Raw genomic sequence first — 56928 nt, forward strand, 5'->3', positions numbered from 1 at the left:
CCGGTGCGTAGAAGCCACACACTCCTGCGTCAACGACGGGTTTTACGCGGCCTCAGTCCCATGCTCCCACGGGCATTTTTGCAGACCGCGCCTTGTATTTCGGCCCCGCCACCCCTATCTGAGATGTGGGTAATGGGTAGCCCGCTTGCGGGAGAGGGGGCCGGGGGGAGAGGGCAGCCGGGGAATGCGCCGGATCGATCGAAGTGCACCGGGACCAGCCAGGGTTCGCCGCGCGCTGTCGCGTCCCGTTCGGGGCCATGCAGTGGGCGGGTGCGGCGTGGACCCGGGCAAGGTCGCGCACGACGACCACGGGCGCACGACAGCAGGCCAGTCCGCGAAGGCGGACTTCGGGTGGTTGTTGCCGCGAATTCATTCGCCCGACCCAGCCGGGGCTCACACCACGGCCACGGGTCCGAGTCTCAGGCTCTCGTGTCGCTGCCGCGCCCAGGTCGAGGGGCGTCCCAGGCAAGATCCTTCGGCCCGCGAAGTTTGGAGTGCGGGCGAGTGCGGTGCGCTCGGGCCTCTGGATGACAGAGTGGCGCACCGATGGAATGAGCGGCTCGCCACTCCAGATGGGACTGCGGGGATGTAGAGGGTGCAGTCCGCGAAGGCGGACTTCGTGACGTTCCAGCCGCGGTTTCAACCGCCACTGGAGGGGGACTGCGCCCGTGTTCCGGACGCGCAACCAAAACAGAAGTGTACCCCCTGTCCCACGCTGTTTGTGGGAGAGGGTGGACGAGCCTAAGCGAGGACGGGTGAGGGCCCCATGATCGACAACCTGATGGACTTCGCCACGCGCACCGCGCGCGAGGCCGGCGAGATCACCCTGCAGCACTTCGGGCACGCGGCCGTCCGCTTCAAGGGCGACGGCAGCGAGGTGACCGCCGCCGACCTCGCCGCCGAGGCGTACATCCGCGACGCGCTCGTCCAGGCGTTTCCCGACGACGGCATCGTGGGCGAAGAGGGTGAGGACACGCCGTCGCGCTCCGGGCGGCGGTGGATCGTGGATCCCATCGACGGAACCCGCTCGTTCAGCTCGGGGGTGCCGCTGTACTGCGTGCTCCTGGCGCTGGAGGTGGACGGCACGCCGACCCTGGGATGCGCCCACTTTCCCGCGCTCGGGGAGACCCTCGTGGCCGCAACGGGCGCCGGCGCCTGGCACAACGGCGAGCGCGCCCGCGTTTCGGAGTGCGACGACCTGGCCCAGGCGCGGATGATCACCTCCGGCCTGGAGTACTGGCGCGACCGATCGACCGACGAAGATCGCGCCGGGTTCGACCGCCTGGTGAAGGCCACCCGCTTCACTCGCACCTGGGGCGACGGCTACGGCTACTTCCTGGTGGCCACCGGCCGCATGGACCTGGTCTGCGATCCCATCGCTGGGTCGTACTGGGACTACGCGCCCATGAACGTCATCCTTTCCGAAGCCGGGGGCCGCTTCACCCAGTTCGACGGCCAGCCCGTCGGCGCGTGGACCTCGGCCCTGGCCACCAACACCCGCCTTCACGCCGCCGCCTCGTCCATCCTCCGCGGCGCGTAACCTCCCACACACCACCGGCACGGGGACGAGTGGCAGCAGGGAAACGCCCTGCTGCCGCGCTGTTCTGCACCACCGTATCCGCGCGCAGCGGTCGATCGGCTCCGGCGCGCAAGTTGCCCCTGCGTCGGTGCTTGGGATCACCCTCAACGCACTAAGACGGAGCGAGTGGCTTCTCCCGGGGTTTCTCGACCGGCCCGGACCGCCGGGCGCCGCACGGAAGCACGCGGCTATCTCGTGGCGCTGGCGCTCACGGTGGGCGCGCTGGCGCTCACGGTGGGCGCGCTGGCGCTTACGCTCGCCGTGCGCCCGATCGTCGACCGCAACATGATCGGCCTGCTGCTGGGTGCCATCACGCTCTCGGCCTGGTACGGGGGGCTGCGCGCCGGGCTGTCGGCCGTGAGCTTCAGCGTGGCCGGCGGGTTCGTGCTCTTCCTGCTGCCGCGCGGCCCCCAGGCAGAGGAGTACGCGGCCGACGCCATCGGGCTGGGGGTGGTGTCGGTAGTGGGCGTGTTCGTCGCCTGGCTGGTGCACCGCGTGGAGGTGCACCGCGCGGAGCTGGGCGCCCGCGAGCTGCACTTTCGCGAGATGATCGAGGCCGTCACCGACTACGCCATCTACGGGCTGGACGTCGGCGGCCGCATCGTCACCTGGAACCTGGGCGCGCAGCGGCTGAGCGGCTACTCCGAGGCCGAGGCCGTGGGGGAGCACGTGTCGCTCCTCCATACGAGCGAGGAGCGCGAGCGCGGGCATCCCGACGAAGTGCTGCGCGAGGCTACGCTGCACGGCCGGTTCACGGAAGAGGGCTGGCGTGTGCGCAAGGACGGCACCCGCTTCTGGGCGAGCGTGCTGATCAGCGCGATCCGCGCGCCGGACGGAAGCCTTTCCGGCTTCACCAAGGTCACCCGCGACCTCACGGAACGCCGCCGGGCGGAAGAGGAGCTGCGCGACCGCGAGGCGCGCCTGGCCTCCATCGTCGGCTCCGCCATGGACGCCATCATCACCACCGACGACGAGCGCCGCATCGTGCTCTTCAACCGCGCCGCCGAGCAGATGTTCGGCGTGGCCGCCGAAGAGGCGCTGGGCACCAGCATCGACCGCTTCGTTCCCGCGGGGCAGATGGCCGAGGTCGTCGAATCCGGCGGCACCGCGCGCGGCATGCACGGGAGCCGTGGGGCGTTTCCGGCGTTGCGGGCGGATGGAACGCAGTTTCCCGTCGAGGCCACCCTCTCCACCTCGGAGGTGGGCGTGCAGCGGCTGTTCACGGTGGTGCTGCGCGACGTGACGAAACGGATGCGGGCCGACGAGGAGCGCGAGCGGCTCCTCATCGAGATGGAGGCGTCGAGCCGCGCCAAGTCCGAGTTCCTGGCCACCATGAGCCACGAGCTGCGCACGCCCATCAACGCCATCGTGGGCTATGCGGACCTGATGGAGCTGGGCATCGGCGGCGACCTGTCGCCCGCGCACGCCGACTACCTGCGGCGCGTGCGCACCAGCAGCCAGCACCTGCGCGGGCTGATCGACGACGTGCTTGACATGGCGCGCGTAGAGGCGGGGCGGCTGGAGGTGCGCGCCGGCGAAGAGCCGCTGGTTCCCACCGTTCGCCAGGCCGCGGAGCTGGTCGCGCCGCAGTCGGCCATGCGTAACGTGACGCTTTCGGAGGCGGACGTGCACCCCATCCGCTATCGGGGCGACCCCGACCGCGTGCGGCAGGTGCTGGTGAACCTGCTGGGGAACGCCGTGAAGTTCACCCCCGCGGGCGGAAGCATCTCGGTCCGCTCGCGGGTGTGCGCGCGCAAGCCGCCGGGGACGGGACTGGGCGAGGGGCCGTGGGTGGGCGTAGAGGTGCGCGACACCGGCATCGGCATTCCGGCAGACGAGATCGAGCGCATCTTCGAGCCGTTCACGCAGGTGGACCAGGCGTACACCCGCGAGCAGGGCGGCACGGGGCTGGGGCTGGCGATCAGCCGACGGCTGGCGCGCAGGATGAAGGGCGACCTGACGGCCCGCAGCGAGCCGGGCCAGGGCTCGTGCTTCACCCTGTGGTTGCCGGCGATCCCCGCGCCCGAGCTGGTGATTCCGCCCGAGGAGCCGGTGCGGTGGCCCATGCGCCCCGGCGAGGTGCCCGGGCTGGCGGAGCTGGGGCGGATGCTGTCGGAGCGCTCGGACGAGGTGGTGCGCCGGTGGGCCGAACGCCTGGCCCGCGACCCCGCAATTCCCGATGCCGGCGGCCTGGACCGCGCGCAGCTGGAGGACCACATGGCCACGACGCTGGTGGAGCTGGGAAAGGAGCTGGTGACGCTGGACGAGGGCGGCGGCGAGCCGGCGCTGCTGCGCGACGGAACCGACATCCAGCACCTGATCGCCACGCGGCATGGCGAGCAGCGCGCACGGCTGGGATGGACGCCGGTCCAGCTTCGGCGCGAGTACGACCTGCTTCGCGACGAGGTAGAGGCGCTGCTGACCACCGTTCCCGCCTCCGCCGACGCCGACCGAAGCACTGCGCACGCCATCCTGCAGCGCCTGCTCTACCGCGCCGAAGAGCTGAGCACCCTCGAATTGAGCCGCACCACGTAATCCCCTCCTCGGGCCCCTCCCCGCAAACGGCGCGGGAGAGGGGAGGAGGATGCTGGAAGTGAGCCCGAGCGAAGGGCGGTCAGAATGCGACCGAAACCCCCACCTGGGTCGTGCGGTCCGCCGTGGGAAGCACCAGCAGACTTGTGCGCACGGAAGATTCACTCTGTCGCTCCGGCGCGCCGATCAGGGCGCCCGCCACCAGGCCCACCGCTCCCCCGACCGCCGACCCTACGACGAGCGCCAGCGGCCAGTAGTCCTCGCCAGCCTCACCCCGATTGGCAGCCCATGTCACGGCTGCGAACCCGGCGCCCCCGGCGAGGGCTCCAGCGGCCAGTCCCCAGAGCGCTCCGCGGCTGCGATCGCGCGGCTCGGCAGCGATCCGGTACGGGGCGAAACCTTGCGCGTGCTCCAGGGGGCTCGATCGCGGCAATGCGCTGGGCGCCGCCAGCCGCGCTGCCGCACGGCCGCGCGGCAGGGATTCGACGTCCTGCGCACGCGCCGGCCCGGCGGAAAGCGTCTGCAGCAGCACCAAAAACAAAAAAACGTACCGCATGAGGTCCTCTCCCGAAGTGTGCGGCTGTAGACACCCAGGGCACCGGAGGGTGTCGCCGGCTGGTCGGCTCGCCGGCGACGTGCCTGACCAGCCCGAGTGGGGCGTCAGAAGTCGAACGCGCCCAGAACCTTGGAATACGATGGCGCGTTCTTCTCGTACTTGTCCTGCCATCCGGCGAATTGATTGTATGTCCAGAGGCACTCGTTCCTCGTTCCCCCGCCCCCGTGTGCCGTCCGGACCACGCAGTCGATCAGCTTCGTGGTGCCGCTCTCCCGGTTTCCGATGTTCCGATCCGCCACGATGCCGAGGTGTTCCAGCGCGTTGATGGGTTGATTGCAGTTGTCCTGGTAGTTCGCCCCCTCGTCACATTTTCCCTGGCTGGAGTAGTTGGCGTGCTTGTCCTCGGCGATCCAGATCTTCGGATGCGCGAAAGGAGCTCCCTCCGGGTAGGCGAACTCGCCTGCGGCTCGCGTGCTCGACGCATCCCAGTACATTACGTCCCAATGCGCCGATAGAAACGCGTTGTTGAACCGCCACCAGCCGTTCTTGTACTCGACCTCCATGATGATGAACTCCGAGTCGCCGTCGTGCTTCGTCCACGTTTCGTACTGGCCGGCATCCTCGAAGTAAGCCATGAGGTGAATGATCTTCACCCTGGTCGAGCTGACCCGCCTTGCTGCCCAGTAGTTCTGCTTGTTCGACGCGTCCTCGCCGAGATCCCACTGAAGATACGGCCTGAATGCGTGGGCAATCTCGTATTCACACTGCTGCAGAAGTCCATCCCCGTCCGTGTCCCCCGCCGAGCCGGCTGCAACCATGCACTGGTACGTGTAGTCGCTGGGAAGCTTCACTCCACTGGTCCAGGCTTCTCCTCCTCCTACGGTTCCTTCGTTGTTGCATTCGATGACCGCGGTGGTCGGATCGCAGTCGGCCGTAGACATGACGGAGAACGCTTCTTCGCTCGTGCTGATCGTCTTGCCGGTGCGACGCGGAGCCGATCTGCGCCGCTGCTCCGGATCCCGACCGAACGCGATGTCGGCGGGCGCGACCGCGATGAGCGGGTAGCCAACGGCGACGCCGGTGGGCACGAGGACGGCTTCGCCTGTCGCCGTGCTGTACCCACGAATGGACCCGAGAGAAGGGACCTCCTCCTTCGGGATCGTATGTCCGACCACCACCGCTGAATCCGTTCCGCTCCAGGTGAGGCGATCGGAGAGCAGGGGAACCCAGATCTGCAGGTCCGGAAGCTTGTTCATCGCGGCGAACAGGCTGTCGCGGGAGATGCCGAGGCTTGCGGCGGCTGCTATGGCAATCGCCTTACCTCGCTGTCCTGCAAAGTAGCTGCGGAGGTGGATGCGATGGCCGGGAAACGGGCTATCGCGAAGGTCGACGAGTAGCTGCCGTCGGAGAGCGTCCTCGCGCAGCGCAGACGCAATGGCGCGGGTCGTGAGATCGATCTGCTGGGACTCGAACTGGCGGATGGACGCCGCGGGCGTCATGGCGCCGTCGCGGACGACTGCGGGGGTCGTCGGTGCAGATTCGGCGCACCCCTGGAGCACGACTGCTGCCAAGAGGCCCGAAAAGAAGAACCGCGTGGATCGGAGGGGCATATGAGCTCCGGTAGGAAACGGAAGAGGACCGCCGGTTCCACCATAAACATTTGGATAGGTCTTCGCAATGGTTACCCCGGAAACAAGTGTCGGCCGCCGCACCTGTCTGTGGAGAACAACCTCGCTCATCGGTGGTGGAACGTCCCTTGCCCCCGGGGGCGCGGCCGGACGACGGGTCCGGATTGGCCTGAACGGGAGCGGAAGATGAGTGGCGTGTTCAAATCGATCGAGATGGTGGGAACGTCGTCCGAGAGCTTCGAGGATGCGACGCGGGCGGCGGTAAAGCGCGCCGGCGAGAGCATGCGGAGCCTGGAGTGGCTGGAAGTCGTGGAGCAGCGCGGCTACATCAGCGGCGGCGACATCCGCGAGTACCAGGTGAAGGTGAAGCTCTGGTTCAAGCTCGAAGGCGCGGACGAGTAGGTCCACGGCTGGACGGCGACGCGGCCGGCTTCCCCGCATCGGGAAGCCGGCCGCGTTCGTCGTGGAGCCGATCCGCCGCTCAGAAGATCAGCGACACGGCGAACGCCGCCACGACGAGGGCTACTACCACGATCGCCCAACCGGAGAGCCCCATTCGTGTGGACTTTACGTCGCCGATGGTATCGCCGCGGGCGCGGTCGTCGGGCCCGATCTCCGGGTCGGTAGTCTGAAATCGGTTGGGATCGGGTCCGCTCGCCATCCATGCCTCTCGGTGCGGGTCAGGTGTTTGGATCCCGGCTACGCAACGCCCGCGCCGTCGCCCTACACCGGGGGCTGCTCCACCAGCGGCGCACCATTCAGCACCACCACCCGCACCGCGCCGCCGGGCCGCAGCTCCGCCCCGGCCGGAACGATGGCCAGTCCATCCGCGGCCGACATGGAGCTGGCGATCCCCGATCCCTGCGGCCCGGTCAGCTGCGCCAGGAACGACTCGTCGGCCTGCCGATCCAGCCGCACGCGGGGCAGGTGCATCAGGTCGCCCCGGGCCGAGTAGGGTACGGCCAGCCGCACCGTCATCGACGGAAAGTGGATGCGCGTGTGCCCGCACATCCGCAGCAGCACGGGGCGCACGAACAGCGCGAAGGTCACCATGGTCGACACGGGGTTCCCCGGCAGCCCGAACCACGGGATTCCGCCCAGCGCGCCCACCCGGCCGAACGCCAGCGCGGAGCCCGGCCGCACGCGCACGCGCCAGAAATCCACCTCCGTGTCCATCGCCTGCAGCGCGGCCGCCACGTGATCGTGCTCACCCACGCTGATTCCCGCGGTGGTGATCAGCGCGTCGCAGCCGGCCGCGAGCTTCAGGTGCTCGACCAGGCTCTCGGGCGTGTCGCGGGCAATGCCCAGCACGCGCGCCTCCAGCCCCGCCTCGGCCAACTGCGCGGCGAGCGCGTAGCTGTTGGTGTTGACGATCCGCCGGCCGGCGCGCACCTGGTCGAACTCCTCCACCGGCACCAGCTCGTCGCCCGAGGCCAGGATGGCGACGACGGGCCGGCGCACGACGCGGAGGGAGGTGCGCCCCACCGCGGCGGCCAGCGCGATCTCCGCCGCGCGCAGCACGGTCCCGGCGCGCAGCACCACGTCGCCTTCGTCCACGTCCTCACCGCGGGAGCGTACGTTCCGCCCCGTGTCGGCATCCAGGTGGATGGTCACGCGCCCGCCCGCCATCCCGATCTCCACGCCGCCGTCCGTGTGCTCCACGCGGATCACCGAATCCGCCCCGTCCGGCACCGGCGCACCGGTCATGATGCGGATGGCCTCGCGTGGGCCCAGGGCGCGCGAGGCGAAGTGGCCCGCAGGCACATCGTCGACCACGGGCAGGGTCACCGGCGCTTCGGGAGAGGCGCCCAGGACGTCCGCCGCGCGCACGGCGAATCCGTCCATCGCGCTGTTGTCCCAGGGCGGCAGGTCCACGGGAGACACCACGTCCTCCGCCAGCACCGAGCCGAGCGCCTGCATCAGCGGCCGCTCCTCCGCAGCCAGCGGTTGGACGCCAGCCAGGATGGCCTGCAGCGCGTCGCCGGCGCTCAGCCAGTCGGGGGCGCGCTCAGCGGGCATCCGCACCCGCCAGGAAGCGCTCGGTCACCAGGTCCGCCACCCACGCTACGTGCGCGAGCGGTTCGTCCGGGTCGAGCAGGACAACGGGGACGGGGCAGATGAGATCGGGATCGTCGGTCACGATGGCGGTCAGCAGGGGGTCGGGGGTGGCTAGGTCGTGGATCGGGCGATCATGTACGGCGCGGCGGAAGACCTCGATGCGGGGAAACGGGCCCTGCTTGTAGCCTTCGATCAGCACCAGGTCGTAGCCGCGCCCCGTGTAGAAGTCGCGGACCAACTGCCGCGGATCGGGCTCGCCTTCCGTCCGCATCACCAGCGCGATTTTCCCCTCGCCGGCCATGATCGTGGCTTCGGCCTCGCCCTCGTTGAAGTGGCGCCAGCTGTCGCGCCCGGGCTGGTCGGTTTCGAACGCGTGGTGCCCGTGCTTGATGGAGGCCACGCGAAATCCCCGGCGCTTCAATTCGGCCAGGAGCGCGACCGCAAGCGTGGTCTTGCCGCTGTTCTTCTTCCCGACGATGCACACCACGGGCGGCATCTCGGGGCTGGCGATGCGCTCGGCCGCGCGAAGGTCGTCCACCGTGTTCACGTTCAGGAAGAGGATCCCCGGATCGCCGATGCGCCGGACTTCACCGATCGGAATGCGGTCCGCCCGGACGCGGTCCGCGAGGCGAAAGGCCTGCCGCTCCCCATCCGCCAGCATGCGGTCGACCTCCGGCAGGCAGCGCACGGAATACCAAGCGCACAGCGGCTCGATCCCACGCCGCCCCCCACTCTCGGGGACGACCGCGTCCACATCGGCCGAAGCAGCATGATCCGACAGCGCCCGCAGCAGCGCGGCGCTCACGAAGGGCATGTCGCAAGCGACGACCAGCGCGCCCGTGCGGCCCATCTCCATCGCCCAGCGCAGCGCCGTGCGGATGCCGCCGAGGGCCCCCAGGCCGGGGACGTCGTCCGGGCGGATCGGCAGGTCGAGATCTGCGAAGAGCGAGGCATCGTTGGCGATGATGACGACCGGATCTCCCACCTGCGAGAGCGCGCCCCGCACCCGGTCGACAATCCGCCATCCGCCGACCGGTGCCAGCGCCTTCGGTGCGCCGAAGCGGCGGCTGGCACCACCTGCCAGGATCGCGCCCAGCGGGGCAGGGGAGGGCGGTGTGCCGGAGTCCGTCATCGCGTGCTGTAAGAATGGAGTTACCTGGCCCGAAGCTACCGGCGCGGGGGCGTCGGAACAACCCGGAAGCCGGAACGCGTCTTGCGCGCCGGCCGCCGGACGAGCGGGATGGGACGGAACGCGAACGGGAGGCTGAGGATGCGGGGATACGACGCGTACCGGGGTGGATGGCAGGGCGGCCCGCCGCCGATGGGTGGATACGACCGCGGCTGGCGCCCGCGCGGGCCCATGCACGGGGCGCCGTGGGGCGGCGGTGGCGGGCCGTTCGGGCGCGAGGGGTTCAACCGGTACGACCGGGGGATCTACGGCGACGCGTATCCCGGCTTCGGCGGCGTTCCGGGCGGCGGGCGCCCCCGGGGCTACGACGCAGGCGGGGGTTACGGGCCGGGACGCCCGCCCATGCAGCGCGGCTGGGGCGGCTACGCCGAGGACTACGGCGACGAGGGCGGCTACGCGCGGGCGCCATTCCTTCCCGACCGTGCCTACCAGCGCCACCCGGAGCTGAACCAGCGTCCGGAGCGCGGGCCGCGCTACGGCTACGAGGTAGACGACACGGACCTGGAGCTGGACGACGGCGAGATCCTGCGCGCCGTCCGCCAGCGCCTGTACGAGGACGTGTGGGTGGACGTCGACCGCGTCGGCGTGGAGGTGGAGGACGGCATCGTCACGCTCACGGGCGAGGTGGACGACTTCCTGGAAGCGCGCTACGCCTGGGACGACGCGTGGGAAACCATGGGCGTGCGCGGCGTGATCAACCACATCCGCGTGCGCCTGGACGAGGCTGGCCCCGCGCACGGCGACCTACTTCCGCAGAGCACGCACGGAACGTCGTCTGAACCGAGTGCGTGAGTGCGTGAGTGCGTGAGTGCGTGAGTGCGTGAGTGCGTGAGTGCGTGAGTGCGTGAGTGCGTGAGTGCGTGAGTGCGTGAGTGCGTGAGTGCGTGAGTGCGTGAGTGCGTGAGTGCGAAACAGATAAACAGAAAGCGGGTCCTGGCACCATGCGCCGGGACCCGCTTTCAGTTACTTCCGCACTCACGCACTAACGCACTCACGCACTTCCCCGCCTCAGTGGCTCTCCCTCGAGCCATACCCCTCGCCGATTGGCCGATCGGGCGGCACGTAGGGCGTGCCCTCGTTGACGGCTTCGGTGATGCTGTGGGTGCCGTACATCTGGCCCGCCAGGTCTTCCACCAGGTGCGCGGCCGTGTCGGACTGGTTTTCGTTGGTGTCGCCGAGCTGCGAGTCCGTCTCCATGTCCATCATCACGGCCTCATCCGCCGCCTCGGGAAGCGTGCCGCGGTGAAGCTCATCGACGATCAGCTCGTTCGTAAACTCCTGGATGCCCAGGATCTCCACGATCACCTGCTCGGCGACGGATACCTCGGAGTCGCTGCCCACCCGGCCGGAAAGGGTCACGTGCCCCTCTTTCACGGCCACGTCCACCCAGCCCTGGTCGATCTCGGGATGCTCCTGCAGGTGCTGCACGACCACGTCGTACAATTCCTCGTCGCTCATCCCGGAAAAGTCGAAGATGTCGCCCCTGTATCGTGCCGCCATGCGGCCTCCCTCGCGGTGCTTAGAAGTGGAACGCTCCCCCGACCGTCAGCCCCGCGACCGGGTTCCATTCGCCGCGCTCGGTGCGCGCGATGGAGAACCCTTCGGGCGTGTTCATCCGCCACAGCCGGCCCGTAAGCTCAAGCCGCAGCGAGACGTTCTGCGCGGGGAACCAGTCGGTCCCGAGGCCAGCGCCTACCGCAAAGCTGGGGCCTAAGCGGAAGCGCTCGGTGTCGTCCAGCTCCGCCTCCTCCTCGGCCGGGTCGGCACCCGCCAGGTCGCCCACCATGCCGCCCATGCCCACGACGAACGGGGCCAGCCCGTTCCAGGTGCGCGGACCCGTCAAATGAAAGCGCAGCCCCACGTCGCCCATGGCCACCAGAGAGGGGACGTCCACGCCCAGGTCCTCGGCCTCGATGCGGGTGGAGTCGGCCAGGTACTCCGGCGCGAACAGCCGCCGCTGCGTGGGGCTGATGCCGATCGATGCCTCGAGGGAAAGCGGGCCGCTCGCGCGAAGCTGGTACCGCACGCCGAACACCGGGCCCGCCTCGGGGCCGAGCGCGATCGAGGTGCTGTCGGTGAGGGCCACGTTCTGGTCCGGCACCATGTAGCCGGCGAAGACGTGGATGCTCTGCGTAGTCTCGATCCGCCGGAACGGCGAGGGGATGCTCTGGGCGGCGGCGGCGCCGGGGCCCAACAGGAGGGCGGAAGCCAGCAGCAGGGCGGTCCGCGTGATTCGCGTCATCAGTCAGGTCTGGCGGCGATGGAAAGAACAAGGGGGCCGGCACGTGCCCGCCCCGAACGGCGCGGCCCCCGGCGAGAAGCCCGGGACCGCGCCTAGTACCGGCCCGAAGCTATGGTTTGTTCCGGGGAGGGGCAAGGAACCGCAGAAGAAGTAGGGAATCAGGCACGGCGACTGACGAAGAACGGCAATCTGTCATCAGAGGCCCACGCGCACCGAACTCGCCCGCACGACCTGTCATCCAGAGGCCCATCCGCACCGAACTCGCCCGCACGACCTGTCATCCAGAGGCCCAGGCGCACCAAACTCGCCCGCACGAGGAGCTTCGCGGGCCGAAGGATCTTGCCTGGGACGCCTCTGGACCTGGGCGCGGCAGCGACACCAAACCCCGAGACGCGGAACCACAGCCCCACCCTGAGCCGCGGCTGGATCGGGCGAATGAATTCGCGGCAACAACCACACGAAGTCCGCCTGCGCGGACTGGCCTGCTGTCGTGCTGCCGCTGTTGTCGTGCGCGACCTTGCCCGGGTCCACGCCGCGCCGGGTGCGCCGAATCTGACGAAGCGCGATCGAATTCTCCTCTCCCCTGCGAAGCGGGGGAGAGGGCCGGGGAGAGAGGGCTCCCGCGGGATGCACCGCAGCCAATCGAACCTCGATCGGTGTTCTCCTCTCTCCCGCGCAGTTTGCGGGGGAGAGGCCGGGAGAGGGGGCTCCCGAGGCATGCACCGGCAGCCCGTCGAAACCTGGATCGAAGTTCTCCCCTCTCCCGGCGCAGTTTGCCGGGTGAGGGGCGGGGGAGGGGCCTACCGCCGCAAGTCCCGCCCGGTCATCGCCGCGGGTTGGGGTACGCCGATCAGCCCCAGGATGGTCGGCGCGACATCGCAGAGGGCCCCGTCCGCCAGTGCCGTGGCCGTCCGCCGTTCCTCCGGCTCCACCAGGATGATGCCGACGGGGTTGGTCGTGTGGGCGGTGTGCGGCCCATTCGTGGTCGGGTCCCACATCTGCTCGCAGTTGCCGTGGTCCGCCGTCACCAGCAGCGTGGTCCCCGTCTCACGGCAGGCCGCCAGCACCTGACCCAGCCCCTCGTCCACCGCCTCCACCGCCTTCACCGCCGCCTCCATCACCCCCGTGTGCCCCACCATGTCGGGGTTGGCGAAGTTGCACACCAGCACGTCGTACTTTTGCGCGCGGATGGCTTCCACCAGCCCGCGCGTGACCTCGGGTTCGCTCATCTCCGGCTGCTGGTCGTACGTGGGCACCCGGGGCGAGGGCACCATGCGCCGGTCCTCGCCGCGGGGCGGCTCTTCGACGCCCCCGTTGAAGAAGAAGGTGACGTGCGGATACTTCTCCGTCTCGGCCGTGCGGAAGCTGGCCAGCCCGTGCGCCTCCAGGACGTCCGCCAGCTTGTCGCCCATCTCCTGCGGCGGAAACGCGGTGGGAAGGGGAAGATTCTCGTCGTACTGCGTCATTGTTACTACGTCCACGCGCGGCCGGCCGGGCCCGCGGTCGAACGCGTCGAACGTTTCGTCAGCCAGGGCGCGCGAAAGCTGGCGGGCGCGGTCAGACCGGAAGTTGAAGAAGATCACGCAGTCGCCGTCGCGCAGCAGGCCGATGGGCTGCCCGTGGTCGTCCACCATCACCCTAGGCTGCACGAACTCGTCCGTCTCCCCCTGCTCGTATGCGGCGGCGACGGCGCCCAGGTGGTCGCGCACCCCCAGCCCCTCGCCGTACACCATCGCCCGGTACGCCTTTTCGGTGCGCTCCCAGCGCGTGTCGCGGTCCATGGCCCAGTAGCGCCCCATCAGCGTGGCCACCTGCACCCCGCTGCCGCTTCCCGTGCGGCCGAACAGCTCCGTCATGTAGTCGCGGGCGGAGCGGGGCGGCGTGTCGCGCCCGTCCAGGAACACGTGGATGTACGTCTTGGGGATGCCGTGCCTGGACGCGAACTCCGTCAGCGCCAGCAGGTGCGTATCCACCGCGTGCACGCCGCCGGGGCCGATCAGCCCCATCAGGTGAAGCGCGCTCCCCCGCTCCTTCACGCGGTTGACGATGTCCAGGAACACCGGGTTCTCGTGGAACTCGCCGGATTCGATGGCGGTGCTGATGCGCTGCAGCGACTGCATCACCACGCGGCCGGCGCCCAGGTTCAGGTGCCCCACCTCGGAGTTGCCCATCTGCCCCGCGGGAAGCCCCACAGCGGGTCCGTGCGTGGCCAGCCGCGCGCGGGGGTAGCCGCCTGCCTCCCACAGGTGCCGCCAGGTGGGCGCGTGGGCGCAGGTGACGGCGTTGTCGGGGGCGGGCTCGCGCAGCCCCCAGCCGTCCAGGATCACCAGGCACACGCGCGGGCGGGGGGACGAATCGGACATGGTTGGGCGGTCCGGAAAGATGAACGTGCTTGACGGCGCCGCGGGGCCGTGCCTATCTTGGCGCAATCCCGTTGAGATGACCAGCAAACTACGCCGCCCGAACGGTTTCGCCACCCCGGGCCGCGGCTGCTCTCGACGCGCAAGGACTTCGCCGCTCCTCACCGCCGCGCCGCCATCGTGCACCGCGCGGCCCTGCCGGACCTCGCGCCCCGCGCGCCGGCTGCATCAATCCGCCGGCCGGTCCGTTCCCAGCACACGTTCTACCGCCTAGCCTTCCGGGCCCCGCGCCCGGAAACGATCCGCCGTTCCCACGGCCGCAGTACACAGGAGTTTCAATGCACCGACCCCGCCGCACCCTCGCCACCGTCTGCTCCCTGGCCCTCGCCGGCACCGCGCTCGGCATGTACGCGCCCAACAAGGCCGCCCCGCCGCTCACCTGGTCTTCCGTGGTCCCCGCGTCGCCCGCCGCCGGCTCCAGCGACGCCGCCGTGCGCCTGGCCGCCAGCGTCTTCGGCCACAGCGGCAAGCTGCGCGCGGTGCTCACCGACCCCAACCGGCCGCTGAACCTGCCGATGGAGTGGGTGGAGGCCAGCCCGTTCGAAGCGTCGTACCGGTGGTTGCCGCAGGCCGGCACCGAGCTGCGCATGCTGGAAGGCGGCGGGTCGATGGTCACGGGGCTGCGGGCGCCGTCGTCCGCGGGGGTGTGGCGGCTGCACCTGGCGGGCACCGGCTGGCAGCAGGAGATGGCGGACCTGGCGGTGATCACCCGGGTGCCGTTCTCGGAAAAGCGCGGCGGCTTCCTGAACGGCTACCGCATCGGCACCTACGCCACCGAGCGCACCGTGCGGCAGGGTGCCTACGCGCCGCCTTCGGGGTTCATCGAGGTAACCGAGGCCAACCAGGACCTGCAGGTGTCGGAGCACTTCCGGCTGCGGAACTTCCTGACCAAGGACCAGTTCGGCGTGTGGCCCAAGTACCTGGCGCTGGACCTGAAGCTGATCGACAAGCTGGAGCTGGTGATCCAGGAGCTGAACGCCATGGGCGTGCGTGCCGAGCAGGTGGCGGTGATGAGCGGCTTCCGCACCCCGGCGTACAACGGCCCGGGCGAGGGCGGGCGGGCGCGGCTGAGCCGCCACACCTACGGTGACGCGTCGGACCTGTGGGTAGACAACGACCGCGACGGCTACATGGACGACCTGAACGGCGACGGCCGCCGCGACACGAACGACGCGCTGGTGGTCCTTCGCGCGGTGGAGCGCGTGGAGCGCCGCTACCCCGAGCTGACGGGCGGCGCGGGCGTGTACCGTGACAACGGGGCCCACGGCCCGTTCATCCACATCGACGCCCGGGGCTACCGCTCCCGCTGGTAGCACCCCTCGCCGTGAGAAAAGAAAAGGCCGGCCTCGTTCACGGGGCCGGCCTCTTCTTATTCCCCCAATCTGTCAGGTCTCACACGGAGGGCACGGAGGACACGGAGGAGGAACGGGAGCCCCTCCTCAGTTCCTCCGTGACCTCCGTGCCCCCCGTGTGAAACCAGTCGTTCACGGAGCCGGAGCCGCCACGGCAGGGCGATCGAACGCGCTTTCGACCGGCCGCCCGGCCCAGTCCGCGGGCACCTCCACGCCCAGCAGCCAGAGCGTGGTCGCGGCGGTGTCGAAGGTGCGGATGGGCGCCTCGATGCGCCCCGGCTTCACCCCCGTGCCCCAGGCGATCCACGGGATGGTCATGTCCTCGGGGGCGTCGGTGCCGTGGTCGCGCCCGTGCCCGCCGTGGTCCGCCGTCACGATCACCACCACGTCGTCGCCGAAGGTGCGCACCGCCGCGCGGCGGATCTGCTCGACCGCCGCGTCGGCCCGGCGCACCGCCCAGCGGTAGGGCGTCGACATCCATCCCACCGAGTGCCCCGCGATGTCCGGATCGGGAATGTGCACGAACAGCAGGTCGGGCCGGCGGAACTGCAGGAACTGAACGACGTCCTGCGTCATCCGCGGCGCCATCACCACCTCCAGCCCGCGCGGCGCCTCCACGTCGTCGGGCGCGTCGGGGTGAATCAGGTGGCGGAACTTGGCCTTGGCGAAGTAGGCCGCCGTGTACAGTCCCGCCTTGTCGGCCACGTCGAACATCGTGGGCACCGTCACCCGCCCTTCGGCATCCACCCGCTCGTCGTTGAAGGTGATGCCGTGCACCTCGGGCGGCTGGCCGGTGATCATGGAGGTGTGCGACGGCAGCGTGCGGCTGGGCAGGATGGTCTGCGCCCGCAGCGACCACGCCCCCTCGCGCATCATCCGCTGCAGGTTGGCCGCCCCCGCCGCCTCGATGGCGTCGGCGCGCAGCCCATCGACCGAGATCACCACCACGTGCCGCGCCACCCCGTCGAACGTCCGCGGGGTAGCCGCGCTCCGGTTCAGCCCGCCGCACGCCGCGAGCGCGGGGGCCAGCACCGCCAGCGCGGCCGCCCGCCGAATGGTCATCATCCGCATCCCGCTGCTTCCCTGCTTCCGGTTTCGACGAATCGCTCCGCCCCTCGTGCAACCCCATGCGGAGCATTGAGTTTCGTCAACATGGCAAGAACCCTGCGCACGCGGCGGGGCGCCGGGTGAAACTTGCGGCGCCCGCCGTCGTATCAGTGAGGGACCGGCAGTCCATGGGACGCGAACCTTGCCGCCCGTCCGCGGTGGCGTGGAGGATGTAGGATGTATTGCTCGACGTGTGGATCCAGCGTGGCCCCCGGCAGCGCGCACTGCTCCTCCTGCGGTGCGGCCGTGCCCCGGGCCATGCATGCCGTGCAGGCGGCCCGCCGCGCGCCCCTGGCCGACGCGGTGGCCATCTGCCCCCGCTGCGGCTTCCAGGGGCAGTCTGTCTCGTACTTCTCGCAGACCGGCCCGCTGGCGGGAATGATGGTGCTGGCCGTGCTGACGCTGCCGTTCTTCGGCGCGGGCGGCATCGTGTACTACCTGATGCGCCACGACCACCGCGCCTGCGCCCGCTGCGGCGAGGGGTGGGGCAAGCGCGGCGAGCGGGTGGCGGCGCTCAGCCCGGCCGGCGCGGCGGGGCAGGCCGTGGCCCCGGTGCAGGTGGACGTTCCCGAGCCGTCCGTCGGCTACGTGGGCACCATCCTGCTGGCGTTCATCGCCGTGATGATGGTGACGATCGGCATCACCGAGTTCGCTCCGGTGATGGCCGTGATGGGCGCCATGGCGGGGGTGGGAAGCGTGCTGCGGTACAACGTGGTCCGCCGCCGCCGCGACGATCGCCGCGACGCCATCCTGCAGGCGCTGCAGCAGCCGGTGCTGCGGCTGGCGGCGGAGCGCGGCGGTTCGCTGACGGTGACGGAAGTCGCCTCGTCGCTGGGCTGGACGCTGCCGCGGTCCGAAAAGGTGCTGAACTCGCTCGAAGACGGGCTGCGCATCGTTTCCGACGTCAGCAACGAAGGGGTGATCGTGTACGAGTTCCGGGAGATGATGCACGCCCAGCGGTCGCCCGCGCCGAGGATCGCCCCGTCGGCCCCGCCCGCCCCGCGCGCGCCGGGGCTCGACGCCACGCTGGGGCCGGACGTCACCATGGCCTCGGTTCACACGCTTCACGCCTGAGCCGCCGGTCGATCGATGTACGAAAGGCCCACGAGATCGTGGGCCTTTCGTCGTTCCCGCGCCCGCCGCGCCTTGAGCGGACGCGCCCGTTGCGGTAGATTCCGTGCCGAAACCCGCCTACAGCTCTGCTTCGGCGATGCCGCCGCCGCCGGGGGTCTTCGACTGCCGCTTGGCTTCGGCCACGCGCTCGCCCAGCGCCTCCAGCGAGGTCCAGCGGTCCGGCGCCACCGTGACGATGGCCGCCGAAAGGCGCGTCAGCCGGAACTCGCGCTCCACCCCCTGCCGGTCGCGCGCCACGTAGACGCCCGCGCGCACCGCGTCTTCGGGCAGGTGGCGCGGCAGCCCCTGCGAGAAGCGGGCGCGGGCGGTCAGCACGATCTCCTTGGCGTCCTCGGGCCGGCAGACGGCCACGAAGTCGTCGCCGCCCACGTGGCCCACGAAGGCGTCACGCCCCTCGACGGTGGTCGCCACGGAGCGCCCGGCCTCGCGGATGGCCTGGTCGGCTACGGCGAAGCCGAAGCGGTCCGCGAACGGCTTGAAGTCGTCCAGGTCGAAGTAGCAGACGGCGAACGCGTCGCCGCGGTCGCGCCGGCGCTGGATCTCGCGCTCGATGGCCAGCCCGCCGGCCAGCCCCGTCGTGGGATTGCGGTCCAGCACGCGCTGCACCTGCCGGGTGAGCGCCGACACCCGCGCCAGCAGTTCGCGGGGGTCGAAGGGCTTGGCCAGGTAGTCGTCCGCCCCGGCCTCGAAGCCGCCCAGGCGGTCCTCGATGCTGGACTGCGCGGTGAGGATGAGCACCGGCAGGTGGCTGACGCGCGGATCTGCCTTGATGTCGCGGCACACCTCCAGGCCGTCCGGGCGCCCCATGCGGTAGTCCAGGATCACCATGTCGGGAGGCTGGCGGCGCACCTCGGCCAGGGCCTGCGTGCCGTTCTCGGCCAGGCGCACCTCGTGGCCGGCGTGGCGCAGGAAGTCCGACACCATCTGGCGCAGCCCTTCTTCGTCGTCCGCGTACAGGATTTCGCTCATCCGGCTTCCCACCCCCGACGGTTTTCTTTGGACGTGACCGCATTGAAAACGACGTTCCCCCGCCGCCTGGCCACGCTGCTGCTGGCGCTTGCGGCCTTCGTGGCCCCGCTGTCGCCGGGGCACGCGCAGAATGTAACCGCTTCGCGCCCCCGCGCCACGCCCGAGGCGGCGGCGGCGCGGCTGGCGGAGCGCATCGACGCGGTGCTGGCCCGGCCGCAGGCGCGCCAGGCCCGCTGGGGGATCGAGGTGCGCGACGCCGCCAGCGGGCGCGTGCTGTACGCGCGCGACGCCGGCCGCGCGATGGTCCCCGCTTCCAACCTGAAGCTGGTGGCCGCCGCCGCCGCGGCGCATCACCTGGACCCGGAGTTCCGCTTCCGCACCACGCTGTACGCCGGCGGCGAGGTGAGGGACGGGGTGCTGCACGGCGACCTGGTGCTGTACGGGCGCGGCGACCCCATGATCTCGGCCCGCTACTTTCCCAGCCAGACCGCCGTCTGGGAGATGCTCGCCGACTCGCTGCGCGCCCGCGGCATCCGCCGCGTGACGGGCGGGGTGACCGCCGACGAGAGCTTCTGGGACAGCGAGCGCCACGTGGCCGACTGGGACCCGGAAGACCGCAAGTGGTGGTACGCGGCCCCGGTGGGCGCGCTGGGCTTCAACGACAACTCCATCGACTTCCGCATCCTCCCGGCGTCAGCAGTCGGCCAGCCGGCGCGCATCACCGGCGAGCCCGCGTCCGCCTTCTACCGGCTGGACAACGACTCGCGGATGGTGGCGGCGGGAACTGCGGCCACGCTGGACTTCGACCGCGTACCCGGGACGAACCGTATCCGCGCCTTCGGGGTACTTCCGTTGGGCGCCGGGGGGGACGTGGAGTCGTTCGCCGTGGAAGATCCCGCGCGCTGGACCGGGGTCACTTTCCGCGAGGCGCTGGAGCGGCGCGGGATCGCCTTCGGCCGGTCGGAGGTGCGGGTGGTGTCGGATTCCACCCTGTCCGTCTCCCGCACCGCGCCCGTGCTGGCGGAGTGGCGTTCTCCCCCACTGGACAAGGCGATCGGCCCGGTGCTGCTGAACAGCCAGAACTGGTTCGCCGAGGCGCTGGTGAAAACGCTCGGCAAGCAGGTGCGGGGCGAGGGAAGCTGGGCCGCCGGGCTGGCGGTGGAGCGCGCCTTCCTCGTGGACGTGGCGGGCATCGACAGCGCCGAGTTCGTGCTGCGCGACGGGTCCGGCCTTTCCGCCCTCAACCGCATCACCCCGCACGCCCTGGTGAATCTTTTGGACTACGTGCGCCGTACTCCCCGCCAGGCCATCGTGCGGCAGGCCATGCCGGTGTCGGGCGGAACGGGGTCGCTGCGCGCGCGGCTGACGGACCTGCCCGGGCGCGTGGCCGCCAAGACGGGGTACATCGGCGGGATGGACACCCTCAGCGGCTACCTGGCGATGCCGGACGGCCGCGAAATCCTTTTCTCCATCATGGCCAACGAATCGGGCCAGCCGTCCGCGAGAATGAAGGCACTCATCGACGACGTGGTGCGCGCCATCGCGGCGGAAGCGTAAAGACAGATGAAATCGATCGGATTCCTGGCGCTGGGCGCCGCCCTTTCCGCCTGCGCCACGGCCGCGCCCCCCGCTGACGCGCCCTCGTCCACTCCCGCGCGGCTGGACCCCGCGGTGGCCCTGGCCACCTTTGACAGCGCCTGGTCGTCGGTGAACCGGACCTTCTGGGACACCACCTTCTACGGGGTGAACTGGCCCGCCGTGCGCGACTCGCTGCGCCCGCGCGCGCAGCAGGCCACCAGCAACGCCGAGCTTCGCCGCGTGATCACGGCGATGCTGGACGAGCTGGGCCAGTCGCACTTCAACGTGATCCCGGGCGAGGCCAGCGAGTCGCTGCGCGCCGCCGGTTCCGCTCGTGAGGGCCAGCCGGGCGACGCGGGGATGGAAGTGCGCTATGTGAACGGCCGCGTGCTGGTGACTCGCGTGGTCCCCGGCGGCGCCGCCGACGCGGCGGGCATCCGCACCGGGTGGACGGTGGAGGCGGCGGGCGCGATGACGGCCCAGCGCGTGGCCGACGCGGTCCAGCGGCTGAGCGGTACGATGGACGCCCGGCGCGTGGCGTACATGGCGGCCGGGGGCGTGGGCGCCACGCTCCATGGCACCGCGGGTGACACGGTGCAGGTGAAGCTGACGGACGGCGAGGGCCGCACGGTGGAGCGCGCGCTGGTGCTGCGCGAGCTGCGCGGGCAGATGGCACGCTTCGGCAACCTGCCGCCCATGGAGGTGCGGGTGGAGCAGGACACCCTTCGCGCCTCAGGGCGCACCATCGGGGTGATCGGCTTCAACATCTGGCTTCCCGCGGCCATCCCGGCGCTGGACCGGGCCGTGGACGAGCTGCGCGGCACGGACGGCATCGTCATCGACCTGCGCGGCAACCCCGGCGGCCTGGGCGGCATGGCGCCGGGATGGGCGGGGCACTTCGTGGACCGGCGCGACACGCTGGGCACCATGATCACCCGGCGCGACCGGCTGGAGTTCGTCATCAACCCGCGCCGGGTGAACGCGGCCGGGCAGCGGGTGCAGCCCTTCGCCGGACCCGTGGCCATCCTCACGGACGAGATGACGGCCAGCACCTCGGAGATCTTCGCCGGCGGGCTGCAGGCGCTGGGGCGGGCGCGGGTGTTCGGCGCCACCTCGTCGGGGCAGGCGCTCCCCTCGCTGATGCCGCGGCTGCCCAACGGCGACGTGCTCCTTCACGCCATTGCCGACATGATCGGCCCGGGCGGCGTGCGCTGGGAGGGTCCCGGCGTCGTGCCCGACACGCCGGCGCCGGTGACCCGCGAGGCGCTGCTGGCGGGGCGCGACCCGGCCCTGGACGCCGCGGTCGCCTGGATCGTGGAACAGAACTCACGCCGCTGAACCGCGGCTAATCCGTGGCGGACGATGGTCCGCCGCACCCGGGCGGCCACGGTAGTTCCGGCCGCAGCAAGACCAACCAAGAGAGATTCGCATGAGCTTCCGCACTTCGCCCCTCCGCGCGCTGGCCCTGGCCGGCGCCGCCCTGACCGTGGCCGCGGCGCCCGCCCAGGCGCAGACCCTTCCCACCGCCGAGCAGGTGGTGGCCCGCTACGTAACGGCCATCGGCGGCGAGCAGGCCATTTCGGCGCAGCAGTTCCGCCGCGTGCAGATCGAGATGTCGATGCCCGCCGCCGGCATGACCATGACCGCCGAGATGATGCAGGCGCGCCCGAACAAGGCGGTGATGAACATCGAGCTCCCCGGCATGGGCACCATGCGCCAGGGCTACGACGGCCAGGTGGCGTGGTCCGTCAATCCCATGCAGGGCCCCAAGATCATGGAGGGCAAGGAACTGGCGGACATGCTGCGCCAGTACGACTTCGACGCCAACATGCGCTTCTCGCACATGTTCCGCACCATGGAAACCGTCGGCCGCGCCGAGATGAACGGCGAGTCGTGCGTTAACGTGCGCATGGTGGCGGAGTCGGGCGACGAGGTGCTCAACTGCTTCGCCGACGACGACGGGCTGCTGGTGGGCGCGGTGGTGAAGTCGTCGACCGAGGCGGGGCAGATGGAGAGCACCATCACCTTCCACGACTACCGCGAGTTCGGCGGGCTGAAGATGCCCACGCGCACCTCCATGTCGGTGATGGGGCAGCAGATGGAGATGATCGTCAAGTCCATGAGCACCGACCCCATCGACGCATCGGTCTTCGCGCTGCCGGCCGAGATCAAGGCGCTCCAGCAGTAGCACCGGCCCACACCTCCGGGCAGGTACCATGCGCCTGCCCGGAACGCGCCCGGGATGGAGCTGGCCTGGGCCTTCCGGGCAGAGCGGCGAGACCCGGATGCTGCGGCTGACCGACGGCGAGACCCGCCCCTCATCCGGCGGATCGCGCCGCTGGCCGGCCTGGCGGGCCGACCGGCTGCACGCGCGAGCTATCCTGTTGCGGGAACAGCAATTCGGTGCTAGCTTGGAGGTTGCCGATCTCCCGTAGGACGCCTCGATCGAGGGGCCTTGCGCCGCTCTCCCTCCCGGCCTGCTCCCCCGCCCTCCGACCGTCTCGGACCCAACCATGTGGAACCACTCCGTACCGCGGCGGGCCGTAACCGCCGCCGTGATGATGAGCATCGCCGTCCTGGCGGCTTGTTCCGACGACCTGCCCATGGGACCCGGCACCCGCGCCGCCACCGCCAGGCCGCAGGTGCTCGCCGCGGCCGCGGAGTGCGCCGGCACCGCGGGCACCGTCATGAACCGCGTCGACCTTTACAAGAGCACCACGTGGACGCGCGCGGGGAGCCCTTATCGTGTCAAGGGCTTCGTGCGGGTGCAGGTGGGCCGGCTCACGATGCAGCCTGGTGTGGTCGTCTGCGTAGATTCTGGCTCCTATGTGAGCGCCACCGGGAACGGCCTGGCCATCCTGGGCCACGACACCGCGCGTGTGCTGATCACCGCCAGCAACCCCGCCAAGGGCTGGAGCGGCCTCCTCGTCCACGGGACCGGTTCCCTGACCATGCGGAACGTGCGCTTCGAGTACAGCTACGTTTCCGCACACTCCGTGATGAAGGCGACGATCGACAGTACCGTGTTCCGATCGGCCAGCGTAACCATGGGGGGCGCACCCGGCACGGTGTTGATGAACAGCGTATTCGACGCTGGCGGTGGCGTGGACGTGGGGGGGACCGGGAACCGCGTCGTCAACGTCACCGTGCGCGGAGGCGGACGACTCTCCGTGCAAGGCAAAGAAGCGTTCGTTCGTGGCATCCGGGTCGAGGGCAGTGGTTCGAATGGCGCGGTGATTTACGGGCACGCGAGGGACGTCGAGCTGCGCAACGTGTGGATCGACGGGAGCGCATCCACGGGACTGCTGGTGCAGAAGGGCGCCACGTTCCGGGCCGTCACGCCCCCGCGCATCAAGAACGGCCGCGGCTATCCCGTAATCGCGCCGCTGGAAGCCATCGCCCAGCTGTATCCCACGATTGCCAGCCAGGACAGCGTGCGCGGCAACTGGCGGGACACCATCGTCGTCACCGGCGGCACGCTGCGGGCCCGCACCTTCTGGGCGCACCCCGCGCTGCCGCTGCGGGTGGACTCCACCATCTACGTGGATTCGGCCGCGGTGCTGCGGTCCGGCTACGGTGCCCGGCTCGCCTTTGCGCCCAACACTGGCCTGGTCGCCCAGAACACGGGCCGGGTGCTCCTGCAGGGGTCTGCCGCGGCGCCCACCGTCCTCACGGGGCAGGACCCCGCATCGCCGTGGAACGGCGTGGCGCTCACCGGTTCGCCCACGGCTGCAAGCTCCCTCACCAACGTGCTGATCGAGTACGCGTCGCGCGGGGTAGACGCCGGCGAGAGCCACTCGGTGGTCGTGGACCGTGCCCGGTTCCGGCAGGTGGGATCGGCCGCGAGCCTGGGCGCCGACTCGCGGATCTTCCGGACGCGCATCGACTCCACCCGGTACGCCATGCCCGCCCTGGAGCTTCACGAGCGGGCCATCGCGCGCTACGTGCGCATCCGCGCGGCCGTAGAAACGGCGATCCAGGTGAATGCGTCCACGGTGCAGCTGTCGTACTGCGACGTCGCGGGTTCCGGCGGGCACGCCATCGTCGTCATGTCCGCCGCGCCGGTCATCCGCGGCTGCAACCTGGTGGGCAACCAGGGGCTTGGCATCGCGCTTTCGTCGACGGCCCCCGCCGGCGGCGGCGTCGAGCAAAACTGGTGGGGAGACGCCGCGGGGCCGTTGGGCCCCAACGGCGACGGCGTGTCGGCCGGCCTGGACTACACGCCCTGGCTGACGTCCCCGGCGGCCACGAGCTGGACGCCGTAGCCCGGTTCCTGCTGGCCGCCCACCGCGCCCGCGCAACGACAGCGGCCCCCGCCGGAGTACGGCGGGGGCCGCTTTCATGCCGGTGCGTGGGGAGGGCCGGCAGCGGCTTTCCCCCCTGCGCGGTTCGGGCCTTGTTGGCGTGTTTGCTCGCGGCCCGCCGACACGCCACGTATCTTGCACGCAGGCTACTTGGCACCTGGTACTTGTCACTTGGTACTTTCTTCCCTTTGATCGAATTCCTCGACCTCACCAAGGCCTACGGCGGCTTCGTCGCGGTGCGCGGGCTTTCGCTCGCCGTGCGCCCGGGCGAGGTGTACGCGCTGCTGGGGGCCAACGGGGCGGGGAAGACCACGGCCCTGCGCTGCCTGGCCACGCTGCTGGCGCCCACCTCGGGAACGGCGCGCATCGCGGGCTTCGACGCGCGCGAGCAGCCGCTGGAGGTGCGCCGCCGGCTGGGCTTTCTGGCCGCCTCCATGGGGCTGTATGCCCGGCTGACCTCGCGCGAGCTGCTTCGCTACTTCGCACGGCTGCAGGGAGTGGACGAGGCGCAGCTGGAGGCGCGGATTGACGACGTGGTGCAGCGGTTCGGCATCGCGCCGTTCGAGGACAAGCTGTGCGGCCGGCTTTCCACCGGGCAGCGCCAGCGGGTGAACATCGCCCGCGCCACCGTGCACGATCCCCCCGCCCTGGTGCTCGACGAGCCCACGCTGGGGCTCGACGTGCTGAGCGGGGCCGCCATCTACGACTTCATCGCCGAGGCGCGCCAGCGGGGGCGTGCCGTGCTCTTCAGCACCCACCACATGAGCGAGGTGGAGCTGCTGGCCGACCGCGTGGGCATCATCGCCGGCGGTCGGCTGGCGGCGGAGGGCACGGTGCGCGAGGTGGTGGCGGCGAGCGGCGAAGAGAACCTGGCGCGCGCCTTCCTCAAGATCGCGCGGGAGGCGGCGTGATGCGCTGGGCCACGGTGCGCACGGTGCTGGCCAAGGAGCTTCGCGAAACGCTGCGCGATCGGCGCACGCTGTTCATGATGCTGGTGATCCCCACGCTGCTGTACCCGGCCATGATGGTGCTGGCCGAGCAGCTGGCCCTGTTCGGGCAGCGGCGGCTGGGGGCCGAGCAGGCGCGCGTGGCCGTCACCGGCGCCGACGCCCCGCTGGTCCGCTTCCTGGACGCCGACTCGGCCATCCGCGTGATCTCGGCCGAGAGCGCCTCGGTGGATGCCGTCCGCCAGGGCGACGTGGACGCGGCCCTGGTCATCGGCGCCGCGGGCGCGGCCCCGGGCGGAGACGGGGGGACGCGGAGCATCGCGCTGCTGTACGATGCGTCCAACGACCGTTCGCAGCGCGCGCAGGGGGTGACGCGCGAGCGGCTGGACGAGTGGGGGGACACGCTGCTCTCGCGGCGGCTGCGGGCCCGGGGCCTTCCCGCCGGCTTCGCCACGCCCATCGCCGTCGCCGATTCGTCCGTCGCCACGGCCGAGGAGGCGGGGGGATACGCGCTGGGCCGCTTCCTCCCCCTGATCCTGGTGATGATGACGCTGCTGGGCGCCTTCTATCCGGCGATCGATCTGGCGGCGGGGGAAAAGGAGCGGGGCACGCTGGAAACGCTGCTGACCGCGGCCGTGCCGGCGCGGGAGATCGTGGCCGGCAAGTTCGCCGCGGTGGCGCTGATCGGCATCGTGGCCGCCGCGGCCAACCTGCTCAGCATGCTGCTCACCTTCCAGTCGGGCGTATTCCGCTTCGCCCGGGCGGCGAACGTGCGGTTCACGCTGCCGCTGGAATCGGCCGCGCTGATCCTGCTGGCCCTGGTGCCGCTGGCCGTCCTCTTCTCCGCGCTGTTCCTGGGGATCGCCGTCCGCGCGCAGTCGTTCAAGGAGGCGCAGAACGCGCTGACCCCGGCGCAGCTGGCGGCCATCCTTCCCGTGCTGGTGGTCACGCTTCCGGGGATCGACTTCACCCCCGCGCTGGCGGTGGTGCCGGTGGTGGGCATCGCCATGTTCTTCCGCGAATTGATGGCGGGGCAGGCGCCGCTGGTGGCGTCGCTGCTGGCGTTCGCGGCCACCATCGCCTACGCCGCGCTGGCGCTGGCCTACGCGGCCCGCGCGTTCGGGCGCGAGGACGTACTGTTCGGCGGCGGCTCGGGGACGGCGGCCGCCGGCGGCTCGTGGGGCGAGCGGCTGCGGACGTGGCGCGCCGCCCCGCGCGGGGTACCGCTTCCGGCGGAGGCGCTGGCCTTCATCGCCCTGGTCGCCCTGCTGTACTTTCACCTGGGCACGCGGCTGCAGGCGGACCTGGGGGAGCGCGGGCTCCTGATCTCGCAGTGGCTGCTGCTTGCCCTTCCGGCGGTCGCCTTCGCCACGCTGGGACCGTATCAGCCCCGCAACGCGCTGGCCCTGCGCGCGCCGGCGCCGCGTGCCCTCGCCGCGGCCCTGCTGATCGCGCTGGGGGGAATTCCGGTGGGATGGCTGATTGGCTGGCTGCAGCTGCAGATGTTCGAGGGCGGGATGGAGAGCCTGGGCTACCTGGAAAAGCTGCTGACGGCCACGGATGCACGACGCGCGATGTGGCTGTTCTTCCTGGCCGCGCTGACGCCCGCCATCTGCGAGGAATTGGTGTTCCGGGGCGTACTGCTGCAGTCGCTGGGTCGCGAGATGCGCGCGTGGCGGGCCATCGTGGTGACGGCGGCCGTGTTCGGCGCGTTTCACCTGTCGTTCGAGACGGCCCTGCGCTTTCTGCCCACGGCGTGGGTGGGGCTGCTGATGGGGTACGTGGCCTGGCACTCGCGCTCGATCTTCGCGAGCATGCTGATGCACTTCGCCAACAACGCGTTCGTGGTGCTGCTGCTCTGGCAGCCCGGCGTGCGCCGCGCGGTGCTGAGCGGCGGGTCGCTGTCGTGGCCGCTCGTGCTGGGCGGAGTGGTGCTGCTGGCCGCCGGAATCCGGCTGCTGCCGCGGCGAGAGCCGGAGCGGGAACCGGAGCCACTCGACGCGAGCCAGTCATCCTGAGGCCCAAGCGCACCGTATTTGCCCGTATGCCGAACCTCGCGGGCCGAACGATCTAGCCGCGGATACGTACAAGCCGGGGCGCGGCAGCGGTCACAGATGCGTGGACCTCGGCTGCCGCGGGGCCCTCACCCGGCCGCGCTGACACGCGTGCCACCCTCTCCCACAAACAGCGTGGGAGAGGGGGTACACTTCGGGCCGGGGGCGGGATCATCCGGGATCATCTCGCTCTTTTTGTCTTGACGATGCCGATAATCGTAATTATCATAATCACGATTATCAAACGTCGAGTGGGAGGAGGTGTGCCATGGCGGAGAGGCAGTTTTTCGGGCGAGCGCAGGAAATCCAGGTTATCGAACGCGAGTTGAAGCGCCCCCGCCCGTCGGTCGTGATCGTGCGGGGGCGCCGTCGCGTGGGAAAGTCGCGCCTGCTGGTGGAGGCCACCCGCTCGCACCCGACGATCTACTACCAGGCCACCAGGATCGCCGAATCCATGAGCCTCCAGCTGTTCAAGGTCGAGGCGTCACGCCTGGTGGGCTCGGATCCGCTGCTGGAGTCGCTGAACGACTGGCTGGCCGTGCTCACCTACCTGGAGCAGACCGCCGCCAGCAGCATGCCGGGGCTGACGGTGGTCCTCGACGAGTTCCCATACCTGTGCGACACGGACCCGGCGCTTCCCTCCGTGCTCCAGAAGTTCTGCGACGGCGTGCGGGAGCGGGGCACCCCGATGAACGTGGTGCTGTGCGGCTCCAAGATCTCGTTCATGGAGGAGCTGCTGGGCGAAAAGAACCCGCTGCACGGCCGCCAGACGCTGGAACTGGATCTCGGGCCGCTTTCGTTTCGCGATGCCGCGCAGTTCTTCCCGCAGTGGAATACCGACGAAAAGCTGCGCGCCTACGGGGTGCTGGGGGGCATTCCGTACTACCTGAACCTGTGCGACCCTGAATTCACGCTCAGGGAGAACATCATGGACCTGGTGCTCACGATGGGCGCGCCGCTCAGCGACGAGCCCAACAACCTGCTCCAGGCGGAACTCCGCGACGTCACGCGCTACGCGACCATCCTCCGCTCGGTCGCCGACGGGTGCACGGACTCGGGAACGATCATCGGGCGCGTCCGGGAGCTCAAGGATTCCAGCGCGCTGGCGCCGTACGTACAAAAGCTCGCGGAGCTGCGGCTGATCCGGATCGTGCGGTCGCTGGACGCCACGGAGCGGGAGCGCGACAGGCGGTACTACCTGGACGATCCATTCCTGGCGTTCTGGTACCGGTTCTACCTGCCGAATGTATCTCCCCTGGCCGCCGGGCACTGGGACGACGTCTGGCGCCACAAGATCGATCCACACATGGACGATCACATGGGCGGGATGTTCGAATGGATCTGCCGCGACTACGCGCGCCGGTACATCAACGAAGTGCTGCCCACCGCGGCGCAGGAGGTGGGGCAGATCTGGGCCGCCAACTTCGACGTCGACATCGTGGGACGGCTGCTGAACGGGGCGGCGTTCGCGGGAGAATGCAAGTGGTGGAGCCGGCCGGTGGGACTGAATGTGCTGGAGCACCTTCGCGAAACCGTCGCCCAGACGACGTACGAGCGCGACGCCGCCGAGCGGTACTACCTGCTGTTCTCGCGCTCCGGGTTCACCCCCGAGCTGAAGCGGATCGCGAGGCGGGACCCGAACGTTCGGCTGGTCGGTCCCGCGGAGCTGCTCGGCCCTCCGCCCGCACGATGAGGCGCAAAGAAGCCGGGAGGCCGCAGCGGCGGCCTCCCGGCTTCTTGTCCAACGTCGATCGGGTCAGGCCTGCTCGGGGAAGGTCTCCAGGAGCTGCTTGACGCGGGCCAGGAACGGGTCGCCGTCGGCGCCGTTCACCAGGCGGTGGTCGTAGCCTAGCGAGATGTACCCGCGCTTGCGGGGCACGATGGCGTGGTTGCCGTACTCGTCGGTCACCACGGCGGGGCATCTCCACCCCGCTGACGTCCAGGATGGCCACCTGCGGCTGGCTGTGCTCCGCGGCGATCTTCCGCACCAGCGGCGTGCTCCTGGTCCGCAGCCGCTCTTCGAGCGTGTGCGGTCCGGACGCAAGCCCGGCCACGCCCGCCCGAAAACAGGCGCGCTCAGGTCAGGGCAGCGCTACCCGCGCCACGGTGCTCCAGGGCGAGCACACCGCCCCGGCGCAGGCTCGCACCCGGTAGTCGTACACCCGCCCCGGCAGCAGCCCCCCGTTCTGGAAGGAGGTCGAATTGGCCGGCAGCGTCGCCACGGTCTGCAGCGGCGGCCAGCTCCCGTCCAAGTTCTGCAGCCGGCGTACCACCTGGAACGAGTTTTCGTTGATGCTGGCGTCCGTCCACTTCACCTGGGCGGCCGTCGCCGATACCGCCGTCGCGGTTACTCCGCCTGGGGTGCCGGGCGGCGGGGGCAACTCGACCTGTGCGGCCGTCGTCCAGGTGGAGCAGAGGGGGCGGTCGCAGGCGCGGACCAGGTACTGGTACACGCCTGGCGCCGCGCTGTCCGCGAACGAGGTGAGGTTCGCGCGCACCCTTCCTCGGTCGCCCCATGCCGCCCAGCTGCCGTCCGCGTTGCGCATGCGCCGGGTAATGACGAACACGGTCTCGTTGGCGCTCGCGTCGGTCCACAACACGCGGATGCTGGACGGCGACACCACGCTGGCGGCGACCGGTGAAGGCACGGCCGGGACGGACGGCATCACCACGGGCGCGCTTCTCGTCCCCGAGCACCCCGCGCCATTGCAGGCGTCCAGCCTGTATCGGTAGGCGGTCCCGGGGGTCAGCCCCGTATCGGTGTGGCGCGTGGCGTTGGCGTTCGGCGCGGCCACCTGCTGGTACGCGCTCCAGGTGCCGTCGGCGAGCAGCTGGCGGCGAACGAGGCGGAATCCGGTTTCGTTCGCGCGGCCGTCACTCCAGGTCAGCAGCAGTTCCGTGCCGGAGAGCGGGCTCAAGGCCAGGTTCACGGGCGCGGTCGGCTGGGCCAGGGCGATCGCTCCGCCCACCCTGAACGTGGAGCAGAGCGTCCCGTTGCACGCCCGGACGCGGTGCTGGTACGTGCTCCCCGTGGTCAGTCCGGCGTCGTCGTAGGCGCGGGCCAGGCCCCCCGGCGAGCCGGCCACGACCCACGGACCCCAGGTGGAGTCGGCGTTCATGGTACGTCGGCGCACTTCGAAGTGCGAGACCGAATCCGCCCCCGTGGTGGCCCATGAAACGCGGATGGCGGTGGCCGAGAGCAGTGCCGCGGCAACGCTGTCCGGGGCCGCCGGTGCCGTCGCCTCGGCCAGGGCCGCGCGAAAGTTGGGGAACGGCCCGATGTGCTGCGTCGTGTCGCCGGTCTGGGGCGTTCCCGTGGCCGCCAGCAGGGCCCGCACCTGCACCGCCCCGAGCGGCGCCAGTCCCCTGGCCTTGCGGCGGCCCTGGACGGCGGCGACCGCGGCGGCGACGATGGGCGACGCGCTCGAAGTGCCGTTGAACGAGCCCGTGTAGTAGTTGGCGAACCCTGTCCCGAACAGGCCGCCGTATCCCGTGGTGGTGACGCCCTGGCCCCACCCCTGGACGTCGACCCGGGAGCCGTAGCACGAGAAGTAAAGCCGCGCGTGAAGCGAGCTTCCCGCACCGACGATGAGCGCGCCGGAATCCCGGATGTTCCGGTTGAACAGGCCGTTCATCGCGGGGTCGTCCAGGTTCTGCCCGCCGTTGCCCGCGGCCGCCACTACCACCCGCCCCGCCAGGGTGGCGGCCCGCGTGGCGTCGAACACCGACTGCAGCACCTCCAGCGGCACGTACGTCCCGGTCGGGCTCGAGGCCTGCTGCTCGATCAGGAGCACGTCGCCTGGTGACATAATGGCCGCGGCTTCGGCGACGGCGTTCGCGGGATTGTAGTAGCCGCCGTAGATGGGCGGGATCACCCGTACCTGCGCATCGGGAACGCCTCCGCTCACCCCGAGCCCGTTCACGCGGCCCGCGAGCTCTCCCAGCACCGCCGTTCCGTGGTGGTTCCCGTAGCCCGTATACCGTACGCCGGTGCCGATCTGCGTCGATAGGGGGAGCCCGAGGTCCTCGTGCGCCAGGTACCAGTCGTATTCCAGGTCCACCACCATCACACCGGCCCCCCCGCCGCCCGGCAGCGTGCGGGCCCAGGCGGCGTCGGTCCCCGTGGGCGGAGCGCCCAGGTATCCCTGCTGTCCGGTGAAGTCGGGAGTGCCGGCCATCGTGAACAACCCCGGCGGCGGCGCGGGCACGGGGGCGGGGTAGGCGTGCTCCACCTCGGGGCGCGCCTTCAGCTCCCCGAGCAGCCGTTCGGCGTCGGCAGCCGTGGGAGCCACCACCCGGTACCACGAGCGCAGGTCCGGCGGCGCCTCCCCGGACGACAGCGCCGCCTCGGCCAGGCGGTCCAGCTCGCTTCCGCCGGTGAAGAGCGGCTGCACCACGATGCCCTGGCGGGAGTCCAGCAGGGCCGTTACCCCGTCCAGGCTGGCGCCGCGGGCGCTGGCGAGCGCCCCGCCGGAGTGGCGCACGGCCAGCCCCTCCCGGAACTTCACCTCCAGCGCACGCGCGTCCCCGGGCTGCACCTGGGCGGCCGGGGCGTCGGTGGGCATCAGCGGGTCTGCGCGGTCGCAGGCCGAAAGGGCGCCGAGCACCAGGATGATCCCCAGCACGACGGGGCGCGGGATGAACCGTTGCTTCATGAAAGCCTCCGGACGGAAAATGAAGGGATGGGCAGGGAAGGGTAGGGCCGACCTGCGGAGCCACGAGAATGGATAGTGTCTAACAGGCCAAAATGCAACGATTTTGCGCGGCAGAACTCCGGGGCGCGACGAGAAGAGGCCGGCCCTGCGCGGGCCGGCCTCTTCGTACTGCGCGGATGGTTCGCTACGCCTGCTCGGGAAAGGTTTCCAGGAGCTGCTTGACGCGAGCCAGGAACTGGTCGCCGTCGGCGCCGTTCACCAGGCGGTGGTCGTAGCCCAGCGAGATGTACCCGCGCTTGCGGGGCACGATGGCGTGGTTGCCGTACTCGTCGGTCACCACGGCGGGGCGCATCTCCACCCCGCCGACGCCCAGGATGGCCACCTGCGGCTGGCTGATGATCGGGAACCCGATCGTGGTGCCGAAGATGCCGGGGTTGGTGATGGTGAACGTGCCGCCCTGGATCTCGTCGGGCTTCAGCTGCTTGTTGCGCGCCCGCGTGGCGATGTCGTTCAGGCGCTTGGCCAGCCCCACCAGCGAGAGTTCGTCGGCCTGCTTGATGACGGGCACGATCAGCCCGTGGTCCAGCGCCACCGCGATGCCCAGGTTCACGTCGGCGCGGTAGATCACCTCGTGGTTCCCGTAGCTGGCGTTCAGCTTGGGGTGCTCGCGAAGCCCGCGCGCCACCGCCCACGCGATGAAGTGCGTGTAGGTGATCTTTACGCCCTGGTCGGCCCACAGCTTCTTGTTCTTGCCGCGGATGATGTCGAGCCGCGAGTAGTCGACCTCGAAGTACGAGTGCACGTGCGGGCTGATGCGCCGCGACTGCACCATGTTGTTGGCGATGATCTGCGTCATGCGCGACGCAGGCTCCACGCGGTCGTTGGGCCCGGCGGTGACGGCCGGGTGCTGCGGCGTGCCGTAGAACTCGTCCCACGGGAACGGGAAGCCGCCCTCGTACGAAGGCGCGGGCGCGGCCGGGCGCTGGGCAGGAGCGGCCGGAGCCGGCGTCGCCGGGGCCGCGGCGGGCGCGGACTTCTGCTCCTCGACGAACTTGAGGATGTCTTCCTTGGTCACGCGGCCGTTGCGTCCCGTGCCGGGCACCTGGTGCACCGCCACGTTGTGCTCCGCGGCGATCTTCCGCACCAGCGGCGTGCTTTTCGTCCGCAGCCGCTCTTCCAGTGTGTGGGGCCCATCGCCCAGGGGCGCACCCGCGGCCTGGCCCGCGCCGCCGCTGCCCGCCGCGCCGGAGCCGGAAACCGCGGTGCCCACCGGGTCCGACTGGCCGCGGCCGTCCGCGGGCATCCCGGTGCCGCCGGTCTCCACCTGGCCCACGCCGGACTCCGGCATGGAGGTGGTGCGCTCGCCCGGCACCTCGATGTGGTCCCCGGACGAGGCGGGGGCCGAAGGAGCGGAGGGAGCCGCAGCCGCGCCGGCGCCCGCTTCCGTCTCGATGTAGGCGACGACGGTGCCCACTTCGACCGTCTGGCCCTCGTTCACCACCACCTCGGCCAGCACGCCGGCTACGGGCGACGGGATCTCGGCATCCACCTTGTCGGTGGAAATCTCCATGATGGGCTCGTCGCGCTCCACGCGGTCGCCCACCTTCTTGCGCCATACCGAAACGGTGCCCTCGGCGATGGACTCGCCCATCTGGGGCATCGGGACTTCTACACGGGCCATGATCGTGGTCCTGAGTTTGGGCTTCGCTCTACGTCGATCAGCTTCAGTATGCGGCCAGGTGCCGCGCGGCCTTCACCACGTCCTCCACCTGCGGCAGGAAGTAGTCTTCCAGCGGCGGCGAGTACGGAACGGGCGCGTCGGCGGCGGCCACGCGCAGTACGGGCGCATCCAGCCACTCCCACGCCTTTTCGTTCACGCGCATGGCGATCTCACCCGCAATGCCGCCGGTGCGCGTGTCCTCGTGCACGACCAGCAGGCGGTTGGTTTTCTTCACCGACTGCAGGATGGCGTCCTCGTCCAGCGGCAGCAGCGTGCGCAGGTCGATCACCTCCACCGACAGGCCGTCCTCCTTCTGCAGGATCTCGGCGGCCTCGGCGCTCTTGTGCACCATCGCCGCGTAGGTAACGATGGTCAGGTCCGTTCCCTCGCGGTGCGTGCGCGCCTTGCCCAGCGGAACCACGTAGTCGTCCTGCGGAAGCACCTCGCGCAGCTGCGGCCGGCGGTACAGCCACTTGTGCTCGAAGAACAGCACCGGGTCATCGTCGCGGATCGCCGCCTTGATCAGCCCCTTGGCGTCGTGCGCCGTGGAGGGATAGACGATCTTGAGCCCCGGCGTGTGGAAGAACGCCATCTCGGGGTTCTGGCTGTGGAACGGCCCGCCGCGCACGCCGCCGCCCGTGGGGCCGCGGATCACCATTGGCACGCCGCCGCTGCCGCGGTACCGGCTGGTGGCGATGTAGTTGGTGATGATGTCGTACGCCGTGGAGACGAAGTCCATGAACTGCATCTCCACGATGGGCCGCATCCCCATGTGGGCCGCGCCCGCCGCCGCGCCGGTGAACCCCGTCTCGCTGATGGGGGTGTCGATCACCCGCATGCCGCCGAAACGGTCCAGGAAGCCGTCCGTCATCTTGAAGGCTCCCCCGTACGCGCCGATGTCTTCGCCCATCACGAAGACGCGCTCGTCGCGCTCCATCTCCTCCCACATCCCCTCGCGGATCGCCTCGAGCAGGGTGACGGGCTTGCCCTGCTCCGTCAGACGGACGTGCTCGGGCTTTTCAATCACGGTCGCCATCGTTCAGCGTCTCGGCGTCAGGCTCGGGTGGGGTCGGCCGGCTCGTGGCGCGTCCAGGGCGCGTTCACGGGGCCGTCTGCGTACACGTCGGTCAGCGCTTCCTCGGGCTGGGGAAGCGGGCTCTTCTCGGCTTCGGCCACGGCCTCGTCCAGCTCGCGGTCGATCTGCTCGCCGATGCCGGTCAGCTCCTGCGCGGTGGCCCAGCCATTGTCCAGCAGCGCCTTGACGTAGCGGTCGATGGGGTCGTTGGTGCTGGCCCAGTGCTCGATCTCGGCCGGGTCCACGTACGTTTGCGCGTCGTGCTGCGCGTGGCCCTTGCGGCGGTACGTCATCACCTCGATCAGCGTGGCGCCCCCGCCACTGCGGGCGCGCTCCACCGCGCGCTGCGACGCGCCGTAGACGGCCAGCATGTCGTTGCCGTCCACCTGCTCGCCGGCCATCCCATAGCCCGGCGCCTTGTCGACGAACGACTTCGCGGCGGTCATGAAGCGGCTGGGCGTGCTGTACGCCCACCGGTTGTTCTCCACGATCACGACCAGCGGCAGCTTCTGCACGGCGGCGAAGTTCACGCCCTCGTGAAAGGCGCCGGTCGACGTGGCCCCGTCGCCGATGTACACCATGGTCACGCGGTCTTCGCCGCGCTGCTTGAAGGTGAGTGCCACCCCCGCCATCACCGGGATCAGGTCGCCCAGCGGGCTGATCTGCCCGACGAAGCCCCGGTCGTAGTCGGTGATGTGGATGTTCAGCTCCTTGCCGCGCGCCAGCGAGTCGCCCTTGGCCATGTACTGCTTGACCACCTCCACCGGCTTCGCGCCGATGGTGAGCATCGATCCCAGGTTGCGGATCAGGGGCGACAGCATGTCGCCGGTACCGTCCGTGCGGCGCCGCAGTGCGTAGGCGCTGGCGACGGACTCGCCTTCCTGCCCCAGCGAGCGGAACAGCCCGCCGATCACCTTGCTCTGCTTGAACAGCACCTCCAGCCGTTCTTCCAGGCTGCGCGTAAGCCGCACCAGCCGGTACATCTCCAGCAGCTGGTCGCGCGTCAGCCCGTGGGGGATCGTGGTGGTGCGGGCCTTGGTCTTGTTCGCCATTTCGATCGACGGTCCGTGCCTGCGCCGCTCTCCGGGCATGGTTGATCCCCGGGCGGCTGGAAGCGGGACAACTTGCGGCGCAGGCTCCGGGGAGTCAAGCAACGGGACGTGAAATGGGGTCTCACACGGAGGGCACGGAGGTCACGGAGGAACTGCTTGGGGCCTCACGCAGAGCCGCAGAGACGCAGGAGCAACAGACAGGGGTCACGCGGAGGCGCGGAGGTCGCGGAGGGAACCGCGGAGGGGGTTCGAAGCTCTCCTCTCTCCCGCGCTGTTTGCGGGGGAGAGGCCGGGAGAGGGGGCTCCCGAGGTATGAGAGGACGCCAGTCGAGCCCCGCCCGAAGTTCTCCCCTCTCCCGGCGCAGTTTGCCGGGGGAGGGGCCGGGGGAGGGGCCCCCGCGGGGCAGACGAAAAGGGCGGGGAAGCCGAAGCCTCCCCGCCCTGATGTCGACCTGTCGCCAGAACCAGCCCGATCAGAACAGCACGCGATAGACGAGAGACAGGTTGCGCCCCGGCGAGGGCACCAGCAGGCGGCTCGTCGGCTCGCGGTACTGCTCGTCGAGCAGGTTGTCCGCCCGCAGCACGATGCTGTGGATGCGGCGGCCCTGGCGCAGGCTCAGCCCCGTGCTGAGGTTCACCAGCGTGTACGCGTCCGTGCGGAACTCCTGCATCTCCGCGCGGTCCTGCGCGAACGCGTGCCGCGCCTCCACCCCCAGCGAGTAGCGCCCATCGTCCCACCGCGCGCTGCCGCCCACCCGCGCCGCCGGCATGAAGGGCAGGGCGCCGCCCTGCACGAAGTCGCCGCGCACCAGGTCGCCCATGGCGCCCAGCACCACGTGGCGCGCCACCACGGCCTCCACCTGGCCCTCCAGGCCGCGCAGCTCGGCGTCGGCCTGGCGGAACACGTTCAGCGGCACGACGTCGGTGTGGCCCTCTTCCTCGTGGAAGATGGCCGTGTCGCCCACCACGTCGGCGGTGATGTAGTTGTCGATGCGGTTGTAGAACGCCGCCACCTGCGCGTTGATGTGCTCCGACTGCGCGCGCAGCACCGCCTCGGCGCCGCGGTTGGTCTCCAGCTCCAGCTCCGGGTCGCCCACGTCGTACGTGCCCGCGGCGTGGTGGAAGGCGTTGGAGAACAGCTCCTCCACCGTCGGCGCGCGGAAGCTGCGGGCCACGCTCACGCTGGCCGACAGGTTGGGGTTCAGCGGCACGTTCAGCCCCAGTGAGCCGGAAAAGCTGCTGAAGTCGCGGGCGCGGACGTTCTCGAACCGCTCGTCGCCCGTTTCCTCCGGCCTCACCTGGTACACGTCGTAGCGCGCGCCGGCCTGCAGCGACGGCGCCGCGTCGCCCGTGCCCAGCGCCATCTCCTGGTACACGAACGCGCCGCCCGTGCGGCTGTCGGCGCCCGGGGTGAGCGCCTCTTCGCCCTCGGGCGAGTACTGCTTGAGGAGCCCCGACACCCCCACCGCGCCCGAGAAGCGGCCGAACTCGGTCTTGGCGTTCAGGCCGCCGCTCTGCGTGTTCAGCCGGAACCGCGTGCCGATCTCGCCGTTGCCCTCGATCTCGTCGTGCCCGTACCACTGCGCGCTTCCCTCCGCCCGCAGGTTGGTGAACCCGCGGTCGCCCAGCCACAGGCTCACCCGGCCGTTGGCGTCCGTCCGCTGGCCATTGATGGTCACGCCTTCCTCGTGGCCCTCCTCCTCGTGGCCTTCCTCTTCCTCGGCATGGAGGCTGGCCAAGCCGTAGTCGAACCGGTACCCACCGACGGACGCGCCGGCCTGCACGTGCTCCGTTACATATCCAATTCCACCGGTGCCGTACAGGTTGTTGTAGAAGGTGTTCGGCAGCGGGACCCCGCCGCCCGTGTGCACGTCGTCCACCCGCCGCCCGCCCGCCCGGGCCGTCACGGCCAGCGACTCGCCCAAGGGCATGGTCACCTCACCGGTCAGCGCCCCGCCGGGGTTCACCGACTCGCCCTGCGCGGCCAGGAATCCCGACGCCTCGCCGGGGATGGTGTTGGGGATGTCGGTGGAGATCACGTTCACCACCCCGCCCAGCGCGTTGTTGCCGTACAGCAGCGACGCGGGGCCGCGCACCACCTCGATGCGGCTGGCCGCCAGCGGATCCACCGAAAGCGCGTGGTCGGCGGAGGTGGACGACAGGTCGCCCGTGCGCTGGCCGTTCTGCACCACCAGCACGCGTTCGCCCGCCAGGCCGCGGATCACCGGGGTAGACGCCGCGGGGCCGCCGTAGCGCACCGACAGGCCGGGCTGGCTGGAAAGCGTCTGCGCCACGCTGGTGCCCAGGCTGCGCTCCAGCGCCTTGCCCGAAAGCTCCACGGTGGACTGGGTGATGTTCAGCGGGTCGGCGCTGCGAGGCGAGGCGGTGACGTTGATGCCCTCCAGCGACAGCACGGTGCTGCGCAGGGTGATGGTCACCCGCACCTCGCCGCCCTCGGCGGGGACCACGGCCACGGCGTGCCCCGGCGCGTAGCCCAGGAGGGTCGCGTCCACGTGGTACGTCCCGGGGCGCAGCGCGCGGAAGACGAAGGTGCCGTCGCCGCTGGTGAGCGTGGAGCGGCTGAGCTCGTTGATGACGACGCGGGCGTTGGATAGCGGAACGCCCGCCGTGTCGCGCACCACGCCCACGATGGGCGGCGCGGCGGCGGAATCGGCCGGGGCGGCGTGGGCCGCGGCGGCGGATACGAGCAGGGCGGCCAGCGCCAGCACGGCGCGGCCCGCGATGCGATATAGCATGGGAAATCTCCTGAATCCGGAACGTCGGCCGGAGTGCGCCCGCGACGATCGCGGACGGACCCGGCACCAGGGTTTCGTTCTGTGCGCCGCGACGGGCGGCGTGGATTTCAGGCGACGGGGGGAGCGCGGGCGCGGGTGGCGCCCTGGACGAGGGCCGAGGCGAGCGAGGGCGCCTGGGGAAGGCGCTCCGTGACAGCAGCGTGCTCGCCGCCGATGCGCGGCGCGTCCACTGGCAGCGCGACGGAGCCGTGCGCGTGGCAAACGACGCAGTGAAGCTCGTCGTGCGGCGGAATCCCGTCGGGCTGCGTGTCGGGGAGCTGGGCCAGCGTGGCGTGGCCCGCCGTGGAGGCGGGCGCCACGTCCAGCCCGCTGCCCCACGCGTGCAGCGCCGGAAGCGCCGCCACACCCACAAGGTGCAGCAGCGTTCCGAGCAGCAGCGCAATGCGCCGCGTGCAGGCGAGGGCTCCGGTCGCGCGATTCATCGTAGTGCGCCTACCCCCTTGCCATCACAGGGGTTCCGCGCCGGCCACGTACGACCGCAGCCGCGCCAGGTTCATCCGGTCCAGCGTCACCAGGTCCTTGGGATCGTCCGGGTGCTCCTTGGGCGTCTCCAGCACCATGGGAACGCCGGCAAAGCGCGGATCGTTCATCAGGTGGCGGAAGGGCTCGTCTCCCAGCGACCCCTCGCCGATGGCCGCGTGGCGGTCGCGCCGGCTGCCGAACGCCGTCATCGAGTCGTTCAGGTGGAACAGCCGCACGCGATGGAGCCCGATCACGTCCGCCAGCCGTTCCATCACCCCGTAATAATCGTCGCGCAGGTCGTACCCGGCGGCGTACACGTGGCAGGTGTCCACGCACACGCCCACGCGATCCTTCAACCCGGGGGGCACGCGCTCGATCATCTCCGAAAGCTCCTCGAACCGCGAGCCGATCACCCTGCCCGCGCCCGCCGTCGTCTCCAGCAGCACCATCACCGACCCGCCCACCTCCTCCAGCGCCTGTGCCACCAGTTCCGCGTTCTGCGCCAGGCCGCGGGGCAGGTCGCCGTCCGTGGCGTTTCCGGGATGGCTGACCAGCGCGTCCAGCCCCAATTGGCTGGCGCGCCGCAACTCGCCGAGGAACGCCGCGTACGAGCGTTCGCGGAGGATGGGGTCGGCCGTCGCCAGGTTGATCAGGTAGCTGTCGTGCGCGTTGGCGAAGGCCACGCCGTGCTCGATAAGACCGGTGCGGAACGCCTGGCACTCGTCGTCTACCAACTGCACCTCGGCCCAGCGGTTGGGCTGCTTGGTGAACACCTGGATGGCGGAGGCGCCGATGTCGGCGGCGCGGGCGGGGGCGTTGCGGCACCCGCCAGCGGTGGAGACGTGGGCTCCCAGCAGCACGGCGATGTCGTTGCGGGTACGGACCTTCGGCGGATCGGCGCGCCAAGGTAGACGCCTGCAGCGGGGGTGTCAACGCGGCGCGCGCACGCTATCTTGCCGCGGATCGATCGATGACGGGAACACCACGAGGGAGGATGACGATGAAGCGGATGTTGATGTTCGCGGCCCTGGCCGGGGTGGCCGGGTGCTTCCCGAACACCTTCCGCACCGGGCCGGTGCCGGGGACGGATGCCAACCAGGAGATCGCGATTCCGCTCGGCGAAACGCGGACGCTGGACGAGCAGCGGTTCGCCGTTTCCTTCGGCCGCGTGATGGAAGATTCGCGCTGCCCGAGCGGCGCGCAGTGCGTCAGCGCCGGCAACGCGCACCTCGCGCTGGTGCTGCAGGAGCGGGGCGAGGCGACGCGCACGGTGCAGCTGAACACCCACACCGACCCCCGGGTCGTCCGGCACGAGGGCTATCGCGTGGAGGTCGTCGGCCTCGATCCGCTCCCCGCTGCCGGACAGCCGGCGCCGGAGAACTACGTCGTCAGGCTGCGCATCACCCGCGGCTGAACCTCGATCGATACCCCATCGTTTCCTCGGGCGCGAACGGAACCCTTGACCGCCGCGCCCGCGAAACGCATCTGTTTGCGCGTCCCCCCTGAATCCCGCTCATCCGCCCCACCGGAGCATCCATGATGAAGAGCATCGTTGCGATCGCCGTCGGTTTCGTGCTGACCGCCGTGTTGAACATCGGCACCAACGCCGTGCTGGCGAAGGTGGCCCCCGAGCTGATCCCCACCGGCGCACCGGTGAGCGATCCGGCCGCGCTGGTCCTGGTCTGCGCCTACGTGGCGGCGTTCGGGATCCTGGGCTGCTACGTCACCGCCCGCCTCGCTCCGTCGCGCCCCCTGTTCCACGCGCTGGTGCTGGGCGGCATCGCGCTCGCGATGAGCATTCCGATGACGGTGATGGCCTGGAACCACACGCCGGCCTGGTTCAACGTCTACAACCTGCTGGGGGTGATGCCGTACGCGTACATCGGCGGCCGCATCCGCGAGCGGCAGCTGCAGGGGCAGGGCGGGACCCCCGCGCTCGCCTGAGCCGATCTTCCGTGCTCGGATGACGAAGCCGCGGCCCGTTCCGGTCCGCGGCTTCTGGCATGTACCCTGGTTCCACTTGATGCGCTGGTGAATCGATGATGCTGGTCCTGGCGCAGGCCGCGCCCGCCATCCCCCCGTTCCGCGACGCCGCCATCGCGGGGCTGGTGGGGATGTTCACGGCCATCGGCCTGTATCACTTGGTGTTCTACGGGATGCGGCGGCACGCGTCCGAGAACCTGTGGTTCGCCCTGCTCTCGCTGAGCGTGGGGATGCTGGGGCTGTGCTACTCGGCGTCGCTGTTCAGCGCCATCTTTCCCGGGATGACCCGCTTCCGGGGGATGGTGCTGGCCGAGGTCGTGGCCGGCGTCTCCATCGCCCTGTTGATCCGCACGCTCTTCAACGTCCGCTTCCGGTGGTGGGAAACGGCGGCGCTGCTAGCCTTTACGGGATGCGTGCCGGCCGCGCTGATCCTGCCGGCAACCGAGCTGCGGGTGCTGCACTACGGCGTGGACGTGGTGGTGCTGCTGGGCGTGGTGATCCTGGTGAGCCGGGTGGTGATCCTGGCGCGGGGGAACGCGCCGCTCGCACGGCTGGTGCTGGGCGGAATCGCGGTCTTCGGCTTCTGCGTCCTCGCCGACCTGCTGGCGGAGTACGGCGCGCTTCCCTGGGTGCAGCTGGTGCCGGGAGCGCCGGGCGCGTTCTGGGGCGGGTTCCTGCTGCTGATCTTCACCTTCGGCGTCGCCACCGCGCAGCGCTGGACGCTGTCGGAGATGCAGGCCGGCATCGATCCGCTCACCGGGCTGGCCAGCCGGCGGGTGCTGGACGACGAGCTCGCGGCGGAGGTGGAGCGGGTGAAGGCAGGCGGGCGCTCGTGCCTGTTGCTGATCGACCTGGACGGCTTCAAGCGCGTGAACGACGTGCACGGCCACGTGAAGGGCGACGAGGTGCTGCGGTGCGTGGGGCTGCTGCTGCGCCAGCACGCGCGCCCGGGCGACCTCGCGGCGCGGCTGGGGGGCGAGGAGATGGCCGTGCTGCTGCGCGACGTGGACCTGCCCCGCGCCCGTGAGCTCGCGGAGCGTCTTCGCGCCGCGGTGGAGGTGATGACGGTGCCCATCCCGGGCGGCGCGTTGAGCGTCACGGCCAGCGTGGGCGTCGCCGCGGCCACGCCCGGGCACGACAAGACGGCGCTGGTGCACGCGGCCGACAAGGCGCTGTACATGGCCAAGGCGCAGGGCCGCAACCGCGTGATCGCGGCCTGAACCGCGGAGGACGCGGAGAAGAGCAGGGAAATCCTCGGCCGTTCTTCGCCACCTCCGCGCCTCCGCGTGAGACCCGATCCCTCCGGATTCAGTCGACCAGGCGCAGGATGTCTTCGAACAATTCCCGCTGAACCCGTTCGATCATCTCGTCCGTCAGCGAACGCCACAGCTGGCGCCGCTGGTCGCGCCGGCTCTCGTCGCCGAACAGGGCCTGGTCGTCGCGCGAAAGCATCAGCTGGCGCCAGTTGCCCTGGAACACGGGCTCGCGGAACCGCGCCTGGCCTTCCACCTGGAACACGTCGTCCCCCACCGAGCGGCGGTCGCGTACGTCCACGATGTCGTAGCGCACCCGCGCCCACAGCTCGCGCCGGCCGGAGCGAACGGTGTATGCCGTGTCTTCGCCCGTACGCAGGCGGGCCGTGCGCCGCTCGCTGCGGACGTCGCGCTCTTCCGTGCGCGTGCTGTCGACGCTCATCCTCACCACCAGGTCGGCGCCCAGCGCGCGGCCCAGGCTCGCCGCCGCCATCACGCCGCCGCGCGGCCGGCGCACGCCGTCGTCGCGGCGCATCTCCCGGCGCACCTCGCGCGGATCGATCACCTCGATGAACGTCGGAGGCTCGTCCCACGCGCCCGCCTCCAGCTCGTCTTCCACCTCGCGCAGCCAGTCCACCGGAAGCGCATCCTCCACCCCCGTCTCGGACGTCACGGGGAGCACGGCCACGCGCACGGTGCCCTCTTCCAGCGCCCGGGCCTGCAGCTCCAGCAGGTCTTCCGCGCCCGGAAAGTCGCGGCCGAGGGACGCGATGGCCCGGCCGGCGACGTCGTACGCCGCGCGGAAGCGGCCCTGCCCGGCCTCGTGCTCGCTCCACGCCACGTACGTCGCCACCCGCGCCTCGTTCAGCCGCCCGCGCTGCGCCGCCGAAGGCTGCCAGCGGTCCGCGGCGCGGTCCAGCCGCCCCAGCGCGTCGCCGAAGCGGCGGGACGAGGCCAGCTGTGCGCCGCGGTCCACCGCCGCCTCGATCGCCGCATCCAGCACCTGGCGGCGGCGAGACGTGTAGTCGCCCGGCACCGCCAACTGCACGCCCACCCCCGCGGCGTCGCGCCGAAGCCCGTCCAGCCGCAGCAGCACGTCCGCCGCCTGCTCGGCCTCCCCGGCGGAACCCGCGGCGTCGGATTCCGCCAGGTACTGCTCGATCGCCAGCGCGCCGGTCTCGTTCAGGCGCGCACGGGCCTGCGCCAGCGACCCGTCGCGCCGCAGTGCGTCGATGTAGCGCCGCGCGGCCTCGGCGGACTGTCCGCGCTCCTCCAGCTTGGCGCCCTGCTCCAGCCGCTTGGAGGCGGTCATGCACCCGGCAGCGAGCGCCACGGGAACGAGCGCCGCCACCAGGGCCGCGCGCCGATATGGGAATGGGATCTTCATGGTCGGGAAGGTGGGATCGTCGTGGGATCAAAACCGCGCCATCAACCTATTCACCCCCGGGCCCCCCGGCGAGTTCCCAAAAAGAGGACACATTCGGGCGAGGGTTCCGTCCGAGCCGCTGAGCGCCGCTCATCAAGTGGACAGGCTTTACAGATCCGCCTCAGCGCCATTATCGTAGAAACCAGCGGACGACGCGCATCGCAAACACGAACGAACCCGCTTCATGGAACGATCCGAAGACCGCCGGTGGGAGCTTGCGAACGCGCTGACGCACGGGGTGGGCGCCGTGGCGAGCCTGGCTGGCGGCGCCGTGCTGGTCGCCGGCGCCGCCGCGTATGGTGACGTGTGGAAAGTGGTGAGCAGCGCCGTGTTCGCGACCACGCTCGTGCTGCTGTACACCGCGTCGACCCTGTACCACGCCGCCCGCTCCCCCAGGGTACGAGCGCGGCTGCAGGTGTTCGATCACTGCGCCATCTACCTGCTGATCGCGGGCACCTACACGCCCTTTACGCTGCTGGGGCTGCGCGGCGGATGGGGATGGAGCCTGTTCGGCGTGGCGTGGGGGCTGGCCGTGGCGGGCGTGGTGTTCAAGCTCTTCTTCACGGGCCGGTTCCCGCGCGTGTCCACCGCCATCTACCTGGGAATGGGATGGATGGTGGTGGTCGCCGCCGCGCCGATGCTCGAGGCGCTGTCGACGACGACGCTCGCCTGGCTGGTGGCGGGAGGGCTGGCGTACACCGGCGGGACGGCGTTCTACCACAGCCACCGCCCGTACGCCCATGCCGTCTGGCACCTGTTCGTGCTGGCCGGCAGCGTATGCCACTACGTCGCCGTCGCGACGCACGTGCTTCCCGGCACCAGTTGAACGCAGAGCGCCACCCCAGCCGGGCCCCGATCCGCCCGCGAGGAACCTCCTCGCGGGCGGATCTCTTTTCCGCATGTAAAACCCGCCACAGGTGGTACTTCTCGCATCCAACCTTTCACTCTTGACGGAGGATGGGAAATGGCTTTGATTGGGGAGCGTTCCCCGAAACCGCTCGTGTGGATCGGGGCTTCGCGCCGCGAGCTGCAGGGGTTTTCTCCCGAAGGCCGCGAGGCAGCAGGTAAGGAGCTGGACAGGGTACAGCTGGGTCGCGAGCCGCGGGACTGGAAGCCGATGGCAGGCATCGGCGCGGGAGCGAGGGAAATTCGCGTTCGGACGTTCGAAGGCGGGGCGTTGGAACACCGAGTCGTGTACGTCGCCAAGTTCGCGGAAGCGGTGTACGTTCTCCATGCGTTCGAGAAGAAGACGCGGAAAACGCCGCCGCACTACCTGGAACTCGCGGCGAAGCGGTACAAGCAGATGGTCCGGGAACGACGGCACCGGAAGGAGGCGCCATGATCGAGCATATCACACCGGCGGACGGAAACGTGTTTGCGGATCTCGGCTTCCCGCCCGAGGAAGCCGAAACCCTGCTGATTTGTTCGCGGCTCTCGATCGCGATCGAAGACATCATCGACGAACGGGGGCTCACGCGGGCGGCTGCCGCAAAGCTGTTCGGAGTATCCCAGGGCCGCATCGCCGAGATTACGCGAGGCAAGGGCGCGTTCACGATCGACGAGCTGGTCAGGATGCTGGCGCACGCAGGGTTCCGCGTAGACGTCAGCATCCGCCCAATCTCCGCAAACGAGCGCCCGGCGGCCCAGGCCGTGGCAGTGCCCGTCGAGGCAGAGGTCCAGCGCGTGTCCGCCTGACCATCCTCCAACCCCCAACGGCGATGAGACGCTCCGCTCCCGTGCTTCTCGCGGTGGTACTGCCGCTCGCGGCGGGGTGCATCCCGTACTCTACCGGCACCACGGCCGTGCCCACGCCGGTTGGGACGATGGAGCCGAGCATGTCGGCATACTTCATCCCCCGGGGTGTCGAGTACGAGGACGCGGATTCATCAGACTCGCCGCTGTTCGGCGCCGACCTGGAGGCGCGCATCGGGATCGACGAACGATCCGACCTGGGGATCCGGGCCCCCGGGTTCGTGGGCGTGGTCGTGGACTACAAGCGCCGGCTCGACGCGGGGCCCCACGACGGGGCGGCGGTCGCGGCGACGTTCGGCGGCGGCGTCGTAAACCTGGGCGACCACGCCCTGGTGCAGGCCGGCCTGCTCGCTTCGGGACCGCAAAACAGCGGCGCCACGGCGTACGGCGGGGTCAAGGCGATGCAGGTGATTCCGCTGAACGCCGGGGCCGTCTCCGACCAGCCCACCGTCGGCGCGTTCGCCGGTGTGCGCCTGGGCTCTCAGCGGCTGGGGATCAGCCCGGAGATCGGCGTGTTCTACGACCCGTCCGCCCTGGCTCTGCGCCAGTCCAACTGGATCGTAGTCCCCTCGTTCACCTTCCACGGCCAGGAACTGCTGGACCTCTTCTTCGGCGGCACACGGGGCGGGGCCGATCCGTTTCCGCCGCGCCCAGCGCCGGTTCCGCGCCCGCCCGGCGGCCGCTGGCCGTAGGCGAACGCGCAGACGTAAAACAAGGAGGCTCCCGTCGCGCGGGAGCCTCCTCGTCTTCATTCACCGGCTGCGGATCAGGCCGTGGCGGCCGTGGCCATCAGCTCGTCCGCGTTCTCGTCGTTGGGCGCCAGCGTGTCCATGAAGCTGCTGACCGAGAACACCGCGTTCCCCGGCCCCGGCGGGCCGTAGCCCGGGGGCGGCTGCAGGCCGTGCTTTTCCAGCGCCTCGCGGTACGTCTCCAGCAGCCGGATGTGGTATTCCAGCGGCGCACCCTCGGGGTTGTCCTGCCCCAGCGGCGTGGAGGGCTCCGGGCACCAGGTGGTGAACCGCGGCGTGACCCCGCGCGACATGAAGTGGTCGAGCCCCTCGCGCGTGCTGGCGATGGCCTCGTTCACCGTCTGAAAGCCGAACGGGCGCGCCATCTCCACCCCGGCCACGAAGTTGGGGATCACGTAGCGCGCCCCGAACACCTCGGCCGCGTCGAAGATGCGCCGGTGCCACTCTTCGCGGCCCACGTAGCGCTCCTTGCCGGGGCAGATGATCTCGAACAGGCGCTTGTCCCACACCTCGAAGTTGGGGTGGTAGATCTTGATGCCGTAGTCCTTGAAGCGCTGCACGTCTTCCCTGGGCAGCGCCTGGGCCACCACCTTGCCGATCCAGCGCCCGGGAAAGCGCGCCTCGATGGCCTCGGCGTAGCGGCCGTAGAAGTCGGCCTCGGCAAAGCCGTCCACCTTACTCGTCACGCTGCCGCCCGTGAGCGTGTACGCGTGCGAGGTGTGTCCGGTGTCGTACTGGTCGATGATGGCCAGCGCCTCCAGCACCTCGTCGATGGGCTTGATGCCGGTGTACGGGCGCCCCGCCTGCTTGTGCTGCCGCCAGTTGTGGTTGATGTCGCAGTACTGGCACTCTTCCTTGGCGCCGAAGTACTGGCACATCCGGAAGACGGTCAGGTACACGAGATAGCCCCATTGGATGGTGGGGGCGATCTCCATCACCGTCTTGCCGTTGCTCAGCGTGTGCCGGTAGTACTCGGGCATGGGCGGCAGCGCCACGTCGGCGATGGGCGCGCCGTCCATCGACAGGTTCAGCGTGCCGTTCGCGCCGCGCGAAACGCGGTAGGGCGAGTCGGGGTTCACGCGGACGGAAACGATGGTGCGGCGCAGCCCGTACGGCCCGCCGCTGAGCGAAACCTCCTCGGGCGGGCGGCGCCGGGCGGCGTTGCCCAGCTGCGCGAGCGGCTTCTGGTCGAACGAAAAGATGAAATAGCTCTTGGGCTTGACTTCGCCCTCGAGGTTGTCGGTCAGCGCCGAATCGTCGAACGCCATCCCCGTGCGCAGCAGGTCCTCTTTCAGGACCGCCTCGCGCGGAACGTGGGGAAAGCGGGCCATCAGGCCCTCGACGAGCGCCGTGCGGGTTTCCATGGTCTTGGACGCGTCCTTCCCGAATGCGCGAAGGTGAAAGCAGCGCACGAATTTAACACGATCCGGGCCCCTCCCGAAACCCGTCGCCCCGCCCGCCCTCGTCCCCTGCGACACGGCGGACGCTCGGAATGCGAAAGCCCCGGCCGGGCACGACCCGGTCGAGGCCTTCGATTCCCACATCGCACTCCCCACAATGCCGGAATGTCATCCCGACGGAGCGGCCACGGGGAACCCTGAACCTGCACGGCAGACCGCAGCGACCGAGGGATCCGCCACACACCACGCGAATCTCACGATCGCCGACGCGTCTTCGAATCCGATTCGCTCGGCGACGCGTCCGCCTACGCCAGCACCTGCACCAGCCGCTCCGGGTCCGCGTAGGTGTCCAGCCCCAGCCGCAGCTCGTACGCGGGGAGCGACGCAGCTTCCTGCAGAAGCCGCAGCACCCGGGGCGCCGCGCCGCGGTCCGCCAGCAGCCAGGGCGACTGCCTCAGCAGCCGCGCCAGCGCGTCGGGGGCGGGCAGGGCCTCACGGGCCGTAGGCCGGTCGGCCTCCACCCGCGGAAACAGCAGCCCCGCCAGCGGCGCCGTGCGCATCCACCGCCCCGGCCAGCGCTCGCGCGGGTCGGTGGTCCCGCGGCGGTGCAGGGGGGCGCCGGCTTCCCACCCCTCGTCCAGGTGAAAGGGACGGGGCCAGCCTTCCACGCTCAACCCGCCGTCCGCGGCGCGGTATAGCACCACCTGGTCGTCCGACACGTAGCGCCACCCCGCCTGCAGCAGGTTGACGCTGGTGGTGGTCTTTCCCGCGTGCGAATCGCCCACCAGCAGCCACGCGCGCCCATCCGGCCCCACGACGGCCGCCGCGTGGGCCAGCGCGCGCTCCATCCGCCCCAGCAGCAGCGCGGCGGCCAGTGTGGCCGCCGAGAACAGGGTCCACGCGGCCGGGTCGGTGCCAACCGGCTCGGCAACCGGCGGCACCCGCAGCTCGGCGGAGCCCGACGCCAGGTCGACCACGCCGTGGAGGCCCGAGGTGCCGTCCAGCACCGCGCGGTCGCCCTCCAGCCACGCCGCCACGTTCCCCATCCGCAGGGTGGGCGGGGCGGACGAAGGCGCGCCGGCCGAAGACCCGTCGGATGCAAGAACGCGGACCACGGCGCCGGCCGGATCCGCGGGAGTGTCTTCGGGAAGCAGGGGGATCCACAGAGAGGCGGCGCGCAGGAGCTCCGGGTGGACCTCCATCCGAAGCGCGCCGTCGTGCAGCAGCGAGCGGGCGATCACGCCGGGCGCGTCAGCCCTTGATGGAAAAGGCCCGCATGGCGTCGGGCGCGGGGGGCTCGGCGGCGGGGTTGGGCACCACCCAGGCGTGGGCCAGGATCTGTCCGGAGCCCTCGCTCTTGACGCCGATGCGAACCACCGCCGGCACGCCGTATCGGCGCAGCACCAGGCACTCCGCCACACTGCGGTACAGGCAGGTGCGCTTCCACGGAAGGCCGGGAACGCGTGCCAGCACCCCCACCGTCACCAGCGCCGCGCGCACGGCGCCCCGCGGCGGGCGCGCGCCGGGTTCCGCGGCGGGGGGCTCGCGCAGCAGTTCCGTCCACCGGCGGCCCCGCAGCCACACGGGAACGCGCAGCCCCGCCCACACCCCGCTGAGCGCGGCATCGGCCAGCCGCATCACCCCTGCCCGTCGTTGGCGGGAGATACGAGGCGGCGCTCCGCCAGCTCGGCCAGCAGGCCGTCAACGGCCGCGGCCGCGTCGGCGCGCTCCACCTCGAACTGGGCGCACAGGTCGTCCACCAGGGCATCACGGCCCAGTCCGCGCTCCAGGCCCTTGAAGACGGCCGCCGCCGTGGCGTTCAGGCGGTAGTAGTCCTTGGTGTCCATGTGCAGCAGCACCGCCTCCCCTTCCAGGTGGGCGGCCAGCACGTCGTCGGGAACGCGGTATTCCTGTTCGCCGGTCATGGCGTCGTCGGGTGGCGCCGGGCCGGCGGGCCTAGAAGACGCTGCTGCCCGGGTTGTTCACGTCGCCGCTACCGTCGATGGCGGCGCCGGTCGCCAGCGTCAGGTTGGTCAGGCGCGGAAGGGTCTCCACGCGCGGCGCCACCCAGGCCTTGCGGACCGCGGGCGTCTGGACCGGAACGGGCGTGCTCTTGGCGTTCATGGGACTCACCTCGAAGGTGGGTGCGCCGGAAGGGCCGGCACACGGAAATACAGACGAAAACGCCGCGAACGGCGCCTGCGATCAGGCGGCTTGCGCCGCGGGGCGGTACGTCAGGCCCACCAGCGCCGGCCGGGCCTGGTTCTGTCCGGCCGCCGCGTGCCAGGGCGTGCCGGGATACGCGGCGATCCAGTCCATCTTGCCCAGCGAGCGCGCGCAGCGGATGCACGGAAACGCCTCGAAGGGGCCGCCGTCGGGGCGGGGGCGGCTGGCCGTGCGCAGCCGCTCGATCCCCTCCACGTAGCGCGGCCACGCCTGGTCGAAGGGCTCGCGCGCCAGGTCGGCCACCACGTCGGCGTCGTTGAAGCCGTACTCCGAAAGCTGGCAGCAGAGCGAAAGCCGCCCGCGGGCGTCCACGGACAGGCGCCGGCCCGCGAAGGTGTCGCACTGCATCTCTTCGCCGTCGGACGGGGCGCCGTAGTCCAGCCGGATCCGGCACCGCCGCCCGGGCTCCGCGGCCAGCGCCATGATCTCGTCGCGCACGGGCCGCCATTCCCCCGGGGGCAGGTCGCTGTCGCGGGCCGCGCTTCCGGGAACCGGCTGGGGGAGGATGAAGTGCATCCGCACCGCCCCCAGCGACTCGGCCAGGTCCGCCGCCTCGCGCAGCTGATGCCGGTCGCGGCGGTCGACCACGATGGACAGCCCCGCCGGGATCCGGCGGCTGGTCAGCAGCGCCATCGCCAGCATCACCCGCTTGAAGCTGCCGCGCCCCCGCTCCTCGTCGTGCACCGCCTCGTCGGCGCCCGACAGGCTGATGCGCACGAACTCCGGCGGGTGCCGCTCCAGCCCGGGCATCAGCCGCCGCATGTGCCACCCGTTGGTGACCACGCGATACGGAACCCCGCGCGCGTGCAGCCCGGCAATGATGCCCTCCCACTCCGGGTGCAGCGTGGGCTCGCCGCCGGTCATGCTCACCGTCACCGGCCCCAGCATCGTCCGCGCCGCGTCCACCGTGTCGAACAGCAGCCCCGAGGGCAGGTTCTGAACGGTGGTGACGTCGTCGCGGATGCAGTGCGGACAGCGCAGGTTGCAGTGCTCGGTCAGGGCGAAGCCCAGGAGCATTGGTTCTCCGGGAAGCAGGAGAGGCGCGGCCCGGACGCGGAGGTCCCGGCGGTGCGACGGCTGAAACGGCAGGCCCGCGGCGGCTGTGCGCGGGAAAGGCGGAAGCACGGCGGAGGAGCGCCTTTCGCGCCCGCGCCGCACGTGCCGACCCGAAATCCTAATACTGCGCACGGGTTTGCGCAACCTCCCGGGGGCGATCCACGGACGTGAACGACTCCGTGGGGCACCTCGCGGCACGGTGTTGGTACGCAGGGACTGTGCAAAGGACGCCCGCGCGTCCATATTGTTCCCTTTGATGTGCACACCGGCCCTTTGACCGCCGCGCGATGAGCCAGGCAGCACCCGCCGCTTCCACCGCCCCCGATCCGCTGGACCGCGCCCGCGAGGAGCTGGGCCGGTACTGGGGGTACCCGGACTTTCGCCCCGGGCAGGACCAGGCCATCCGCAACATCCTGGCGGGCGGCGACTCGCTGACCATCATGCCCACGGGGGGAGGCAAGTCGCTCTGCTTCCAGGTGCCCGCGCTGCTGCTGCCGGGGGTGACGCTGGTGGTCAGCCCCCTCATCTCCCTGATGAAGGACCAGGTCGACAACCTGGAGGCGGCGGGGGTGCCGGCCACCTTCGTCAACTCCACGCTGGGCCAGGGCGAGATGAACGCCCGGCTCGACGCGGCGCGCCGGGGCGAGGTGAAGCTGCTGTACGTGGCCCCGGAACGCTTCGACGCCGAAGGCTTCCGCCACCGCCTGGCCGACATCCCCGTCTCGCTCCTGGCGGTGGACGAGGCGCACTGCGTCTCCGAATGGGGGCACGACTTCCGCCCGTCGTACCTGCGCCTGGGCGAGGTGCGCACGCTGCTGGGCGGCCCGCCCGTGGCCGCGCTGACCGCCACGGCCACCCCCGAGGTGCGCGACGACATCGTCCGCCAGCTGAAGCTGCGCGAGCCCCGGGTCCTGGTCACCGGCTTCGACCGGCGCAACCTGGTGTGGCACGTGCTGCAGGCCAAGAGCGACTCCGAAAAGGACCGGCTGCTGCTGAAGCTGCTGAAGGGGCGCGACGGATCGGCCATCGTCTACGCCTCTACGCGCAAGGCGGTCGACGCCCTGACGGCGCTGCTGAACGGGGTGGGAACGCGGACGGTGGGGTACCACGCCGGGCTGCCGGACCGCGACCGCAAGCGCATCCAGGAGGAGTTCATGACCGGCAAGGTGCGGGTGGTGGTGGCCACCAACGCCTTCGGCATGGGCATCGACAAGCCCGACGTGCGCATCGTGGTGCACTACAACCTTCCCGGCAACCTCGAGGCGTACTACCAGGAGGCCGGGCGCGCCGGCCGCGACGGGGGCGACAGCGACTGCGTGCTCCTGCACGCCTTCCGCGACAAGTTCACGCACGAGTACTTCATCAACTCGGCGTATCCTCCCCGCAAGTCGGTGGAGGCCGCCATGAAGGCGCTGCGCGAGCGTGCCGACCGCGACGGGCTGTACGACCTGCCCGTGGCCGCGCTGGCGAACACGGTGGCGGCCATCGACGACGAGCGGCAAGCCGCCTCGGCGGTGCGCGTGCTGGAGCAGTTCGGGCTGGTGCGGCAAACGTACGGCAACGGCCCCCGCCCGGTGCGCGTGCGCCTGCTGGCCCGCCCCGATCGCATCTCCCGCGAGCTGGCGGAGCGGCCCGACGAGCTGCAGATGCTGCGCGGCTTGTGGCGCGCCGCGCGCGGCGAGGCCATCTACCGCGGCGTGGAGCTGGACTGGCGGGCGCTGGACGGCGCGGCGGGCGGGCGGAGCCGGGCGGCGCCGCTGCTGGACGCGCTGCAGGACGAGGGCTTCGTCGAATGGCGCCCGCTGACGGGAGAGGGCACCTGGGTGCTGGACCGCGCCACGCCCGTGCACAAGCTGGCGGTGGACTGGCGCGCGCTGGACGAGCGCAAGCGGCGCGAGCTGGGCAAGCTGCGGCAGATGCAGAACTACGCCTACGCCGAAGGATGCCGGCGCGGCTACGTCCTGCGCTACTTCGGCGACCCCGCGGCCATGGACCACTGCGGGGCGTGCGACAACTGCCTGGGGCAGAAGCCCATGGCCTCGGTGGACCCCACGGACGCGGGTGACCGGGCCATGCCGCGCCGGGGCAAGGTGCCGCGGGCCGACCGCGTGCGCGACGCCCTGCTGACGCTGCGCCGCGAGCTGGCGGCCCGGGAAAGCGTGCCCGAGGGGATGGTGTTCAGCGACGCGGTGATCGATGCGCTGGTGGAGGCGCGCCCCCGCCGCCCCGAGGGGCTGCTGAAGGTGGAGGGCGTGGCCCGTCCACTTGCGGAGCGCTACGGCGCGGGCATCCTGCGGGCGATTTCCGGGGCGCTGGACCAGTACCGCGACCGTGGCGGGAAGGGCGACGCCTTCGAGCGCGCCGCGCCGTCCGGGACGGCGCCGGCGGCCCCGCCCAGCGTGGAGCAGCGGCAGCTATACGCGAAGCTGCGGGAACTGCGGACCTCGCTGGCCCGGGAAGAGGAGGTGCCCGCCTTCTGCGTCTTCGCCGACCGCACCCTGGTGGAGATCGCCAGGCGCCATCCGCGCAACGAAACGGAGATGCTGGCGGTGCCCGGAGTCGGGCCGGGAAAGATGCAGAAATACGGCCCGGCGTTTCTCGAAATCCTGCGCGGCGACTGAGCGGCGCTAGTCCGTGGTCCGCGCCGCTCCCCCGGGGCCACCTTTCCCAACCTCCCATTCGCTGCTACATTCCCCCGGTTTAGCACAAGGGTCCGGGCGCGGAATTCCGCGTCCCACAACGACAAACGACTGCATCGCGGGACTGCGGAACCACCCATGGAACGGTACTTCGACGAGAACCACCTGATGATCCGCGACATGGTGCGCGAGTTCGCCCAGAACGAAATCGCGCCCGTCGCGGGCGAGCTGGACCAGGCGTCGGAGTTTCCCTGGGAGAACGTCGCCAAGATGTCGGAGCTGGGGCTGCTGGGCGTGCCCTGGCCCGAGGAGATCGGCGGGGCGGGGATGGACGGCATCGCCTACATGATCGCCATCCACGAGCTCGCCAAGGTCGACGCGTCGCACGCCATCACCATCTCGGCGCACACCACGCTGGGCACCTCGCCCATCATGAACTTCGGGACCGAGGAGCAGAAGCAGCGCTTCGTCCCGCACCTGGCCTCGGGGAAGGTGCTCGGCGGCTTCGGGCTCACCGAGCCGGGGGCGGGCAGCGACGCGGGGGGCACCCAGACCACGGCCGTCAAGGCCGACGGCGGGTGGATCCTGAACGGCAGCAAGATCTTCATCACGCACGCGGGCGTCGGCGAGATCTTCGTGGCCACGGCGGTGACGGACCGCGAGAAGGGTACCAAGGGCATCACCTCGTTCATCGTCACCAAGCCGACCACCGACCTGGAGCGGGCGCGCGAAGTGGGCGTGGGGCACAGCGACGAGCTGGCCTTCATCGAGGGCGTGCGCGCGGGGAAGAAGGAAGACAAGATGGGGTGGCGCGCCTCCGACACCCGCGAGCTGGTCTTCGAGAACGCCTTCGTCCCCGACGAGAACGTGCTGGGCGAGGTGGGGATGGGCTTCATCAACTTCATGAAGACGCTCGACGCCGGACGCATCGGCATCGGGGCGCTTTCGCTGGGCATCGCCGAGGGCGCGTACGAGCAGTCGGTGAAGTACGCGGCCGAGCGGCACCAGTTCGGCAAGCCCATCGCCGAGTTCCAGGGCATCCAGTTCATGCTGGCCGACATGGCGACGGAGATCGAGGCGTCCAAGCACCTCGTCTACCACGCGGCCTGGCTCAAGGAGCAGGGAAAGCCGTACACCCGCGAGGCGTCGATGGCCAAGCTGTTCGCCTCCGAATGCGCCATGCGCACCACCACCAGGGCGGTGCAGATCCACGGCGGATACGGCTACACCAAGGAATACCCGGTGGAGCGCATGATGCGCGACGCCAAGATCTGCGAGATCGGGGAGGGGACCAGCGAAATCCAGCGGATGGTGATCGCCCGGGGCCTTCTCCGCGAGCTCTCCCACTGACCGGCGGGCCGCCGCCGCGGCACCTTCGCGGCGCGGCCCTTTGCAGAGGACCGATGCACATCCACAGGCGGAACGATGGGCGCGCCCGCGCCCTTCGCGGCTCCCCGCCCCCTCGTCCGGGTCTCGCCCGGCCGTGCCTTCGCGCCGCGAGGGCCGCATGAAGCGCGAGATCCTGATCAACGCCACGGCCCGCGAAACGCGAGTCGCCATCCTCGAGGACGACGTCCTGGTGGAGCTGATGGTGGACCGTCCGGACGCGGCGCGCATGGTGGGCGACGTATACAAGGGGCGGGTCGAGGCCGTGCTTCCCGGCATCCAGGCCGCGTTCGTCGACATCGGCACCGAGAAGGCGGCGTTCCTTCACGTGTCCGACGTGGCGCTCGAGGACGACGACGAGGCCGAGGACGAAGAGGCGGGGGGCGACGAGGCAGCGGCTGACGAGGGCGACGGCGACGGCGCCTCCGGCGGCAACGGCGGGGGTGGCCGGCGCTCGCGCAAGTACCCGCCCATCCAGGACATCCTGAAGAAGGGGCAGGACCTGGTGGTGCAGGTGAGCAAGGAGCCCATCAGCACCAAGGGCCCGCGCGTCACCGCGCACATCTCGCTTCCCGGCCGCTTCCTGGTGTACATGCCCGGCTCGTCGCACGTGGGCGTGTCGCGCAAGATCGAGGACCGCGAGGAGCGCGCCCGGCTGCGCGCGCTGGCCAAGGAGATCCTTCCCGAAAAGTCGGGCGGGATCATCGTGCGCACCGTGGGCGAGGAGCTGACGCGCGAAACCTTTCAGCGCGACCTGCAGACCCTGATGGGCACCTGGGCGCAGATCAAGAAGAAGGCGAACAAGTCGCGCGGGCCCACGGCCATCCACCGCGAGGCCAAGCTCACGGCGGGGATCATCCGCGACCTGTTCTCGCAGAAGGTCGACTCGCTGACGGTGGACACGAAGATCGCCTTCGACGAGATCCGCGCCTACCTGGAGCAGGTGGACCCGTCGCTGGTGGAGCGCGTGCACCTGTACGACGACCCCAAGCCCCTCTTCGACGCGTACGACCTGGAGCGCGAGATCCGCGACGCCTTCCAGCGGCGGGTGAACCTGCCTTCCGGCGGCTACATCATCGTGGAGCCCACCGAGGCGCTGGTCAGCATCGACGTCAACACGGGGCGGTACACGGGAAAGAAGGACCCCGAAAAGACCATCCTGAAGACCAACGTCGATGCCGCGCGCGAGATCGCGCGGCAGCTGAGGCTGCGCGACGTGGGCGGCATCATCGTCTGCGACTTCATCGACATGGAGTCCAAGGCCAACCGCGAGAAGGTGCTGCAGGAGCTGCGGCAGTGCCTTTCCCGCGACCGGGCGCGCACCAAGGCGTTCCAGGTGAGCGAGCTGGGGCTGATCGAGATGACGCGCCAGCGGGTGCGCCCCTCGCTGTACCACACGCAGACGGCGGCCTGCCCCACCTGCGCCGGCACGGGGCGGATCTTTACCCCCGAGACGGTGGTGCGCCGGATCGAGCGAGCCATCCGCCGCGCCGCCGCCGAGGGCAAGGAGCGCCAGCTGACGGTGCGGGTTCACCCCGAGGTCGCGCTCTTCGTGCTGGAGCAGGAGCCACGCTTTCTGCGCACGCTCGAAGGCTCGCTGAAGATGACGCTGGCCATGCGCGACGACCC

48 protein-coding genes (1 of these 48 only partly in view) are annotated in these 56928 nt (G+C 70.6%); 23 read left to right on the plus strand and 25 right to left on the minus strand.

Features of this window, described 5'->3' with window-relative positions; genetic code table 11:
- The first annotated feature begins 766 nt into the window (after window positions 1-766).
- Window positions 767-1540 (plus strand): inositol monophosphatase family protein, encoded by a 774-nt coding sequence (locus tag VF632_RS16120; RefSeq protein WP_331023947.1) that lies wholly within the window; start codon window positions 767-769, stop codon window positions 1538-1540.
- Window positions 1541-1705: 165 nt separating this feature from the next.
- Entirely contained in the window at window positions 1706-4114 is a 2409-nt protein-coding gene (locus tag VF632_RS16125; protein WP_331023948.1) for a PAS domain S-box protein, read from the plus strand.
- A gap of 79 nt (window positions 4115-4193) precedes the next feature.
- Here VF632_RS16125 and VF632_RS16130 read toward each other — a convergent pair whose 3' ends face one another.
- Complete coding sequence (locus VF632_RS16130) at window positions 4194-4667, minus strand: hypothetical protein (RefSeq protein WP_331023949.1); 474 nt, start codon at window positions 4665-4667, stop codon at window positions 4194-4196.
- Between the two features lie 104 nt (window positions 4668-4771).
- Window positions 4772-6166: a hypothetical protein gene (locus tag VF632_RS16135; protein WP_331023950.1), complete on the minus strand. Its 1395-nt coding sequence runs from the start codon at window positions 6164-6166 to the stop codon at window positions 4772-4774.
- Window positions 6167-6481: 315 nt separating this feature from the next.
- Between VF632_RS16135 and VF632_RS16140 the strand changes: the two genes are divergently transcribed.
- Entirely contained in the window at window positions 6482-6697 is a 216-nt protein-coding gene (locus tag VF632_RS16140; RefSeq protein ID WP_331023951.1) for a dodecin, read from the plus strand.
- 79 nt (window positions 6698-6776) lie between these two features.
- On the opposite strand, the gene VF632_RS16145 is transcribed toward VF632_RS16140, so the two are convergent.
- The 3 genes from VF632_RS16145 to mobB all read right to left on the minus strand — a co-directional run bounded on the left by VF632_RS16145 (window position 6777) and on the right by mobB (window position 9485).
- Complete coding sequence (locus VF632_RS16145; protein ID WP_331023952.1) at window positions 6777-6956, minus strand: hypothetical protein; 180 nt, start codon at window positions 6954-6956, stop codon at window positions 6777-6779.
- Window positions 6957-7018: 62 nt separating this feature from the next.
- Window positions 7019-8314, minus strand: a complete 1296-nt coding sequence (gene glp / locus VF632_RS16150) for a gephyrin-like molybdotransferase Glp (protein WP_331023953.1) — start codon at window positions 8312-8314, stop codon at window positions 7019-7021.
- Window positions 8304-9485 carry a molybdopterin-guanine dinucleotide biosynthesis protein B gene (gene mobB / locus VF632_RS16155; protein WP_331023954.1) on the minus strand — a complete coding sequence of 394 codons (1182 nt, stop codon included), beginning with the start codon at window positions 9483-9485 and terminating at the stop codon, window positions 8304-8306. The genes glp and mobB overlap by 11 nt, the downstream gene beginning before the upstream one ends.
- 138 nt (window positions 9486-9623) lie before the next feature.
- Between mobB and VF632_RS16160 the strand changes: the two genes are divergently transcribed.
- Entirely contained in the window at window positions 9624-10334 is a 711-nt protein-coding gene (locus VF632_RS16160) for a BON domain-containing protein (RefSeq protein WP_331023955.1), read from the plus strand.
- Window positions 10335-10550: 216 nt separating this feature from the next.
- Here VF632_RS16160 and VF632_RS16165 read toward each other — a convergent pair whose 3' ends face one another.
- The 3 genes from VF632_RS16165 to gpmI all read right to left on the minus strand — a co-directional run bounded on the left by VF632_RS16165 (window position 10551) and on the right by gpmI (window position 14147).
- The gene (locus VF632_RS16165; protein ID WP_331023956.1) at window positions 10551-11042 is read right to left on the minus strand and encodes a BON domain-containing protein; all 492 of its coding nucleotides are present in this window, start codon (window positions 11040-11042) and stop codon (window positions 10551-10553) included.
- 19 nt (window positions 11043-11061) lie between these two features.
- Window positions 11062-11784: a hypothetical protein gene (locus VF632_RS16170; protein WP_331023957.1), complete on the minus strand. Its 723-nt coding sequence runs from the start codon at window positions 11782-11784 to the stop codon at window positions 11062-11064.
- 800 nt (window positions 11785-12584) lie between these two features.
- A complete protein-coding gene (gene gpmI, locus VF632_RS16175; RefSeq protein WP_331023958.1) occupies window positions 12585-14147 on the minus strand; it encodes a 2,3-bisphosphoglycerate-independent phosphoglycerate mutase in 1563 nt (520 codons plus the stop codon).
- Window positions 14148-14482: 335 nt separating this feature from the next.
- On the opposite strand from gpmI, the gene VF632_RS16180 reads away from it, so the two are divergent.
- On the plus strand, window positions 14483-15517 hold the full coding sequence (locus VF632_RS16180; protein WP_331023959.1) for a hypothetical protein: 1035 nt from the start codon (window positions 14483-14485) through the stop codon (window positions 15515-15517).
- 171 nt (window positions 15518-15688) lie between these two features.
- Here VF632_RS16180 and VF632_RS16185 read toward each other — a convergent pair whose 3' ends face one another.
- The gene (locus VF632_RS16185) at window positions 15689-16621 is read right to left on the minus strand and encodes an ectonucleotide pyrophosphatase/phosphodiesterase (RefSeq protein WP_331023960.1); all 933 of its coding nucleotides are present in this window, start codon (window positions 16619-16621) and stop codon (window positions 15689-15691) included.
- A 288-nt stretch (window positions 16622-16909) separates the two neighbouring features.
- On the opposite strand from VF632_RS16185, the gene VF632_RS16190 reads away from it, so the two are divergent.
- Window positions 16910-17737 carry a hypothetical protein gene (locus tag VF632_RS16190; RefSeq protein WP_331023961.1) on the plus strand — a complete coding sequence of 276 codons (828 nt, stop codon included), beginning with the start codon at window positions 16910-16912 and terminating at the stop codon, window positions 17735-17737.
- Window positions 17738-17854: 117 nt separating this feature from the next.
- On the opposite strand, the gene VF632_RS16195 is transcribed toward VF632_RS16190, so the two are convergent.
- Complete coding sequence (locus tag VF632_RS16195) at window positions 17855-18766, minus strand: response regulator (RefSeq protein WP_331023962.1); 912 nt, start codon at window positions 18764-18766, stop codon at window positions 17855-17857.
- Between the two features lie 42 nt (window positions 18767-18808).
- Here VF632_RS16195 and dacB point away from each other — a divergent pair, with 42 nt between their 5' ends.
- The 7 genes from dacB to VF632_RS16230 all read left to right on the plus strand — a co-directional run bounded on the left by dacB (window position 18809) and on the right by VF632_RS16230 (window position 29342).
- The gene (dacB, locus tag VF632_RS16200; RefSeq protein ID WP_331023963.1) at window positions 18809-20323 is read left to right on the plus strand and encodes a D-alanyl-D-alanine carboxypeptidase/D-alanyl-D-alanine endopeptidase; all 1515 of its coding nucleotides are present in this window, start codon (window positions 18809-18811) and stop codon (window positions 20321-20323) included.
- A gap of 6 nt (window positions 20324-20329) precedes the next feature.
- Entirely contained in the window at window positions 20330-21682 is a 1353-nt protein-coding gene (locus tag VF632_RS16205; protein WP_331023964.1) for a S41 family peptidase, read from the plus strand.
- A 91-nt stretch (window positions 21683-21773) separates the two neighbouring features.
- Complete coding sequence (locus VF632_RS16210; protein ID WP_331023965.1) at window positions 21774-22532, plus strand: hypothetical protein; 759 nt, start codon at window positions 21774-21776, stop codon at window positions 22530-22532.
- Between the two features lie 325 nt (window positions 22533-22857).
- Window positions 22858-24609 carry a hypothetical protein gene (locus VF632_RS16215; RefSeq protein WP_331023966.1) on the plus strand — a complete coding sequence of 584 codons (1752 nt, stop codon included), beginning with the start codon at window positions 22858-22860 and terminating at the stop codon, window positions 24607-24609.
- A gap of 227 nt (window positions 24610-24836) precedes the next feature.
- On the plus strand, window positions 24837-25559 hold the full coding sequence (locus VF632_RS16220) for an ABC transporter ATP-binding protein (RefSeq protein ID WP_331023967.1): 723 nt from the start codon (window positions 24837-24839) through the stop codon (window positions 25557-25559).
- Complete coding sequence (locus tag VF632_RS16225) at window positions 25559-27613, plus strand: ABC transporter permease subunit/CPBP intramembrane protease (protein WP_331023968.1); 2055 nt, start codon at window positions 25559-25561, stop codon at window positions 27611-27613. Before VF632_RS16220 ends, VF632_RS16225 begins: the two co-directional genes overlap by 1 nt.
- 304 nt (window positions 27614-27917) lie before the next feature.
- Complete coding sequence (locus VF632_RS16230; protein WP_331023969.1) at window positions 27918-29342, plus strand: ATP-binding protein; 1425 nt, start codon at window positions 27918-27920, stop codon at window positions 29340-29342.
- A gap of 63 nt (window positions 29343-29405) precedes the next feature.
- Here the strand turns inward: VF632_RS16230 and VF632_RS16235 are convergent, their stop codons facing one another.
- The 8 genes from VF632_RS16235 to VF632_RS16270 form a co-directional block, all read right to left on the minus strand.
- Window positions 29406-29561, minus strand: coding sequence for a 2-oxo acid dehydrogenase subunit E2 (locus VF632_RS16235; protein WP_331023970.1), 156 nt, complete (start codon window positions 29559-29561; stop codon window positions 29406-29408).
- Between the two features lie 169 nt (window positions 29562-29730).
- Window positions 29731-32304, minus strand: a complete 2574-nt coding sequence (locus tag VF632_RS16240) for a fibronectin type III domain-containing protein (RefSeq protein WP_331023971.1) — start codon at window positions 32302-32304, stop codon at window positions 29731-29733.
- A 184-nt stretch (window positions 32305-32488) separates the two neighbouring features.
- A complete protein-coding gene (locus VF632_RS16245; protein ID WP_331023972.1) occupies window positions 32489-33985 on the minus strand; it encodes a dihydrolipoamide acetyltransferase family protein in 1497 nt (498 codons plus the stop codon).
- Between the two features lie 43 nt (window positions 33986-34028).
- Entirely contained in the window at window positions 34029-35060 is a 1032-nt protein-coding gene (locus VF632_RS16250; RefSeq protein WP_331023973.1) for an alpha-ketoacid dehydrogenase subunit beta, read from the minus strand.
- A gap of 17 nt (window positions 35061-35077) precedes the next feature.
- The gene (locus tag VF632_RS16255; protein WP_331023974.1) at window positions 35078-36151 is read right to left on the minus strand and encodes a thiamine pyrophosphate-dependent dehydrogenase E1 component subunit alpha; all 1074 of its coding nucleotides are present in this window, start codon (window positions 36149-36151) and stop codon (window positions 35078-35080) included.
- Between the two features lie 473 nt (window positions 36152-36624).
- The gene (locus tag VF632_RS16260) at window positions 36625-38907 is read right to left on the minus strand and encodes a TonB-dependent receptor (protein ID WP_331023975.1); all 2283 of its coding nucleotides are present in this window, start codon (window positions 38905-38907) and stop codon (window positions 36625-36627) included.
- Between the two features lie 107 nt (window positions 38908-39014).
- Window positions 39015-39389: a hypothetical protein gene (locus tag VF632_RS16265; protein ID WP_331023976.1), complete on the minus strand. Its 375-nt coding sequence runs from the start codon at window positions 39387-39389 to the stop codon at window positions 39015-39017.
- Window positions 39390-39413: 24 nt separating this feature from the next.
- Window positions 39414-40289, minus strand: a complete 876-nt coding sequence (locus VF632_RS16270; protein WP_331023977.1) for a deoxyribonuclease IV — start codon at window positions 40287-40289, stop codon at window positions 39414-39416.
- 140 nt (window positions 40290-40429) lie between these two features.
- Between VF632_RS16270 and VF632_RS16275 the strand changes: the two genes are divergently transcribed.
- The 3 genes from VF632_RS16275 to VF632_RS16285 all read left to right on the plus strand — a co-directional run bounded on the left by VF632_RS16275 (window position 40430) and on the right by VF632_RS16285 (window position 42632).
- Window positions 40430-40843, plus strand: a complete 414-nt coding sequence (locus tag VF632_RS16275; RefSeq protein WP_331023978.1) for a hypothetical protein — start codon at window positions 40430-40432, stop codon at window positions 40841-40843.
- A gap of 122 nt (window positions 40844-40965) precedes the next feature.
- Window positions 40966-41373, plus strand: a complete 408-nt coding sequence (locus tag VF632_RS16280; RefSeq protein WP_331023979.1) for a hypothetical protein — start codon at window positions 40966-40968, stop codon at window positions 41371-41373.
- Window positions 41374-41468: 95 nt separating this feature from the next.
- Window positions 41469-42632 carry a GGDEF domain-containing protein gene (locus VF632_RS16285; RefSeq protein WP_331023980.1) on the plus strand — a complete coding sequence of 388 codons (1164 nt, stop codon included), beginning with the start codon at window positions 41469-41471 and terminating at the stop codon, window positions 42630-42632.
- 88 nt (window positions 42633-42720) lie between these two features.
- Here VF632_RS16285 and VF632_RS16290 read toward each other — a convergent pair whose 3' ends face one another.
- The gene (locus tag VF632_RS16290; RefSeq protein ID WP_331023981.1) at window positions 42721-44052 is read right to left on the minus strand and encodes a hypothetical protein; all 1332 of its coding nucleotides are present in this window, start codon (window positions 44050-44052) and stop codon (window positions 42721-42723) included.
- A gap of 223 nt (window positions 44053-44275) precedes the next feature.
- Between VF632_RS16290 and trhA the strand changes: the two genes are divergently transcribed.
- The 4 genes from trhA to VF632_RS16310 all read left to right on the plus strand — a co-directional run bounded on the left by trhA (window position 44276) and on the right by VF632_RS16310 (window position 46535).
- Window positions 44276-44917 carry a PAQR family membrane homeostasis protein TrhA gene (gene trhA / locus VF632_RS16295; protein ID WP_331023982.1) on the plus strand — a complete coding sequence of 214 codons (642 nt, stop codon included), beginning with the start codon at window positions 44276-44278 and terminating at the stop codon, window positions 44915-44917.
- A gap of 138 nt (window positions 44918-45055) precedes the next feature.
- Window positions 45056-45433 (plus strand): type II toxin-antitoxin system RelE/ParE family toxin, encoded by a 378-nt coding sequence (locus tag VF632_RS16300; RefSeq protein WP_331023983.1) that lies wholly within the window; start codon window positions 45056-45058, stop codon window positions 45431-45433.
- A complete protein-coding gene (locus VF632_RS16305; RefSeq protein ID WP_331023984.1) occupies window positions 45430-45786 on the plus strand; it encodes a helix-turn-helix domain-containing protein in 357 nt (118 codons plus the stop codon). Before VF632_RS16300 ends, VF632_RS16305 begins: the two co-directional genes overlap by 4 nt.
- 23 nt (window positions 45787-45809) lie before the next feature.
- Window positions 45810-46535: a hypothetical protein gene (locus tag VF632_RS16310; protein WP_331023985.1), complete on the plus strand. Its 726-nt coding sequence runs from the start codon at window positions 45810-45812 to the stop codon at window positions 46533-46535.
- A gap of 74 nt (window positions 46536-46609) precedes the next feature.
- On the opposite strand, the gene VF632_RS16315 is transcribed toward VF632_RS16310, so the two are convergent.
- The 6 genes from VF632_RS16315 to VF632_RS16340 all read right to left on the minus strand — a co-directional run bounded on the left by VF632_RS16315 (window position 46610) and on the right by VF632_RS16340 (window position 51235).
- Window positions 46610-47956, minus strand: a complete 1347-nt coding sequence (locus VF632_RS16315; RefSeq protein WP_331023986.1) for a radical SAM protein — start codon at window positions 47954-47956, stop codon at window positions 46610-46612.
- 341 nt (window positions 47957-48297) lie between these two features.
- Window positions 48298-49233: a hypothetical protein gene (locus tag VF632_RS16320; protein WP_331023987.1), complete on the minus strand. Its 936-nt coding sequence runs from the start codon at window positions 49231-49233 to the stop codon at window positions 48298-48300.
- Between the two features lie 10 nt (window positions 49234-49243).
- Window positions 49244-49630, minus strand: a complete 387-nt coding sequence (locus VF632_RS16325; protein WP_331023988.1) for a lasso peptide biosynthesis B2 protein — start codon at window positions 49628-49630, stop codon at window positions 49244-49246.
- Window positions 49630-49917: a PqqD family protein gene (locus VF632_RS16330; protein ID WP_331023989.1), complete on the minus strand. Its 288-nt coding sequence runs from the start codon at window positions 49915-49917 to the stop codon at window positions 49630-49632. The genes VF632_RS16325 and VF632_RS16330 overlap by 1 nt, the downstream gene beginning before the upstream one ends.
- Before the next feature lie 31 nt (window positions 49918-49948).
- Window positions 49949-50116 (minus strand): hypothetical protein, encoded by a 168-nt coding sequence (locus tag VF632_RS16335; protein WP_331023990.1) that lies wholly within the window; start codon window positions 50114-50116, stop codon window positions 49949-49951.
- A gap of 81 nt (window positions 50117-50197) precedes the next feature.
- The gene (locus tag VF632_RS16340; RefSeq protein ID WP_331023991.1) at window positions 50198-51235 is read right to left on the minus strand and encodes a radical SAM protein; all 1038 of its coding nucleotides are present in this window, start codon (window positions 51233-51235) and stop codon (window positions 50198-50200) included.
- 326 nt (window positions 51236-51561) lie between these two features.
- Here VF632_RS16340 and VF632_RS16345 point away from each other — a divergent pair, with 326 nt between their 5' ends.
- The 3 genes from VF632_RS16345 to VF632_RS16355 form a co-directional block, all read left to right on the plus strand.
- Window positions 51562-53895: a RecQ family ATP-dependent DNA helicase gene (locus VF632_RS16345; protein ID WP_331023992.1), complete on the plus strand. Its 2334-nt coding sequence runs from the start codon at window positions 51562-51564 to the stop codon at window positions 53893-53895.
- Between the two features lie 156 nt (window positions 53896-54051).
- A complete protein-coding gene (locus tag VF632_RS16350) occupies window positions 54052-55263 on the plus strand; it encodes an acyl-CoA dehydrogenase (protein ID WP_331023993.1) in 1212 nt (403 codons plus the stop codon).
- Between the two features lie 157 nt (window positions 55264-55420).
- Window positions 55421-56928, plus strand: the 5' portion of a protein-coding gene (locus VF632_RS16355) for an Rne/Rng family ribonuclease (protein WP_331023994.1). 79 nt of this gene lie beyond the right edge of the window; 1508 of the gene's 1587 nt are visible here — the first part of the coding sequence; it begins with the start codon at window positions 55421-55423; its stop codon lies off the right edge, out of view.

The sequence above is a fragment of the Longimicrobium sp. genome, from assembly GCF_036388275.1.
Classification (GTDB): domain Bacteria; phylum Gemmatimonadota; class Gemmatimonadetes; order Longimicrobiales; family Longimicrobiaceae; genus Longimicrobium.

Excerpts from the sequence above, each read along its gene's own strand:
- VF632_RS16120 (WP_331023947.1), top strand. The coding sequence starts at position 767 with ATGATCGACAACCTGATGGACTTCGCCACGCGCACCGCGCGCGAGGCC.
- VF632_RS16130 (WP_331023949.1), bottom strand. The coding sequence starts at position 4,667 with ATGCGGTACGTTTTTTTGTTTTTGGTGCTGCTGCAGACGCTTTCCGCC.
- VF632_RS16135 (WP_331023950.1), bottom strand. The coding sequence starts at position 6,166 with ATGACGCCCGCGGCGTCCATCCGCCAGTTCGAGTCCCAGCAGATCGAT.
- VF632_RS16140 (WP_331023951.1), top strand. The coding sequence starts at position 6,482 with ATGAGTGGCGTGTTCAAATCGATCGAGATGGTGGGAACGTCGTCCGAG.
- VF632_RS16145 (WP_331023952.1), bottom strand. The coding sequence starts at position 6,956 with ATGGCGAGCGGACCCGATCCCAACCGATTTCAGACTACCGACCCGGAG.
- glp (WP_331023953.1), bottom strand. The coding sequence starts at position 8,314 with ATGCCCGCTGAGCGCGCCCCCGACTGGCTGAGCGCCGGCGACGCGCTG.
- mobB (WP_331023954.1), bottom strand. The coding sequence starts at position 9,485 with ATGACGGACTCCGGCACACCGCCCTCCCCTGCCCCGCTGGGCGCGATC.
- VF632_RS16160 (WP_331023955.1), top strand. The coding sequence starts at position 9,624 with ATGCGGGGATACGACGCGTACCGGGGTGGATGGCAGGGCGGCCCGCCG.
- VF632_RS16165 (WP_331023956.1), bottom strand. The coding sequence starts at position 11,042 with ATGGCGGCACGATACAGGGGCGACATCTTCGACTTTTCCGGGATGAGC.
- VF632_RS16170 (WP_331023957.1), bottom strand. The coding sequence starts at position 11,784 with ATGACGCGAATCACGCGGACCGCCCTGCTGCTGGCTTCCGCCCTCCTG.
- gpmI (WP_331023958.1), bottom strand. The coding sequence starts at position 14,147 with ATGTCCGATTCGTCCCCCCGCCCGCGCGTGTGCCTGGTGATCCTGGAC.
- VF632_RS16180 (WP_331023959.1), top strand. The coding sequence starts at position 14,483 with ATGCACCGACCCCGCCGCACCCTCGCCACCGTCTGCTCCCTGGCCCTC.
- VF632_RS16185 (WP_331023960.1), bottom strand. The coding sequence starts at position 16,621 with ATGATGACCATTCGGCGGGCGGCCGCGCTGGCGGTGCTGGCCCCCGCG.
- VF632_RS16195 (WP_331023962.1), bottom strand. The coding sequence starts at position 18,766 with ATGAGCGAAATCCTGTACGCGGACGACGAAGAAGGGCTGCGCCAGATG.
- VF632_RS16205 (WP_331023964.1), top strand. The coding sequence starts at position 20,330 with ATGAAATCGATCGGATTCCTGGCGCTGGGCGCCGCCCTTTCCGCCTGC.
- VF632_RS16210 (WP_331023965.1), top strand. The coding sequence starts at position 21,774 with ATGAGCTTCCGCACTTCGCCCCTCCGCGCGCTGGCCCTGGCCGGCGCC.
- VF632_RS16215 (WP_331023966.1), top strand. The coding sequence starts at position 22,858 with ATGTGGAACCACTCCGTACCGCGGCGGGCCGTAACCGCCGCCGTGATG.
- VF632_RS16225 (WP_331023968.1), top strand. The coding sequence starts at position 25,559 with ATGCGCTGGGCCACGGTGCGCACGGTGCTGGCCAAGGAGCTTCGCGAA.
- VF632_RS16230 (WP_331023969.1), top strand. The coding sequence starts at position 27,918 with ATGGCGGAGAGGCAGTTTTTCGGGCGAGCGCAGGAAATCCAGGTTATC.
- VF632_RS16240 (WP_331023971.1), bottom strand. The coding sequence starts at position 32,304 with ATGAAGCAACGGTTCATCCCGCGCCCCGTCGTGCTGGGGATCATCCTG.
- VF632_RS16245 (WP_331023972.1), bottom strand. The coding sequence starts at position 33,985 with ATGGCCCGTGTAGAAGTCCCGATGCCCCAGATGGGCGAGTCCATCGCC.
- VF632_RS16250 (WP_331023973.1), bottom strand. The coding sequence starts at position 35,060 with ATGGCGACCGTGATTGAAAAGCCCGAGCACGTCCGTCTGACGGAGCAG.
- VF632_RS16255 (WP_331023974.1), bottom strand. The coding sequence starts at position 36,151 with ATGGCGAACAAGACCAAGGCCCGCACCACCACGATCCCCCACGGGCTG.
- VF632_RS16260 (WP_331023975.1), bottom strand. The coding sequence starts at position 38,907 with ATGCTATATCGCATCGCGGGCCGCGCCGTGCTGGCGCTGGCCGCCCTG.
- VF632_RS16265 (WP_331023976.1), bottom strand. The coding sequence starts at position 39,389 with ATGAATCGCGCGACCGGAGCCCTCGCCTGCACGCGGCGCATTGCGCTG.
- VF632_RS16275 (WP_331023978.1), top strand. The coding sequence starts at position 40,430 with ATGAAGCGGATGTTGATGTTCGCGGCCCTGGCCGGGGTGGCCGGGTGC.
- VF632_RS16280 (WP_331023979.1), top strand. The coding sequence starts at position 40,966 with ATGATGAAGAGCATCGTTGCGATCGCCGTCGGTTTCGTGCTGACCGCC.
- VF632_RS16285 (WP_331023980.1), top strand. The coding sequence starts at position 41,469 with ATGATGCTGGTCCTGGCGCAGGCCGCGCCCGCCATCCCCCCGTTCCGC.
- VF632_RS16290 (WP_331023981.1), bottom strand. The coding sequence starts at position 44,052 with ATGAAGATCCCATTCCCATATCGGCGCGCGGCCCTGGTGGCGGCGCTC.
- trhA (WP_331023982.1), top strand. The coding sequence starts at position 44,276 with ATGGAACGATCCGAAGACCGCCGGTGGGAGCTTGCGAACGCGCTGACG.
- VF632_RS16300 (WP_331023983.1), top strand. The coding sequence starts at position 45,056 with ATGGCTTTGATTGGGGAGCGTTCCCCGAAACCGCTCGTGTGGATCGGG.
- VF632_RS16305 (WP_331023984.1), top strand. The coding sequence starts at position 45,430 with ATGATCGAGCATATCACACCGGCGGACGGAAACGTGTTTGCGGATCTC.
- VF632_RS16310 (WP_331023985.1), top strand. The coding sequence starts at position 45,810 with ATGAGACGCTCCGCTCCCGTGCTTCTCGCGGTGGTACTGCCGCTCGCG.
- VF632_RS16315 (WP_331023986.1), bottom strand. The coding sequence starts at position 47,956 with ATGGAAACCCGCACGGCGCTCGTCGAGGGCCTGATGGCCCGCTTTCCC.
- VF632_RS16325 (WP_331023988.1), bottom strand. The coding sequence starts at position 49,630 with ATGCGGCTGGCCGATGCCGCGCTCAGCGGGGTGTGGGCGGGGCTGCGC.
- VF632_RS16330 (WP_331023989.1), bottom strand. The coding sequence starts at position 49,917 with ATGACCGGCGAACAGGAATACCGCGTTCCCGACGACGTGCTGGCCGCC.
- VF632_RS16335 (WP_331023990.1), bottom strand. The coding sequence starts at position 50,116 with ATGAACGCCAAGAGCACGCCCGTTCCGGTCCAGACGCCCGCGGTCCGC.
- VF632_RS16340 (WP_331023991.1), bottom strand. The coding sequence starts at position 51,235 with ATGCTCCTGGGCTTCGCCCTGACCGAGCACTGCAACCTGCGCTGTCCG.
- VF632_RS16345 (WP_331023992.1), top strand. The coding sequence starts at position 51,562 with ATGAGCCAGGCAGCACCCGCCGCTTCCACCGCCCCCGATCCGCTGGAC.
- VF632_RS16350 (WP_331023993.1), top strand. The coding sequence starts at position 54,052 with ATGGAACGGTACTTCGACGAGAACCACCTGATGATCCGCGACATGGTG.